At 27.9% G+C, this 57671-nt stretch carries 57 protein-coding genes (1 of these 57 running past the window's edge); 16 read left to right on the forward strand and 41 right to left on the reverse strand.

Features of this window, described 5'->3' with window-relative positions:
- Positions 1 to 1742, reverse strand: a 1742-nt coding sequence (locus tag MPF13_RS00005; RefSeq protein WP_349666014.1) for a leucine-rich repeat domain-containing protein, incomplete at its 3' end; no start/stop codon positions are given.
- 178 nt (positions 1743 to 1920) lie between these two features.
- On the opposite strand from MPF13_RS00005, the gene asnS reads away from it, so the two are divergent.
- From asnS to MPF13_RS00020, 3 genes are read left to right on the forward strand one after another with little or no spacing between them, the layout of a single operon-like run.
- Complete coding sequence (gene asnS / locus MPF13_RS00010) at positions 1921 to 3357, forward strand: asparagine--tRNA ligase (protein WP_249980168.1); 1437 nt, start codon at positions 1921 to 1923, stop codon at positions 3355 to 3357.
- A gap of 24 nt (positions 3358 to 3381) precedes the next feature.
- Entirely contained in the window at positions 3382 to 4839 is a 1458-nt protein-coding gene (gene rpoN, locus MPF13_RS00015) for an RNA polymerase factor sigma-54 (RefSeq protein ID WP_249980169.1), read from the forward strand.
- A complete protein-coding gene (locus tag MPF13_RS00020; protein ID WP_249980170.1) occupies positions 4839 to 5438 on the forward strand; it encodes a hypothetical protein in 600 nt (199 codons plus the stop codon). Before rpoN ends, MPF13_RS00020 begins: the two co-directional genes overlap by 1 nt.
- Here MPF13_RS00020 and MPF13_RS00025 read toward each other — a convergent pair.
- The 6 genes from MPF13_RS00025 to MPF13_RS00050 form a co-directional block, all read right to left on the reverse strand.
- Positions 5433 to 6110 (reverse strand): porin family protein, encoded by a 678-nt coding sequence (locus MPF13_RS00025; protein ID WP_249980171.1) that lies wholly within the window; start codon positions 6108 to 6110, stop codon positions 5433 to 5435. The two genes, MPF13_RS00020 and MPF13_RS00025, sit on opposite strands and share 6 nt — an antisense overlap.
- 120 nt (positions 6111 to 6230) lie before the next feature.
- Entirely contained in the window at positions 6231 to 6692 is a 462-nt protein-coding gene (locus tag MPF13_RS00030) for an ExbD/TolR family protein (RefSeq protein WP_249980172.1), read from the reverse strand.
- 18 nt (positions 6693 to 6710) lie between these two features.
- A complete protein-coding gene (locus MPF13_RS00035) occupies positions 6711 to 7331 on the reverse strand; it encodes an ExbD/TolR family protein (RefSeq protein ID WP_249980173.1) in 621 nt (206 codons plus the stop codon).
- 4 nt (positions 7332 to 7335) lie between these two features.
- Positions 7336 to 7791 (reverse strand): hypothetical protein, encoded by a 456-nt coding sequence (locus MPF13_RS00040; RefSeq protein WP_249980174.1) that lies wholly within the window; start codon positions 7789 to 7791, stop codon positions 7336 to 7338.
- An 8-nt stretch (positions 7792 to 7799) separates the two neighbouring features.
- Entirely contained in the window at positions 7800 to 8522 is a 723-nt protein-coding gene (locus tag MPF13_RS00045; protein ID WP_249980175.1) for a MotA/TolQ/ExbB proton channel family protein, read from the reverse strand.
- A gap of 208 nt (positions 8523 to 8730) precedes the next feature.
- Positions 8731 to 9777, reverse strand: a complete 1047-nt coding sequence (locus MPF13_RS00050; RefSeq protein ID WP_249980176.1) for an asparaginase — start codon at positions 9775 to 9777, stop codon at positions 8731 to 8733.
- 97 nt (positions 9778 to 9874) lie between these two features.
- On the opposite strand from MPF13_RS00050, the gene MPF13_RS00055 reads away from it, so the two are divergent.
- Both MPF13_RS00055 and MPF13_RS00060 read left to right on the forward strand, forming a co-directional pair.
- Positions 9875 to 10570 carry a zinc metallopeptidase gene (locus MPF13_RS00055; RefSeq protein ID WP_249980987.1) on the forward strand — a complete coding sequence of 232 codons (696 nt, stop codon included), beginning with the start codon at positions 9875 to 9877 and terminating at the stop codon, positions 10568 to 10570.
- A 158-nt stretch (positions 10571 to 10728) separates the two neighbouring features.
- Positions 10729 to 13104, forward strand: coding sequence for a TonB-dependent receptor (locus MPF13_RS00060; RefSeq protein ID WP_249980177.1), 2376 nt, complete (start codon positions 10729 to 10731; stop codon positions 13102 to 13104).
- A gap of 166 nt (positions 13105 to 13270) precedes the next feature.
- On the opposite strand, the gene lepA is transcribed toward MPF13_RS00060, so the two are convergent.
- From lepA to MPF13_RS00075, 3 genes are all read right to left on the reverse strand, one after another.
- The gene (gene lepA, locus MPF13_RS00065; RefSeq protein WP_249980178.1) at positions 13271 to 15067 is read right to left on the reverse strand and encodes a translation elongation factor 4; all 1797 of its coding nucleotides are present in this window, start codon (positions 15065 to 15067) and stop codon (positions 13271 to 13273) included.
- Between the two features lie 113 nt (positions 15068 to 15180).
- Complete coding sequence (locus MPF13_RS00070) at positions 15181 to 15456, reverse strand: EF-hand domain-containing protein (protein ID WP_249980179.1); 276 nt, start codon at positions 15454 to 15456, stop codon at positions 15181 to 15183.
- An 84-nt stretch (positions 15457 to 15540) separates the two neighbouring features.
- Positions 15541 to 16647: a TolB family protein gene (locus MPF13_RS00075; protein ID WP_249980180.1), complete on the reverse strand. Its 1107-nt coding sequence runs from the start codon at positions 16645 to 16647 to the stop codon at positions 15541 to 15543.
- 62 nt (positions 16648 to 16709) lie between these two features.
- Between MPF13_RS00075 and MPF13_RS00080 the strand changes: the two genes are divergently transcribed.
- Positions 16710 to 17933, forward strand: coding sequence for a M28 family peptidase (locus MPF13_RS00080; protein WP_249980181.1), 1224 nt, complete (start codon positions 16710 to 16712; stop codon positions 17931 to 17933).
- 34 nt (positions 17934 to 17967) lie between these two features.
- Here MPF13_RS00080 and MPF13_RS00085 read toward each other — a convergent pair whose 3' ends face one another.
- The 12 genes from MPF13_RS00085 to MPF13_RS00140 all read right to left on the reverse strand — a co-directional run bounded on the left by MPF13_RS00085 (position 17968) and on the right by MPF13_RS00140 (position 26368).
- Positions 17968 to 18147: a hypothetical protein gene (locus MPF13_RS00085; protein ID WP_249980182.1), complete on the reverse strand. Its 180-nt coding sequence runs from the start codon at positions 18145 to 18147 to the stop codon at positions 17968 to 17970.
- A 12-nt stretch (positions 18148 to 18159) separates the two neighbouring features.
- A complete protein-coding gene (locus tag MPF13_RS00090; protein WP_249980183.1) occupies positions 18160 to 19371 on the reverse strand; it encodes a B12-binding domain-containing radical SAM protein in 1212 nt (403 codons plus the stop codon).
- Between the two features lie 31 nt (positions 19372 to 19402).
- Positions 19403 to 19864: a hypothetical protein gene (locus tag MPF13_RS00095; RefSeq protein ID WP_249980184.1), complete on the reverse strand. Its 462-nt coding sequence runs from the start codon at positions 19862 to 19864 to the stop codon at positions 19403 to 19405.
- Between the two features lie 135 nt (positions 19865 to 19999).
- Entirely contained in the window at positions 20000 to 21070 is a 1071-nt protein-coding gene (locus MPF13_RS00100; protein ID WP_249980185.1) for a ferredoxin--NADP reductase, read from the reverse strand.
- An 8-nt stretch (positions 21071 to 21078) separates the two neighbouring features.
- Positions 21079 to 21645, reverse strand: a complete 567-nt coding sequence (locus MPF13_RS00105) for a hypothetical protein (protein ID WP_249980186.1) — start codon at positions 21643 to 21645, stop codon at positions 21079 to 21081.
- 28 nt (positions 21646 to 21673) lie between these two features.
- Positions 21674 to 22879, reverse strand: coding sequence for an aromatic ring-hydroxylating oxygenase subunit alpha (locus MPF13_RS00110; protein ID WP_249980187.1), 1206 nt, complete (start codon positions 22877 to 22879; stop codon positions 21674 to 21676).
- 6 nt (positions 22880 to 22885) lie between these two features.
- Positions 22886 to 23839, reverse strand: a complete 954-nt coding sequence (locus MPF13_RS00115) for a sterol desaturase family protein (protein ID WP_249980188.1) — start codon at positions 23837 to 23839, stop codon at positions 22886 to 22888.
- Positions 23840 to 23844: 5 nt separating this feature from the next.
- Positions 23845 to 24231 carry a DUF2147 domain-containing protein gene (locus MPF13_RS00120; protein ID WP_249980189.1) on the reverse strand — a complete coding sequence of 129 codons (387 nt, stop codon included), beginning with the start codon at positions 24229 to 24231 and terminating at the stop codon, positions 23845 to 23847.
- Positions 24232 to 24287: 56 nt separating this feature from the next.
- Positions 24288 to 24521, reverse strand: a complete 234-nt coding sequence (locus MPF13_RS00125; protein WP_249980190.1) for a hypothetical protein — start codon at positions 24519 to 24521, stop codon at positions 24288 to 24290.
- A 1-nt stretch (position 24522) separates the two neighbouring features.
- Positions 24523 to 25377 (reverse strand): ABC transporter six-transmembrane domain-containing protein, encoded by an 855-nt coding sequence (locus MPF13_RS00130; protein WP_249980191.1) that lies wholly within the window; start codon positions 25375 to 25377, stop codon positions 24523 to 24525.
- 84 nt (positions 25378 to 25461) lie between these two features.
- A complete protein-coding gene (locus MPF13_RS00135; protein WP_249980192.1) occupies positions 25462 to 25971 on the reverse strand; it encodes a hypothetical protein in 510 nt (169 codons plus the stop codon).
- A gap of 130 nt (positions 25972 to 26101) precedes the next feature.
- Positions 26102 to 26368: a hypothetical protein gene (locus tag MPF13_RS00140; protein WP_249980193.1), complete on the reverse strand. Its 267-nt coding sequence runs from the start codon at positions 26366 to 26368 to the stop codon at positions 26102 to 26104.
- Between the two features lie 129 nt (positions 26369 to 26497).
- Here MPF13_RS00140 and MPF13_RS00145 point away from each other — a divergent pair, with 129 nt between their 5' ends.
- From MPF13_RS00145 to MPF13_RS00170, 6 genes are read left to right on the forward strand one after another with little or no spacing between them, the layout of a single operon-like run.
- A complete protein-coding gene (locus tag MPF13_RS00145; protein WP_249980194.1) occupies positions 26498 to 26890 on the forward strand; it encodes a DUF2147 domain-containing protein in 393 nt (130 codons plus the stop codon).
- 2 nt (positions 26891 to 26892) lie between these two features.
- Positions 26893 to 28023, forward strand: coding sequence for a hypothetical protein (locus tag MPF13_RS00150; RefSeq protein WP_249980195.1), 1131 nt, complete (start codon positions 26893 to 26895; stop codon positions 28021 to 28023).
- Positions 28024 to 28034: 11 nt separating this feature from the next.
- A complete protein-coding gene (locus MPF13_RS00155) occupies positions 28035 to 28394 on the forward strand; it encodes a cytochrome c family protein (protein ID WP_249980196.1) in 360 nt (119 codons plus the stop codon).
- A 5-nt stretch (positions 28395 to 28399) separates the two neighbouring features.
- Complete coding sequence (locus MPF13_RS00160; protein ID WP_249980197.1) at positions 28400 to 28936, forward strand: YceI family protein; 537 nt, start codon at positions 28400 to 28402, stop codon at positions 28934 to 28936.
- Positions 28917 to 29300, forward strand: coding sequence for a hypothetical protein (locus tag MPF13_RS00165; protein WP_249980198.1), 384 nt, complete (start codon positions 28917 to 28919; stop codon positions 29298 to 29300). Before MPF13_RS00160 ends, MPF13_RS00165 begins: the two co-directional genes overlap by 20 nt.
- Positions 29301 to 29310: 10 nt before the next feature.
- Positions 29311 to 30171, forward strand: coding sequence for a DUF5777 family beta-barrel protein (locus MPF13_RS00170; protein WP_249980199.1), 861 nt, complete (start codon positions 29311 to 29313; stop codon positions 30169 to 30171).
- Between the two features lie 51 nt (positions 30172 to 30222).
- Here the strand turns inward: MPF13_RS00170 and MPF13_RS00175 are convergent, their stop codons facing one another.
- The gene (locus MPF13_RS00175) at positions 30223 to 30783 is read right to left on the reverse strand and encodes a Crp/Fnr family transcriptional regulator (RefSeq protein WP_249980200.1); all 561 of its coding nucleotides are present in this window, start codon (positions 30781 to 30783) and stop codon (positions 30223 to 30225) included.
- Positions 30784 to 30829: 46 nt separating this feature from the next.
- Between MPF13_RS00175 and dusB the strand changes: the two genes are divergently transcribed.
- Positions 30830 to 31831 (forward strand): tRNA dihydrouridine synthase DusB, encoded by a 1002-nt coding sequence (gene dusB, locus MPF13_RS00180; RefSeq protein ID WP_249980201.1) that lies wholly within the window; start codon positions 30830 to 30832, stop codon positions 31829 to 31831.
- Positions 31832 to 31874: 43 nt separating this feature from the next.
- Here the strand turns inward: dusB and MPF13_RS00185 are convergent, their stop codons facing one another.
- From MPF13_RS00185 to MPF13_RS00240, 12 genes are all read right to left on the reverse strand, one after another.
- Positions 31875 to 33077: an ABC transporter permease gene (locus MPF13_RS00185; RefSeq protein ID WP_249980202.1), complete on the reverse strand. Its 1203-nt coding sequence runs from the start codon at positions 33075 to 33077 to the stop codon at positions 31875 to 31877.
- A gap of 15 nt (positions 33078 to 33092) precedes the next feature.
- Positions 33093 to 33488, reverse strand: a complete 396-nt coding sequence (rbfA, locus tag MPF13_RS00190) for a 30S ribosome-binding factor RbfA (RefSeq protein WP_249980203.1) — start codon at positions 33486 to 33488, stop codon at positions 33093 to 33095.
- Positions 33489 to 33508: 20 nt separating this feature from the next.
- On the reverse strand, positions 33509 to 34153 hold the full coding sequence (locus tag MPF13_RS00195; RefSeq protein ID WP_249980204.1) for a response regulator transcription factor: 645 nt from the start codon (positions 34151 to 34153) through the stop codon (positions 33509 to 33511).
- On the reverse strand, positions 34150 to 34902 hold the full coding sequence (locus MPF13_RS00200) for a sensor histidine kinase (protein WP_249980205.1): 753 nt from the start codon (positions 34900 to 34902) through the stop codon (positions 34150 to 34152). Before MPF13_RS00200 ends, MPF13_RS00195 begins: the two co-directional genes overlap by 4 nt.
- Positions 34881 to 35279, reverse strand: coding sequence for a hypothetical protein (locus MPF13_RS00205; RefSeq protein WP_249980206.1), 399 nt, complete (start codon positions 35277 to 35279; stop codon positions 34881 to 34883). Before MPF13_RS00205 ends, MPF13_RS00200 begins: the two co-directional genes overlap by 22 nt.
- Before the next feature lie 253 nt (positions 35280 to 35532).
- Positions 35533 to 36147 (reverse strand): hypothetical protein, encoded by a 615-nt coding sequence (locus MPF13_RS00210; RefSeq protein ID WP_249980207.1) that lies wholly within the window; start codon positions 36145 to 36147, stop codon positions 35533 to 35535.
- A 355-nt stretch (positions 36148 to 36502) separates the two neighbouring features.
- The gene (locus tag MPF13_RS00215; RefSeq protein WP_249980208.1) at positions 36503 to 36796 is read right to left on the reverse strand and encodes a FoF1 ATP synthase subunit delta/epsilon; all 294 of its coding nucleotides are present in this window, start codon (positions 36794 to 36796) and stop codon (positions 36503 to 36505) included.
- Positions 36797 to 36816: 20 nt separating this feature from the next.
- On the reverse strand, positions 36817 to 38325 hold the full coding sequence (gene atpD / locus MPF13_RS00220) for a F0F1 ATP synthase subunit beta (protein ID WP_249980209.1): 1509 nt from the start codon (positions 38323 to 38325) through the stop codon (positions 36817 to 36819).
- Positions 38326 to 38504: 179 nt separating this feature from the next.
- The gene (locus MPF13_RS00225) at positions 38505 to 39866 is read right to left on the reverse strand and encodes an OmpA family protein (RefSeq protein ID WP_249980210.1); all 1362 of its coding nucleotides are present in this window, start codon (positions 39864 to 39866) and stop codon (positions 38505 to 38507) included.
- A 148-nt stretch (positions 39867 to 40014) separates the two neighbouring features.
- Positions 40015 to 43149, reverse strand: a complete 3135-nt coding sequence (locus MPF13_RS15630; RefSeq protein WP_249980211.1) for a UvrD-helicase domain-containing protein — start codon at positions 43147 to 43149, stop codon at positions 40015 to 40017.
- Between the two features lie 75 nt (positions 43150 to 43224).
- Positions 43225 to 44061 (reverse strand): ZIP family metal transporter, encoded by an 837-nt coding sequence (locus tag MPF13_RS00235; protein ID WP_249980212.1) that lies wholly within the window; start codon positions 44059 to 44061, stop codon positions 43225 to 43227.
- Entirely contained in the window at positions 44058 to 44714 is a 657-nt protein-coding gene (locus MPF13_RS00240) for a metal-dependent transcriptional regulator (RefSeq protein ID WP_249980213.1), read from the reverse strand. Before MPF13_RS00240 ends, MPF13_RS00235 begins: the two co-directional genes overlap by 4 nt.
- Positions 44715 to 44867: 153 nt before the next feature.
- On the opposite strand from MPF13_RS00240, the gene MPF13_RS00245 reads away from it, so the two are divergent.
- On the forward strand, positions 44868 to 47108 hold the full coding sequence (locus MPF13_RS00245; RefSeq protein ID WP_249980214.1) for a TonB-dependent receptor: 2241 nt from the start codon (positions 44868 to 44870) through the stop codon (positions 47106 to 47108).
- A gap of 2 nt (positions 47109 to 47110) precedes the next feature.
- Positions 47111 to 47575: a thioredoxin family protein gene (locus MPF13_RS00250; protein WP_249980215.1), complete on the forward strand. Its 465-nt coding sequence runs from the start codon at positions 47111 to 47113 to the stop codon at positions 47573 to 47575.
- 5 nt (positions 47576 to 47580) lie between these two features.
- Here the strand turns inward: MPF13_RS00250 and MPF13_RS00255 are convergent, their stop codons facing one another.
- Entirely contained in the window at positions 47581 to 48132 is a 552-nt protein-coding gene (locus MPF13_RS00255) for a hypothetical protein (protein ID WP_249980216.1), read from the reverse strand.
- A gap of 131 nt (positions 48133 to 48263) precedes the next feature.
- Here MPF13_RS00255 and mfd point away from each other — a divergent pair, with 131 nt between their 5' ends.
- On the forward strand, positions 48264 to 51596 hold the full coding sequence (gene mfd / locus MPF13_RS00260; protein ID WP_249980217.1) for a transcription-repair coupling factor: 3333 nt from the start codon (positions 48264 to 48266) through the stop codon (positions 51594 to 51596).
- A 511-nt stretch (positions 51597 to 52107) separates the two neighbouring features.
- Here mfd and MPF13_RS00265 read toward each other — a convergent pair.
- From MPF13_RS00265 to MPF13_RS00285, 5 genes are all read right to left on the reverse strand, one after another.
- Positions 52108 to 53877 (reverse strand): MutS-related protein, encoded by a 1770-nt coding sequence (locus MPF13_RS00265; RefSeq protein ID WP_249980218.1) that lies wholly within the window; start codon positions 53875 to 53877, stop codon positions 52108 to 52110.
- Between the two features lie 3 nt (positions 53878 to 53880).
- On the reverse strand, positions 53881 to 54354 hold the full coding sequence (locus tag MPF13_RS00270; protein ID WP_249980219.1) for a hypothetical protein: 474 nt from the start codon (positions 54352 to 54354) through the stop codon (positions 53881 to 53883).
- 2 nt (positions 54355 to 54356) lie between these two features.
- Entirely contained in the window at positions 54357 to 55445 is a 1089-nt protein-coding gene (locus MPF13_RS00275) for a HesA/MoeB/ThiF family protein (RefSeq protein ID WP_249980220.1), read from the reverse strand.
- Between the two features lie 78 nt (positions 55446 to 55523).
- Complete coding sequence (locus tag MPF13_RS00280; RefSeq protein WP_249980221.1) at positions 55524 to 55778, reverse strand: SemiSWEET family sugar transporter; 255 nt, start codon at positions 55776 to 55778, stop codon at positions 55524 to 55526.
- A gap of 97 nt (positions 55779 to 55875) precedes the next feature.
- Positions 55876 to 57671 carry the 3' portion of a leucine--tRNA ligase gene (locus MPF13_RS00285; RefSeq protein ID WP_249980222.1) on the reverse strand. It continues 1567 nt past the right edge of the window, so the window shows 1796 of its 3363 coding nt (coding positions 1568-3363); its start codon lies off the right edge, out of view; its stop codon occupies positions 55876 to 55878.

The following is a 57671-nucleotide window of genomic DNA, read 5'->3' on the forward strand; positions in this document are numbered from 1 at the left end:
AACTTGTTCATTGTACTTGGTAAACTAGTTAGATAATAAGTATAAATTCCGTTTTCATAAGAACGCATATTCTCTATATAAAGCTCTTTTAAACTTGATAAATCACCTATCTCATCTGGTAAAACAGAAATCTTATTGTTCGAGCTATATTGTGATAAATGCAACTTCTCTAAACTTGTTAAACCTCCTATTGTTGTTGGTAAAACTGTTAACTCATTACCTTGTAATTGTAATTCTATTAAACTCGTTAAACCATTTATGGTACTTGGTAAAGTTGTTAATCTGTTGTTATACAGTTTTAATGATGTTAATTTATTTAGATTCCCAATATTAGTAGGTAATTTTGTTAATTGATTGTTATAAAGTGTTAACTCTTCTAAAAGTGCCAAATCACTTAAATCTTCAGGTAAATCAGTATTAAAACTTTGGTTATCTTCTCCTAATCTATTATTATGTAAACGCAAGTGTTTTAGCTTAGTAAAACCACCTAAACCAGCTACAACTTGTAATTCATTATTGTTTAAATACAAAGTTTCAAGTTCTTTTAAATTAGCAAAAGCTGCTGGAGTGTTTGATAATTGACAATTAGCAAAATCTAAATAAGTTAATTTCGTTAACAAACCTAATTCTGTTGGAATACTTGCAATATTATTTGGTGCTGCAACCAATCTTGTTAACTCTGTTAAATTTCCAATTTCTGGAGGCAAAAGCGTAATTACTGTGTTACCAAATTCTAGTTTATTTAATTTAGACAAATTACCAATTGTTGTTGGTAACAAATCAATTTTAGTTTTATTAAAAGTTAAAGAATTAAGTTCAGATAAATTACCAATACTTGTTGGCAAAGTTGTTATACTATTATTAATATCTAAATTTAAAAGTGTTAATTTAGAGATGTTTCCTATTTCAGTTGGTAAATTATTTATGGAATTGGATGATAAATTCAATTCTAACAACTCAGTGAAATCATCAATTTCTTGAGGAATAGCTCCATTTAATCCCATACCAGACAAGTAAAGTTTGGTTATTTTTCTCACACCATTAAATTCTGATGTTTCAAATCCTTTTGTGTCTGTTGGTGAAGCTCCAGATGTTAATTCTGTACTAGAGTATGTTCTGTATGACCATGAATCTCCATTAGTTGCTACATAAATTGCTTGCAAAGCAGCTCTTTCTGAATCATCTAATTTTGACATACCATTACAATTATCTGTAATTTTTACACCTAAATCAAAATTATCCATAGACAAATTATCATAATAACTTAAACTTGTTGTTGGCACTTCTACACATCCTAAATTTGGTGTGTCTTTAATATTTAGAACTAATGATTTATGCAACTTCAAACTGCTTATTGCTGTATTGTTTAAAGTTAAATTTGTATAATAAATTGATTCTTGACTTAAATCAACAACTCCAGAAATTGTTGAATTATTCCCCACATTTAATGCAGTTAATCTTGTTAAATCAGATAAACTTACCAAGATCCCTGATAAATTGTTTTGAGGTAAATTAATTTCTGTAACATAGTCTATTCCTGATATAGTAGTAATTACAATTCCATTCCATGTAGATACATCAGAAGAAGAATTAGGATCAGTATCCCAATTTGTATTATTAGTCCAGTTATCACCATCAGTAGCATTGTAAAAATTTATTAACGCTTGCCTTTCTGCTTGTGAAACTTGTGCTTTTATGGCTATAGAAATAAAAGCAAATAAGATTAGTAAATTAGTTTTCATAATATTTGTTTTGAGTATTTTTCAAATATAATTGACAATTAACCTCTTTTCTATACCTACTTATAAGGATATTTTTATAAAAAAACTACTTTGAAATATCATTGTAATTATAGTATCAAAAAAGTATCTTTACCCTTTAATAAAAGACAGATTTATATCAATTTTAATATTTTAGGATATGATAAACAGTAATGTTGCCGAACTTTTAAAATCGGAAGGACTACTATTACAACAAGTACAACTTAAAGGATGGGTTAGAACATTTAGAAGCAATCGTTTTATTGCTTTAAATGATGGTTCTACCATAAATAATATACAATGTGTTTTAGATTTTGAAAACACAAATGAAGAAACGTTAAAAAGAATAAATACAGGAGCTGCCATTTCTATTAAAGGAACATTAGCCGAAAGCCAAGGAAGAGGACAATCTGTAGAAATACAAGTTTCTGAAATTGAAGTTTTAGGAGATTCTAATCCAGATGAATACCCAATTCAGCCTAAAAAACATAGTTTCGAGTTTTTACGTGAAAACGCTCACTTAAGAATGAGAACTAACACTTTTAGTGCTGTAATGCGTGTACGTTCTAAATTGTCTTTTGCCGTTCATCAATACTTTCAAGAAAGAGATTTTAATTACGTAAACACTCCAATTGTTACTGGTTCTGATGCAGAAGGTGCAGGAGAAATGTTTAGAGTTACTACATTTAAAGACAATGAAGCTCCATTAACAGAAGATGGTAAGGTAGATTACACAAAAGACTTTTTTGGTAAAGAAACTAACCTTACAGTTTCTGGACAATTAGAAGCAGAAGCTTATGCAATGTCTTTAGGTAAAGCCTATACATTTGGACCAACTTTTAGAGCAGAAAACTCTAACACAACAAGACATTTAGCAGAATTTTGGATGATTGAACCAGAAGTTGCTTTTATGGATTTAGATGGAAACATGGATCTTGCTGAAGACTTCATAAAATATGTTTTAAACTCTATTTTAGAAAGTTGTAAAGACGATTTAGCTTTTCTAGACCAACGTTTAACACAAGAAGAAAAAAGCAAACCTCAAGCTCAAAGAAGCGAAATGAGTTTGTTAGAAAAACTTCGTTTTGTTGCAGATAACAATTTTAAAAGAGTTTCTTATACAGAAGCAATTGATATTCTTAGAAATTCTAAACCTAATAAAAAGAAGAAATTTCAATTTCCAATTAACGAATGGGGTGCTGATTTACAATCTGAACACGAACGTTATTTGGTAGAAAAACACTTTAAATGTCCTGTAATTTTATTTGATTACCCAGCAAACATTAAAGCATTTTACATGCGTTTAAATGATGATGGAAAAACTGTAAGAGCTATGGATGTTTTATTTCCAGGAATTGGAGAAATTGTTGGAGGAGCTCAACGTGAAGAAAGGTATGATGTTTTAGTTGAAAAAATGAAAGCAATGAATATCGATGAAAAAGAACTTTGGTGGTATTTAGATCTTAGAAAATTTGGAACCGCAGTTCATTCTGGTTTCGGTTTAGGATTTGAAAGATTAGTTCAGTTTGTTACAGGAATGGGTAATATTAGAGACGTAATTCCTTTTCCAAGAACTCCACAAAACGCAGAATTTTAATCAGTTTTTTGTATATTTAAATCTATGCTAAAACAAAGTTTACAATATAAACTCTTACAAAAATTATCTCCTCAACAAATTCAGTTGATGAAATTAATTCAATTGCCTACACAAGCTTTTGAAGAACGTTTAAAACAAGAAATTGAGGAGAATCCTGCTTTAGATACTGGTAAAGATGAATCTGATTCTTTTGATGAAGATTTATCTAATGAATATGATGATACTGGTAATGAAAAGATAGAGGCAGAAGACATTAATATTGATGAGTATTTAAGTGATGATGAAATACCAAACTATAAAACTCAAGCCAATAATTATTCGTCTGATGATGAAGAAAAAAGTGTTCCTTATGCAGCAGGAACAAGTTTTCATCAATCATTAAAAAATCAATTAAACACCTACAGTTTTGACGAAGAAGAAAAAGCTATTGCAGAGTTTTTAGTGGGTAGTATTGATGATAGTGGTTATATAAGAAGAGATATTTTAGACTTGGTAGATGATTTAGCATTTACAGCTAATGTTTTTACAACCGAAGAAAAAGTTATTTCTATTTTAAAAAGAGTAATTCACACTTTAGATCCTATAGGTGTTGGTGCTAGAGATTTAAAAGAATGTTTAATTATTCAACTTAAAAGAAAAGAAACAACTAAAATTAGAACATTAGCTATCAATGTTTTAGAATCTGCTTTTGACCATTTTGTTAAAAAACATTATAAAAAACTACAAGAAAAGTTTCATATTTCTGAGGATGAATTAAAAGAAGTTAATAACGAAATTTCTAAGTTAAATCCTAAACCTGGTAGTTCTTATGCTGGTAATAATAAAATTGCAGAACAGATTGTTCCAGATTTTTCTATAAAACTTGTAGATGGAGAATTAGATCTAACTTTAAATGCAAGAAATGCTCCAGAGTTGCATATATCTAGAGAGTACAACAATATGCTTAAAGGCTATCAAGAATCTACTGTTAAGAGCAAATCTCAAAAAGATGCAGTATTCTTTATCAAACAAAAATTAGATGCTGCAAAATGGTTTATTGACGCTATAAAACAACGTCAGCAAACTCTTTTGGTTACTATGAACACTATTATGCATTATCAATATGATTATTTTTTAACTGGAGATGAAAGAAAGTTAAAACCTATGATTTTAAAAGATATTGCAGATAAAATAAATATGGATGTTTCTACAGTTTCTAGAGTTGCAAATAGTAAATATGTATCTACACCTTATGGTACAAAATTGATAAAAGAATTCTTTTCTGAATCAATGAAAAATGAAAAAGGTGAAGATGTTTCTACTAAAGAAATTAAAAAAATATTAGAAAACGTAGTTGCAGAAGAAAACAAGAAAAAACCTTTAACTGATGAAAAATTAGCTACTATTTTAAAAGAAAAAGGATATCCAATTGCTAGAAGAACTGTTGCTAAATATAGAGAACAGTTAGATTTACCTGTAGCTCGTTTAAGAAAAGAAATTTAGTGAAATTTTATAAATTCATATCAGTAATGTTACACCCAATTGTTATACCTACAATTGGAATAATATTGTACTTTTTATTGATACCAAGTGGATTTAATAGTAACCAAAAATACGCAGTTTTGGGCTTAATTTTTGTTACAACTTATATTATACCTCTAGTTATTCTAATACTTTTTAAGAAATTAAAATTAATTAAGTCTTTTAAAGCAGAAAGTATTAAAGAAAGAAAAGTGCCAATTGCAATGATGATTGTACTTTTTTATCTTCTTGGAAATACATTAAAAGATATATCTAATTTATTTGATTTAGGATTACTTTTTTATGCTACAACTTTAGGTTTAATTTTTATTTATATATTTTTTGCATTTAAAATTAAAGCTAGCCTTCACCTACTTTCTTTAGGTCTAACAACAAGTTTCTTTATAATTCTTAATTATATATATAACGAAAATTTAAATATAATAATTATAGGTTGTTTATTATTAGCAGGTATGCTTGGTACTGCAAGATTGCACTTAAAAGCACACACTCAAACTGAAGTTTATCTAGGTTTTCTTTTTGGATTTATATCTCCATTGATCGTTTTTTATATTTTATAAAATATAAAAAATTAACCCAAATTTCAATATTTTAGTATTTATAGACTCTCCATTAATAGTACTGTTTTCAAAAACTGGAGTTAAACCATAAAATACATTTATGTTAAACTCATCATATCCTGCAGAAAGAGTTAAACCATATTGCAATTTAGTAAAGCTTGTAATATTTGTATAATTATTACGAATATTATTAGTATCATCAAACTGAAAATTATTTGAAAGATTGTATATAAATTTAATCCCAGTATAAATTCTCCAAAAATCATACTCATTTACAGAAGAAGTTCTCCATCTTAATTCTAAAGGAAATTCTAAATTATGAGATTTAAAAATATTACCACTTATTGAACTGTCACTAGAAAAATTAGAAATATTATTGATTTCTTCTACTTTTAAATTATGATTAAAATAATCAAACCCATAACCTACACCACCAGCAATAGAAATACTACCCTGTCTGTTTAAAATTATATCTTTTATAAAACCAGTAGAAAAAGAATAAGAAAAATTACTTTTTGATATTAGTGAGGGTTGGTCATAAAATTGTGCATAAGAAATAGAAGCATAAATTTGATCATCTGCATACTTATCACCTACATTTAAGGAATCTTTTTGTGCATTAGAAGAAATAATAAAACCCAATAAAAAAAATAAACTTACAACTGTTTTCATATTCAAAATAAACGTACAATAAAGATACAATATTTCATAATTAACATCTAACTTAAAATAAAGTCATAAAAAAAAGGATAATTCAAATGAATTATCCTTTTTTAAATTATATACTTTTAATTATTCAGCTGTTTTAGAAGCAGAATAACTAATTTTAAGAGCGTTAACATCTCTTAATTTTAATCTAATATCAGTAATAGTACCTACACTAGATTCTTTATCAGCTTTTATTGATGTTGTCATAAAAGGAACCTCAGCTTCAGAAACTTTAGATCTTGCATTTATAATAAACGCTGGTACATCTTCTGGCTTACCAATCTTATCATTTAACTGAATTCTGTTATAACTAACACCATACTTTGCATCTTTAGCTTTACCTACATAAATTGTAGTAACTAAACTTTTATGCTCTAACTTTTTTACTTCTGATGCAGATGGTAATCTTGGAGTATCAATTTGTAAAGAAGTTTCTCTCATGGTAGTAGTAACCATAAAGAAAAATAACAACATAAATACAATGTCTGGTAAGGCAGCAGTATTAACTGCTGGCATTCCTTTTTTCTTTTTTCTAAACTTAGACATATTGTTAAATTTTAAAGATTAATTTGTAGGCTCAGCATCCGAAATAATTTGCGGATAACTTGTTTTGATAAAATCAACTTTCTTTTTTAAATCTTCATTGTTTTTATCATCTTTATAAGCCTCTTCTAACTCAGCAAAAGGAATTCTGTATTTCTCAACACTTAACCTATTTCTTAATTTAGCATAAGCTTTTAACAACTGGTCTTGAACTGTTAAATATGTTCCATACTCTGTTAACCTATCACTTTGTACCGAAATAATTGCTTTGTTTGGGTGATCTGAAGAAGACTCACTTTTTTCACCTTTACAATAATTACACGGTCCAGTAGCGACACCATTTTCAACTTTACCTTCACCTCCACCATTATCAATGAAAGCAATAGCAGCTTCTTGAAGATCTTTAATTTCCATTCTTTCGCCTTCAACTAAAAGCTCATTATTTCTATTAATGTTTACTTCAAAAATGTTCTTCTCTTTAATAACCGGTGGCACATAATCTGCTGGCGGTTTTTCAGATAATTTTTTAGATACACCAGAATCTACATTCATGGTTGTTGTCACTAAAAAAAAGATTAACAGCAAGAAGGCAATATCTGCCATAGAACCTGCATTAATTTCGGGATTCTCTCTTCTTGCCATACAGTTATGATTTTATAAGTCCTTTTACTAAGTCTAATACAAAGAACGCTCCTGCTACTAATAGCAATAAAACGCTATAGTAAATTCCTGTTCCTACCCATTGATTAGAAGATGCTCCTTCTTCTCCTCCTTCTAATATTTTACCAGCAGAGTCCATAACTACATTACTGTCTGCTAAGAAGTAAGCGAATACTAAAACAATTCCTAAAATAGCTACACCTAAAAATGTCTTTTTTAAATTATCAGGATTTCTAAAAAGTCCTAATAAAGAAAGAATTAAAGTTGCTCCAATAGCAAAGTATAACAACACTGTAGAGAAAGTAACAATACTTCCTACAGCACCACTCAATGCTTCTGTGTCATCACCATCAGTTATAAAAATTCTGATGAAGAGAAACGCTCCAATTACAGCTATTAAAGCTATAAAAATGCTTAAAAATTTTGATAAATTACTCTTCATAATATATCTTATTTTTTATATTTTACTAATAAATCGATTAATTGAATAGACGCATCTTCCATGTTGTTTACGATACTATCAATTTTTGATACGATATAATTATAAAAAATCTGTAAAATAATTGCTACAATTAAACCAAATACAGTTGTTAATAAGGCTACTTTAATACCTACTGCCACAACTCCTGGAGAAATATCATTTGCTACTGCAATCATATCAAAAGCCTGAATCATCCCGATTACAGTACCCATAAACCCAAGCATTGGTGCTAAAGCAATAAATAAAGATAACCAAGAAATATTTTTCTCTAAAAGTCCCATTTGAACTCCTCCATAAGAAACTACTGCTTTTTCAGCTGCATCAACTCCTTCATCTACTCTATCTAAACCTTGGTAAAAGATAGATGCTACTGGTCCTTTTGAGTTTCTACAAACTTCTTTTGCTGCTTCTATACCTCCTGAACTTAAAGCATCATCTACTTTTGCTACTAATTTCTTAGTATTAGTTGTAGCCATGTTTAAATAAATAATTCTTTCAATTGCGATAGCTAAACCTAAAATTAAGGCTACTAATACAATTCCCATAAATTCTGGACCTCCTTCAATAAAACGTTGTTTTAATTCTTGGTGGAAAGTTTTTGATTCTTCAGCTGCTTCTTGTGCGAAAGTTGATTGAATAGCTCCAAAAAACATAAATCCTGCTATAGAAAGGACATTTACTACTTTTTTCATCTTTGTTATAATTAATTTTAATAGTTAACGGGTTATAATGTAATAATATTTTATTTCAAAAAAATTAGAAAGCTAATTTAAAATTAAAATTTTAAGCATAACTTCCTTTTGTCTTTTTGAGACTGCCAAGTAACAAAAAATTATTGAGGATTTAAAAAAAAAATCAATCTATTTATGCATTAAACGTTGATTTTCTTCAATTATACAACTAAAAATGATATTTATCAGTTAATTCTCCTCTTAATGATTTTTCGAAAAACTTTTTAAATTCATCTTCTGATAGGTTTTTATTTAAAAGATACATTAATTTTGCTATGGCAGATTCTGTAGTTATATCTTTACCATTTATTACACCTATTTCTCTAAGTAACAAACTGGTATCATAATGACCCATTATTACATTACCGCTTTTACATTGTGTAACGTTTACTATTTTTATTCCTTTATCAATAGCATTTTTTAATAAGCTTATAAAGTCCTTTGAATTTGGTGCATTACCTGCTCCAAATGTTTCTAAAACTACACCTTTTAAGTTTGGTATGTTTAAAATACTCTCTACAACTAAATTTGAAATTCCTGGAAATAATTTTAAAACAACCACCTCATCTACCAAACTTTTTCTAACAATTAATTTATCATCTTCTTTATTAGATTTATAAATTAAATGTTCGTTAAATTTTAGATGCACTCCACTTTCTGCAAGAGGAGGAAAATTTAGAGATGTAAAAGCTTCAAACTGCTCAGAACTAATTTTAATTGTTCTATTTGCTCTATATAATTTATATTCAAAATACAAACAAACTTCAGAAATTACAGGATTGTCATTTTTATAAGCACTAGCTACTTCTATTGATGTTATTAAATTTTCTTTTGCATCAGTTCTTAAATCACCAATTGGTAATTGAGAACCTGTAAAAATAATTGGTTTTTGTAAGTTTTCTAACATAAAACTAATTGCAGAAGAAGTATAAGACATGGTATCTGAACCCGTTAGCACTACAAAACCATCAAATTTTAGATAATTTTCATTAATTATATCAACAATATCACCATAATATTGGGTATTCATATTAGAAGAATCTATTGGATCCTTAAAAGAAATACTATTTATATTACAGTTTAATTGCTGTAATTCTGGTATTTTTTCTACTATCTGACTAAAATCAAATGCTTTTAATGCATTGGTTTTATAATCTTTTACCATACCAATAGTTCCGCCAGTGTAAACAAGTAATATATTAGGTTTCTTTGTCATTTTGTCATTTTTATTCCACAAATAATAAAATGGAATACTTTATGTTGTAAATTTATCAAACAAAAACGAAATAAAATTTAAAACTATATAAATTATGATGATAGGAATGGAATATTACATTATTATAGGTGTAATATCACTTTTTAGCTGGTTAGTGAGTAATACTTTAAAGAGAAAGTTTAAAAAATATTCTAAAATTCAACTTAGAAATGGAATGAGTGGTGCTGAAGTTGCTCAAAAAATGCTCGCTGATCATGGAATTTTTGATGTAAAAGTTGTTTCTACTCCTGGTAGTTTAACAGATCATTATAATCCACAGAATAAAACTGTTAATTTAAGTGAATCTGTTTACAATCAAAGAAATGCTGCTTCTGCTGCTGTTGCTGCTCATGAAGTAGGTCATGCAGTACAACATGCAAAGGCTTATAAATGGTTAACAATGCGTTCTCAATTAGTACCAATGGTAAATGTATCTTCTAAATTTTCTCAATATTTAGTAATGGGTGGTTTACTTTTAGGTGCTGCTTCTAGTTTAGGTTATTGGGTTTTACTTGCAGGTGTTGTACTAATGGGTATGGCAACTTTATTTAGTTTTATAACATTGCCTGTAGAATACGATGCTAGTAACAGAGCTTTGGCTTGGTTAAAAAATAAAAACATAGTTAGTAGAGAAGAATTTGAAGGTTCTAAAGACGCTTTAAAATGGGCTGCAAGAACTTATTTAGTTGCTGCTCTAGGTTCTTTAGCAATGTTAGCTTACTGGGTTTTAAGATTAATGGCAAGTAGAGACTAACAATAAAAATTTAGTTACTTTATATTAAAAAACACTCACTATATAATAATGAGTGTTTTTTTTTAGTAACGTTTTACCAACTTAAAGCGTCTTTGTTTTAGAGGATAAATATTCAACCAAATATTAACCAACTTTATCCTATTCAAAAAAAGCTAAAGATGAAACCAACAATTACCACTATTTTAATACTTTTCTTGGGTTTAATTTCAATATCTGCTCAAAACTCAATTAGCGGAAAAATTATTGATGAACAAAACAACCCATTACCTTTTGCTAACATTATTTTACTAGAAATTGGAGAAAACAAAACCCCTAAAGGATTAGTATCTAATGACAAAGGAGAGTTTAAATTTGAAAATGTTACTTCTGGAAAATACAAAATTGAAATTTCTATGTTAGGTTTTAAAACTCAAAAAATTAAAGAGTTTACATTAAAATCTAACAAAACACTTAACATCACTTTAATAGAAGAAAGTCAGCTTTTAAACGAAGTTGTTGTTAAAAGTAAACGACCAGTTATAAAACAAACTGCAGAAAAGTTAATTGTAGATTTAGAAAAATCTGAAATGACAAATACAAACTTGCAAGATGTAATGCGTAAAATTCCTGGTGTTTTAGTTACCAATAACGGAATATCTATTGCAGGTAATAGAGGTGTAAGAATTCTTATTAACGGAAAAACTACAGAATACATGGATGTAGAAACTTTGTTAAGAGATTTTCCTGCAGATAATATATCTAAAATTGAAGTTGTAGAACAACCTGGTGCAGAATATGAAGCTTCTGGTTCTGGTGCAATTATTAATATTATTTTAAAGAAAAATGTACGTTTAGGAACTCATGGAAGTACCAATGTTTGGGTTGGTGAAGACCAAGGTTTTGAATATGGAGCAGGTTTTTCTATTGCTAGCTATAAAAATAAATTAAACTGGCAAGCAAGCACAAATTTCTCTGAACCAACTTGGAGAGAAGATTTATTTTTAGACAGAACTGTTGGCTCTGAAACTTATGACCAAGAAACAATTGAACCATATAACCCAACAAATTTTAGAATTGGTGGTAGCATAGATTACTATATTAATGACAAGCATTCTTTTGGAATTGGAGGACGAATAAGCACAAGAACATCAGATAGAATTACAAGTAGTAAAACTATTATTTCTGATGCAACTACAACTAACACTTTGTTTTCGGAAAATAGATTTGATAGAGAACGAAAAAACTTTAACATTAATCCATATTACGAATATAAAACAGATAAAGACAAGTTAGTTATAGACTTTAATTATGTAGATTTTGTAAACGATAATACAAACATTTTGGCAGATGTTGCAGGAAGTACAATTAATTATAATGATAGAAAATACATTCAAGATGGAAAATATACCATTAAAACTTACAAAGCAGATTATTCTAAAACTATCTCAGATAATTTTAAATTAAGTGCTGGTACAAGATATGCTAATGTAAAAACTGATAATGATTTACAATCTTTTACCCATAACACAAATAATATTTTTGAATTTGATGAAGATGAAAGCAGTCAGTTTTTAATTAAAGAAAACATTTTTGCATTGTATTCTAAAATAAATGCAACATCAGGTAAATGGTCTTTTTCTGGAGGTTTACGTTATGAAAACAGTAATACTGATGGTACTTCTATTTTTATGGAAAATGGAACAGAAAAAATAGCAATTAAAAAAAGACCTATTAAAAAAGTGTTTCCAAGTGCTTCTTTAAGTAGAGAAATTACAGAAGTAATTAGCGCTAGTTTATCTTATAGTTATAGAATACAAAGACCTTCTTACAACAGTTTAAACTCTTTTGCCACCTATTTAGACCCTTTTTCTGCTGGAGTAGGAAACCCTAATTTAACACCTGCATACACCAATAATTATCAATTTAATTTAACTTATGAAGGGCAACCTTTTTTTACAATTGGTTACAGTAAAACTGATGATGTAATTTTTGATTTGATAAAACAAGACAATACAACTGCACAAATTAGACAACAAGAAGTAAATGTAGAAAATAATGCCAACTGGAACTTTAGATTATTTGCGCCTTTAAGTTTTGCAAAAGGGTTAGAAGGTTATACTGGTGTTATTGTTACAAATACAGATTATCAATCTTCAACTTTTGGAGTAGATTTAAATAAATGGAATTTAATTTGGTTTGTACAAGCTAGCTATCAATTGCCTTGGGATATCAATTTTGAATTAAGTGGAAATTATGGAACAGGTGCTTTAGAAGGTCAGATTGATGTAGATTGGTTAGCTGGTTTAGATTTTTCTTTTGGTAAAAAGTTTTTAGACGATAAATTAAAAGTAAATCTTGGTTTTAATAAAATGCTAAACAGAGGTTTTGTTGGTAAAATAGATTATGGAAATGGTATTGCAGCAGTAGAAAGCAATGATTCTAGACAAAATATACAATTAAGATTGGTATATAGTTTTGGTTCTAAATTTGGAAAGAAAAAATCTGGTAGAAATACAAATAGAGATGAAGAAAACAGAATTAGAGATACTAATTAATACTACTGCTTACGCAGGATAAAAAAGCAAGTAAACTCTGTCTAATAATGAGATTACCACAGTTTACACAAAAGAAAACTTTGCAACAAGAAATAGCTTCTCATAAAAAAACCTTCTTAATTTCTTAGGAAGGTTTTTTATTCTTATAAAATGGTTTTAAAATGAATTAATCATTCAGTTTTAAAACCGCCATAAATGCTTCTTGTGGAATTTCTACATTACCAACCTGACGCATTCTCTTTTTACCTTTTTTCTGCTTTTCTAATAACTTACGTTTACGAGAAATATCTCCTCCATAACATTTTGCAGTTACATCTTTACGTAAAGCTTTGGTAGTTTCTCTAGCAATAATTTTTGCTCCAATTGCAGCCTGAATAGGAATATCAAACTGTTGCCTTGGAATTAATGTTTTTAATTTTTCTACAATCTTTTTACCAATTGTATAGGCATTATCTGCATGTAATAGTGCAGAAAGTGCATCTACAGAATCTCCATTTAATAAAATATCTACACGCACTAATTTAGATTCTTTCATACCTATTGGATGATAATCAAAAGAAGCATATCCTTTAGAAACTGTTTTTAAACGATCATAAAAATCGAAAACAATTTCTGCCAAAGGCATTTCAAAAATTAATTCTACTCTTTGTGTTGTTAAATACGTCTGATTTACTATTTGCCCACGTTTTTCTATACACAAACTCATTACTTGCCCAACAAAATCAGATTTTGTTACAATAGATGCTTTTATAAAAGGCTCTTCTACTCTATTTAATTTAGATGGTTCAGGTAAATCTGAAGGATTATTTACAATTAAAACTTCATTTGGTTCTTTATTAGTAAATGCGTGGTAAGATACGTTAGGAACTGTTGTAATTACAGTCATATTAAACTCTCGTTCTAAACGTTCTTGAATAATTTCCATGTGTAACATTCCTAAGAATCCACATCGAAAACCAAAACCTAAAGCTGCAGAACTTTCTGGTTGAAATACCAAAGAAGCATCATTTAATTGCAACTTTTCCATAGAATTACGCAATTCTTCGTAATCTTCTGTATCTACAGGATAAATACCTGCAAAAACCATGGGTTTTACATCTTCAAAACCATCAATTAAATCGGTTGTTGGATTTGCGAAATCTGTGATTGTATCTCCAACTTTTACCTCTTTTGCAGTTTTAATACCTGTAATTAAGTACCCAACATCACCTGTTTTAATTTCTTTTTTAACAACTTGTTCTAGCTTTAAAGTACCCACTTCGTCAGCACTATATTCTTTACCAGTTGCCATAAATTTGATTTGTTGATTCTTTTTTATAGAGCCATCAATCACCCTAAAATAGGTTTCAATACCTCTGTAAGAATTAAAAACAGAGTCAAAAATTAAAGCTTTTAAGGGCGCATCTGGATTTCCTTTTGGTGCAGGAACTCTATCTATAATTGCTGCTAAAATATTATCAACTCCAAAACCAGTTTTACCACTTGCATGAATAACTTCTTCTGGATCGCATCCTAATAAATCTACAATATCATCTGTTACTTCTTCTGGATTTGCAGATGGTAAATCTACCTTATTTAAAACCGGAATTATTTCTAAATCATTTTCTAAAGCTAAGTAAAGATTAGAAATTGTTTGTGCTTGAATACTCTGTGCAGCATCTACAATTAACAAAGCACCTTCACAAGCAGCAATAGATCTAGAAACTTCGTAAGAGAAATCTACGTGACCTGGAGTATCAATTAAATTTAAAATATAATCTTCACCTTCAAAAGTATAATCCATTTGAATAGCGTGACTTTTTATGGTAATTCCACGTTCGCGCTCCAAATCCATATTGTCTAATAACTGATTTTGCTTTTCGCGTTCAGTTACAGAGCCTGTATAATCTAATAATCTATCTGCTAATGTACTTTTACCATGATCTATATGTGCGATAATGCAAAAGTTTCTTATGTTCTTCATACTTCGTTTTCTAACTACTTTCAACTGACAAATATATGCTATTTAGTATCCTTGTCAAATAAAAAAAGTACAATGAAATTCATTGTACTTTTTTAACTTTAAAATGTGTCCTTTTATAAATCTCTTTCTAATTCTTCAATTGCAACTTTAAATTCTTCCCAACTTATTGTGTCATCACTAGATTTATCATAACCTTTTAACAATTCATTTGCCACAACTCCTCTTAAAAAACCACTTATTTCTGCACTTCTTAATAATTTTTTAATCTCAGATTTTTTTAACCTTCCATCTTTATCAGAATCAAAAAAACTAAAGGCTTCTTCTGGAGAATCAAATTGGTTTGTAATTAAAATTCTAATTTTTCTTAAAATATTTTCTTTTGCTCCCAATAGTTTATTTTTTAAATAATTAATTAAGCAATTAAGATACTAAATTTTGGCAATATTTTTATTAAATAAATCTAAAAAAAGCAATTAATCTTGCCATTCTGCAATAAATAAATTGGTGTCATGTCCACCTCCATTATTTCTATTAGAAGAGAAAATTAATTTTTTACCATCATTAGAAAACACTGGAAAAGCATCAAAAGTTTCTCCATGAGTAACTCTTTCTAAATTTTTTCCATCTAAATCAATCATATATAAATTAAAAGGGAATCCTCTTTCTGCTTCAAAGTTAGAAGAGAATAATATTTTCTTTCCAGAAGGATGAAAAAACGGGCTCCAATTTGCATTTCCTAAATCTGTTAATTGTCTTAATTCAGATCCATCTGCATTACATATATACAATTCCATTTCTGTTGGTTGTACCAATCCTTCTTTTAATAAATCTTGATATTCTTTAATTTCGGCTTCAGTTTTTGGTCTTGAAGAACGGAAAATTAATTTGGTTCCATCAGGAGAGAAAAATGCTCCACCATCATACCCTAATTGGTCTGTAATTTGTTTAACATCTGTTCCATCAATATTCATTGTAAACAATTCTAAATCTCCTGTTCTCATAGATGTAAAAACAATTTTATCTCCTTTAGGAGAAACTGTTGCTTCTGCATCATAACCAGGTTCTGTAGTTAATTGTTTGGTAATATTACCCTCTAAATCTGCTACAAAAATATCGTATGTTTCATAAATAGGCCATACATATTTACCTTCTCTTCTTAAAGGTGCAGGAGGACATTCTTTACCTCCTAAATGAGTAGAACCATAAACAAAACTTTTATTATCTGGTAAGAAGTAGGCACAAGTTGTACGTCCTAATCCAGTTGAAATCATTGGAGGTATAGAATCTTTAAAAGTATCTCCAACACTCATTAAAAACATTTGATCGCACTCTACTCCCCATTCTTTATTATTAGATTGAAAAATTAATTGTTTGTCATCAAAACTCCAATAAGCCTCAGCATTATCTCCTCCAAAAGTAATTTGCTTCATCGATTTAAAATGAGTCTCTTCTGGAAAAATTAAACCACCTTCCCATTTTTTAGTTTCTCCAGACTTTGCGTCAGTTTTGTCTTTTTTGTTGGTTTTACATGCCCCTAAAGCTAATGATATAGCTAGTATAAAAAGTATTTTAAATTTCATTTTTTATCTAATTCAATAAGTGATAATTATTCTCTAATTTTGCTAAAATAATATTAATCATCATGAGATACATCCTATTTTTAATCTTTTTCGGTTTTTTAGTTTCTTGTAAACCAGCAATTAATCAAGAAACAAGAATTAAAGAAGACGTTCATTTTTTAGCTTCAGATAAATTAGAAGGTAGACAAACTGGTACAAAAGGCGAAAAAGCTGCTGCAGATTATATTGTAAAACGATTTAAAGAATTGGGATTAAACCCTAAAGGAACTGAAGGTTTTATACAACCTTTTACTTTTAAGCCAAAAACAAATCCACATGAAGAAGTTAAATTTGATGTTAATGGAGATGGAACTATAACAGGAAATAATGTTATTGGATATACAGACAATAAAGCCAAAAATACTGTAGTAATAGGTGCACATTATGATCATTTAGGTTATGGTGGTGAAGGCTCTTTATACAGAGATTCTATTAAAGCTGTACATAATGGAGCTGATGATAATGCTTCTGGAATTGCAATTTTATTAAACTTAGCAGCAAAATTAAAAGGTAAAAACACCAATAACAACTACTTATTTATGGCTTTTTCTGGTGAAGAAATGGGGTTATTAGGTTCTAATTATTTTGTAAAAAACCCAACAATAGATACTAAAAAAGTATCTTATATGATTAATTTAGATATGGTTGGTAGATTAAAAAAAGACTCTGCTTTAGCTGTTTACGGAACAGGAACTTCGCCAATATTTAAACAAACTTTAAAATCTCATAATAACAATTTTAAGTTAATTGAACATGAATCTGGTGTTGGACCAAGTGATTATACTAGTTTTTACTTAGCAGATATGCCTGTTTTACATTTTTTTACTGGCCAACATGAAGATTATCATAGACCAAGTGATGATGCTGAAAAACTGAACTATGATGGTATGGAAATTATTAGTAAATACATTTTTAATATTATTACTGATTTAGATAATAATGGAAAATTAGCTTTTAGAAAAACAAAAAACGATAGTAATAATTCTCCTCGTTTTAAAGTAGGAATGGGTGTAGTTCCTGATTATATGTTTGATGGAAAAGGAATGAGAATAGATGGTATTTCTGAAGATAAACCTGCACAAAAAGCAGGACTAAAAAAAGGAGATATTGTTGTAAAACTTGGAGATAGCACTGTTGTTGATATGATGAGTTATATGCGAGCTTTATCTGTGTTTAAAAAAGGAGACAAAAGTAAAGTTGTTGTAAACCGAAAAGGGACAGAAGTAGAAAAAGACATTCAGTTTTAAATAAAAAGCCTTTCAAATTTGAAAGGCTTTTTTATTATAAAATTCCTGATAAAGTTGTGGTAATTGCAACAATTATCCAAATTATAGTTACCAACCAATATGCATTAGGTTCGTATTTTCTATAAATAGGTCTAAATGTCCAAGTTACTCCATAATACATGTCATACAATACCCAAATTAACAAACCAACTCCTATATAAAACCAAATATTCATAATTATTTTTTTTTAACTAAACATAAATTTTACTTTATCCGAAAAACTTGCATTTTTATACCAAAACCACATTAATCCTTCTTCTAAATCTTGTGGAGACATTAATAAAGGTTGATAAACTGCATTGCTTCCCTCATATTTAGACCAATCTTTTGTTAATATTCTTCCTTCTGTTTCTAAACGATTAAATGTGTCAGATCCAGGAAATGGTATTACCAAATGAGGATAAACTTTATCTGCATTTATATCTTTTACAAAATTTAATGTTTCTTCAAAAATTGAAGTATCATGTGCATCAAAACCAAACAAAAAATCACCAACAACTTCAATATTGTATTTCTTAATAATTTTTACATATTCTTTTATTTTATTTGGTTTTACAAACGACTTACCTTGATCTTTTAATGCTTTTTCACTTGGTGTTTCTATACCGAACAAAAGTGCTTTAACTCCTGCTTTTTCTGCAGCTTCCAATAAACGTTCATCTCTTGCAATCATAATAGTTGTTTCTCCAAAAAAATTCATTTTTAGTGGTGCTATTGCCTCAAATAATGCTATTGCATATTCTTTATCTTGCGTTAAATTATCCGAGTGTAATTCTACCCACTCTACACCAATTTCCTTCAAATGCTTTAACTCGCTTACTATATTTTCAATTGGTCGTAATTGAAATTTTTTAAAAAATTTGTGAACTAAACAAAAATCACATTTAAACGGACAACCTCTAGAAACTACAACAGACCAAGTATAATTATAATGTTTTGGATGAATATAATTAGTTGGATAAGGCTTTAAATCTTTAAGATTAAAAACTGTATCTCTTTTATAGCTTTTTTTAAGAACTCCTTTTTTAAAGTCTTCTAAAAGTTGCTCCCATATACCTTCGATTTCACCAATTAAAATAGTATCTGCATGTTTACTAGCTTCTTCTTGCATAAAATAAGTGTGTAACCCCCCTAACACTATTGTTTTTCCCTTCTCAGAAAATTTATCTGCAATTTCATATGCTCGAAATGCATCTGGTGTAGACATAAAAACAGCTATAATATCTGCATCAGAATTAAAATCTGTTTTCATACCAATAGTTTCATCACACATTTCAATTTCTACATTTTTTGGTGTTGTAGCTGCTGCAGAAAAAATATTTTGTGGTGGACCACCAGTTTCTGCTTTATACTTTGAATATTCACTTCCAGCAGAAGCTTTAATTAAATAGACTTTCATTGTTTTTATATTTTAAAATGACTATTAAAATTTATCCTTTTACTAATGGATGATTATAAGATAATTTAAAATCTCTTGCTCTTTCTATGAAATGGTCTATTTGATTAAAACGTAAAAATTTTTTTGCTGAAATTACTTTCATAATTTTTCTAAAATATTTCTTTTGTAAACGTATCTTTTGTTTATCGTATTTTAATATATTTTTTAAAAAAACTGTAGCTTCTTTTTCATTCATTTTTGTATAATCATGTAAAAACATATTTATTTCTTTATTAAGAATCTTTTCTTTTTTATTAAGGTATTCATCTAATAAAGGCCAAAAATAGGTAGCTTCAATTTTTGTAAACTCCATATTATTACTAACAATTACTTTATATTCATTATCTGCTATCTCTATAGCTTTAAGAATATTATCTTGAATGTTTTGTCCTTTAGTTGTTAAGTTAGACAATAAACACAATGTTACTATTAATGTTATTCTTAAAATTTTCATTCTTCTATTTTTAAAGATTAATTAAAGTAGAATTATTTTTGGCCAATAAATATTCTATTCATTTATACCACAAATTTCAAGAGTTTTTTTATATTTTCTTTTGATGTAAGTCAAAATAAAAAGTTAGAAAGAAAATTATTTAGAATATTCTACCTCTACCAACTGTGTTAAAGGAATACTCTGACAACTTAAAATATATCCTTTCTCTACCTCAGATTCATCTAAAGAAAGGTTATTTTTCATATGAACTTTACCTTGTTTTAGTTTACAAACACATGTAGAACAAACTCCACCTTCACATGAAAAAGGAGGGTTTAAACCTTTATCAATTAAAGTTCTTAATATTGTTTTTCCTTCTGGAACAGTAAGTTCTATTTGAGTATTGTTAATTTTTGCAATTAGTTTTGCATTTACTACTCCTTTTATATTAGAACCTTTAATGGTACCACCAAAACTTTCAGTAAATATTCTTGAATCTGGAACATCTATATTTTTAAGAGCTCTTTTGGTATTAGAAATCATAGATCCAGGACCACAAATGTAATATTCTGCATTTTGAGCATAAGGTGGATATTCATTAATAAACCATTTTACCATACTAGAATCTATTCTTCCTTTTTTATAATTGTAACTACTAGAAGTTTTCCACAAATCGCTCCATGCATTTATTGGTCTACTTAAAGTATGTATAAGAATTAACCTGTCTTTAAAAGATTGCTTCAGTTCTTCTAGTTCTTTTTGAAACATAATTGATTCTTGATTTCTGTTTCCAAAAATTATATATACATAACTTCTTTCTTCAGTTAAAAGCACAGTTTTTAAAATGGATAAAATTGGTGTAATTCCACTTCCGGCAGCAAACAAATAATATGTTTTATAGTTTTCTTTTTTTATATCAGCAAAAAAACGTCCATCTGGAGGTAAAACTTCAACTACATCTCCAGCTTTAAGGTTATCATTAATATGGTTAGAAACCAATCCGTTTTTTACACGTTTTACTCCAATTTGTAAAGGTTCTTCTAAAACCGGAGAACTACATAATGAATACGAACGACGTACTTGTTGTCCTTTCAGATTGAATTGTAACGTAAGAAATTGCCCTGGTTTGTAATTAAAAGCATCATACAATTCATAAGAAACATCAAAAGCTACTGAAACAGCATCTTTAGTTTCTTTTTTTACTTCTAAAACTTTTAAGGTATACATCTTACTTATTATTTTAACTTGTAAATTTTCTTTGTCAAAATTTGAGTTGGAAAGCTATCAATATAATCTCCTTCTACTTTTATTCTATCACCTACTTTTAAAGAAATATAATTATCTCCTAAGTTAGGAATACTCACTATCATATTATAAGCCTTATTATCTTTATCTCTAAGATGAATAGTTTCTCCGTCTTTTTCTCCAATTACTTTTGTTACTGTTAGTTCAGGTAACTTTTTAAAAGTAGCTCTTTCTATTACTTTTATTTTTTTAGCAAAAATCTGTACAGGTTTATTCTCTGTATACTTTCCTGTAATTTTTACTTTATCTCCAACATATAAACGCACATAATTTTCTTCTAAATTAGGAATACTTATTGTGCAAAAATATAAACTACCAGCTACATCTTTTAATGTTGCTGTGTAACCATCTTTTCCTTTGTAAATATCTATAACTGTTAATGTAGCATAGTCAGATAGCATATTTTTAATTTCTGAATTATTGTTATCTTTTTTGTCTTTGACCGAATTACAAGCTGTAATTGCTACTACTAATATTAATATAAACAAGTTCTTCATATCTTTTGTTTTATAATTAAGTACATGCTTATTGCTCCTTAAAAGCCCCATTTTTTTTCATCCATTTTTTTACTTCTTCTTGAAATCTTTGAATAGCATATTCTCCTTTTTTTGCTTGAGCACCTACTTTAAAATATGGAGATTGTAATGACTTTTGCTGTTGTTCACAAGCATAAATATCTTCTAACATAAAATCTCCACTTGCCATTGGGTCATTTTTATCTCCTTCGTATTTTCCTGTATTTCCTAATTTAGTCCACACATTACTTAAAGTTGATTTAGAGTACTGCTTTGTATATTCCCACTCACTAACATTCATTGTTTTAGAACGTATGGTTACTAAAGTTTTATCTGGTGCTAAGGGCAATACATGAAAAGTATTCCATGAACCTTCGCTTTCTGTAATTCCAATATTTGGAAATAACCAAGGAACATATGCTTTTATATTATCTTCTGGCATTTTATCTATTAAAGGAAAAGGAGAAGCTTTTTTTACTTCTTTTTGATAAATATCTACTAAAGGTTCCTGAAACCAATAATGAGGTCCAACCCAACCAAATTCTGCTTTTTCATGATTGTACATATTGAGTGTACCTTCGTGTAAATGTGCTAAATGGTAATGGTCAATATAGTTTTCTACAACAATTTTCCAGTTGGCTTTTATTTCTTTACTATAAAAAGGTTCTCCTTTTTTAGTTTGATATTCTATCAATTCCTCTGGTATATGAGGCCCTAAGTATTGTTTAACGTTACCAAAATACTCCATAATATTTGGTGCATTTTTTTCTGGATGTACAAATAACATACCCTTAAAAATATCAACAGAAGCTTCATGTAAATTTAAATCACATTTATGCAATTCTCCTTTTAGGTTTGGAAATTCTTCTTCTCTTTTAGGAACACTAATTAGTTTACCTTCTAAATTATAAGTCCAATCATGGTAAGGACAAGTAATTGCTTTTTGTGCTTTACCTACTGCTCTTAATAATTGTGTGCCTCTATGTCTACAAATATTATGAAATGCGCGTAATCTATTATCACGTCCTTTTACAATAAATATGTTATTTAAACCAGCTTGTACACTAATATAATCTCCAGGTTTACTTACATCTTCTACCAAACCTGCAAATTGCCATGTTGTACTAAATAAATATTTTAATTCGGTATCAAACCATTCTTTTGAAGTGTATGCTTCTACAGGTAGAGCATGCATCATTTGATTATTTTTAAGCATATTTTTTTATTTAGAAGGTGTCCAATCTGGTGGTTTAATTAAAACTTTAAATTTATTTACAACACCTTTAGTTTGCAATAGTTTGCTTCCTAATCTAGATAATCCATGAAAAAATACTTTTATAGGATTAACACTGTTTAAAGGCTCTGAAATTCCATATCTAACTTTTTCAACTTCTGGCTCAAAAGTGCCTAAAAGTTTATCCCAAATAATTAAAATTCCTGCATAGTTTTTATCCCAATATTGTCTATTAGAACCATGATGTACCCTATGATGAGAAGGAGTATTAAATATTTTTTCAATTGGTTTTGGTAATTTCCCAATTATTTCTGTGTGTAATAGTGTTTGAAATACTTGTACAAATATTTCTGCTGCTAATATTAATATTGGGTCAAATCCTAGCATAACAATTGGTAATGAGAAAAGAATTGGAAACACTGCATCTAATGGTCCAAAACGATAAGCTACAGACATATTAAAGTGTTCTGAACTGTGGTGTACTGTATGTGTTGCCCATCCTAAACCAATTCTATGCATAGTTCTATGATCCCAATAATAAGCAAAATCTGCTAATAAAATTGCTCCTATAACTGTAACTATATTTAAAGGTAAATGCGGTAAACTAAAATTATAATGAAGCCAATAATACACTTTAACAATTGCAAATAATGCTAAAATATATTCTATAACTATAAACGCTCCAAAAGTAATTACATTAGCTATAGAATCTAAAATTACATCTTTTCCTAATTTTTTAATAACTCCATATCTAATAATTTCTATAAAAAAAAATGGAATAATTATATATATTAAACTTAAATCATTTACAATATAAAACCAATATTCTACAGATTCTGGATATAAATCTGTTAGATTTAAAAAATTTGCAACTCCATGTACACTTCCTGTTATAACAGCTATTACTAATATGCTATATATTAAAAGTCTAGTATTACTCATAAGTATTATTTTAAAATATTTCTAGTCCAAGTTTCTTTATAAGGTTTACCATTTAAAGTCATTAATACTTCTAACTTATTATGATCTTTTTTAGTAAAGATTACTTTATAAAAACTTCCATCTGGTAAATACATTTTACCATTAATATATTTACCTTCTTTATATTCTACATCAGATAAAAAATAATCTTCTTTTTTATCTTTTCCTTTGTACTCTGTAATTCCATCATTATAATAATGTATTTTACCTATGTACTTTTTTTGGTACTTTACGATTTCATATTTAGCTTGGTATATATCTGTTTTCACATTCCAAACACCAACAATTACATCTTTTTGAGCACATGCACTAAAAGATATAATCATTATTAAAATTGCTATTTTTTTCTTCATGTCTTTCTTATATTTATAATGCAAATATCTAGTTAAATTTTTAAGTGTTTTTTGATTTAAGTCAAATAACTCCACATAGAATACAATGCTAAAAAAGACCAAATTAAAACCATAAACCAATATAGTTTGGGTGTTTCTATTTTAGAAACTGCTTCTACAAAATGAATTTCTCCACTTTTAATTACATGAATTAACCCAAGTAAAATAAAAAGAGCCCAAAACCAACTCCAGTTTAAATAAATAGCAATTGCCATTAAAATTAGAGCTAATAAAGTTTTCCATTTTTTCATTTTAAATTGATTTTAATCTAGAACTAATTTCTTGCAACCTAATTACCTGTTGAAAAACAATTGGCAGCATAAAAATACCATTCGAAAATTCTAATATATAAGTAAGTGTTGCAAATATATCTCCAGCTGTTACGTTTAATGAGCTAGCTGAAATATATAATGTAAAAGTTGCTAAAAGGAATAATAATATTTCTATAATTCCAAAATTTAAAGTTTCAAGATCAGAAAGTTTAACCAACCATTTAGAAATATTTTTAAAATGACTAATTACTCCTATTTGATCTTTAGCTTCTAAAACAGTAATTCTATTTTCTAATTCATCATTTAACCCAATATTAAAATTATAAATTTTAGTATTACTTAACAAATAAATTATAACAATTAAAACAATTGTAATTAGGCATGCTATAAAAATATACCAATTAAATAAGGTTAACATTATTAATGCACCAACAACACCAATTAAAGATGTAAAGGCCTGAGCAACATCGTGTTCAAAAAAATCTATCAATTCTTTTATTAAAGAACTTCTTGCTGCAATAGAAGATACTGAAATATTTTTTTGATGTTGAATATTTGTTATTTCTGAGGCAACTTTAGAATAAATAAATGTATAAATTCTTGTATCATAATAACGTCTTGCAATACCAACTAAAAAACCAAAACTGTAAAGTATACTAAAGAGCCAAAGACCGTCATTTTTCTTATTCAATAAATCATTAATTGCTATTCCTAAAACAAGAGGTTGTAATACTTTAGATACATTTTCGAAAATAAGAAGTATAAATGTAATTGATATTTTCAATTTAAATCTTTTAAAAATAGATTTTATAGCATATTGATTTCCTAATTCCATATTAATTATATTTTTTATGATAAAAGGCTAGAGCCCTCCAACTCTAGCCTTAAATTCATAGCAATTATTTATAGAATATCACTTTTACAAACTAAATTCTAAACCTATCCCAAAAGTTTTCCATGTATTAGATTTTACTTTCAAACCTGTAAAAGAAGCGTTTATAGCTAGTAATTTAGATAATTTCCATCCAACTCTAGGTTTATACTGAAATCCATTTTTAATTCCTTTACCAATACCAACTGTATATCCTAAATCTAATCCTAAATAAATATCATTTGTTGTATTATACCTAAATGCTCCCATAATAGGAATGTATTTTGCATTTCTATATGTAAAATGCTTTAAAGTATTATCTTCTGTATAAGAAACTTTTTTTCCTCCAAAATAAGAAACACCTGTAGAAGCTCCTATATTAAACTTACCAGATTTTATAAATAAATACGTTGTTTCTAAACCAATTCCTACTTTTGAAACATCTTCTGTTTCTCCTAAAGGTATAGCTCCAAAAACCCCTACATTAATAATTTTTTCTTGTGAAAAACCTATTAAACTAGTTAATGATAATACAAGTATTAGTGATACTTTTTTCATGATATTATGTTTTAAATTATTTATAGTACAAATTTAAAACTGATTAAAAAGAATTGTTTTGACTTATGTCAAAACTGAAAAAAAGAGATGTTTAATTGATGCTTTTTTGACATAAATCAAAACAACCTATTTAAAAGTAAAAGAGTTCTGAAATTGTTAGAAATAGTAGATAAAAAGAATAAATAGCCATTAAACCCCAAGAAATTATAATCAGCCAAAAAACAAAAGGGTTTTTATTTTTTGATATTGGTTCTATAAAAAAAGTAGTTCCAGACTTTAAATCTGGAATAACCCAAATTAAAAGAAAGAACCCCCAAATCCATTCCCAGTTTAAAAGAAGTGCAATATACATTAAGATAAGCGCAATAATTGTACGCCATTTTAAAGATGTTTTCATTATTTTTTTTAGCTATTAAGGTACATTTTTTTTAAGATTCAAAACAATTAATTCTATAAATAATGCTTTTTGATATAGGTCAAAAAATAACATAATAATTCCGTCAATATTTGCAATAAATATTTAATTATGAAAAAATTATTTTTAATTATTGTTTGCTTATTTTTTATGGTTTACTCAAAAAAAAATCATGAAATTATAGGGTTATGGAATGTAAAAAGCAATCACTACAAAGCCACCTATAAAATTGAATTTCAAGAAACTAAACTAGTTGGAAAAGTTATTTATTACAATGACGACACTACTGTTTTACATGAAACTGGCACAAAAAAAGATCTTTTTTTATTTAACCTTAAAAAAGAAAACAACATCTATGTAGATGCTGTTTCTGGAGCAACAAATACAGAAACTTATGCAACTACAATTAAAGAAAAACATAAAGATACTTTAGAAGTAACAACTTTTATTATGAAAAAACCTTTAATAGAAACTTGGATAAGAAACACTGAAAAACAACAATAAACATGAAAAAACATTTTAGCCTTTTAGCATTAAGTATGTTATTATTTTTTAGTTGTGAAAACAACTTAAGAGACATTTCTGGTATAAAAAACCCAGTAGAAACTGTAACAGTAGAGCCAGTAGATATAAATATTGATGGTTTTGATTTTCTTGAAAAAATGCAAGGTCATTGGGTAGGTACAAATATGGTAATTACAGATGAATATCCTTGGTTTGCTTGGGATTATAGAGCCATCTCAAAATCTCACATACAAGGCATACATGAAGGTGGTTCTATGGGGAACTTATTTACTTCATTTTTTGTAACCAACTACAAAAACAAGAGAACAATTATGGCAAGAAATGGTGGTCTTTTAAACGGTATTTATAGAACAAGTTATTTTGTATTAGACAAAGTAGAAACCTTGGCTGTTAATGATAAAAAATATCGTTTTGTAGATGCTATTGGTAACAAAGATATTATGCATTTCGAAATACGTTTTAAAGACAATGAAATATTCTTTAATGTTTACACAAGTGGATTGGGGGCAAGAATTCCTTCTAGACATATGACTTTTAAAGGAAAAAAAGAACATTTAAGTTTAGCTCAAACTGCTGCTAACGAAACAAATTTTCCTAAAAATGAAGTTGAAATTGATTTTGCAAATGGATTTAGAGAAGATTATTTATATGTAGAAACTGGTGCAGATAAAGCTAAATCTGCAACATTTTTAGCACAATCTACATCAAATGATGTTTATTCTATGGCTATAGAATCTGGAGATCCTTATACAATAACAGATCATCCTAAACTAGGTTCAATTCAAATTGATATTAGTAGAAATAACGACATTTTAGATTCAAATTTATTTGTTTATCTATCTAAAGAACCATTAACAAATACAGATGGTCAATTAACATCAAATACAGCAGCTTTTAATTCAATACTACATTTCCCAACTTTAACAGAAAAAGAAAACAGTTTTTTGTTTACCTATATACATCCTGGATCTTATTATTTAACAATAATTGCTGATAAAAATAACGATTTAACAATTAGTAATGGAGATATAACAAATATAAGTACTGCTTTCACCTTAAATAATAAAGAACATAAAACATTAAGCGTAAATAATATCAATTATCAAAATTAATTCACAAAAAAATGAAAAAACACTTAACTATTTTTCTTTTCAGCTTTAGTATGTTTTTAATTGCTAGTTGCACAAAAGCTTTTATTCCAGATATTGAAGACACTACAAATCCAATAACAAAAGTTATAAAATATAATACTGATGTAAAACAAATTATGACAAACAATTGTATTACTTGTCATGGAGGACCATCACCAAGTGATGGTTTAGATTTAACAACTTTTGCAAATGTTAAAAATGCAGCTTTAAATAGAAATTTAATAGAAAGGATGAATGATGCTACTGCACCAATGCCTCAATCTGGTTTATTGCTTTTATCAACAAGAAAAATTATAGATAAATGGAAAGCTGATGGCTTTCTAGAAAACTAAAAAAAATGAAAAAAACACTTTTAATTTTAATGTTATTGTGCTTGCAATCAATTGTTGCGCAAAAATATATTACACGTTCTGGTATTACGTCTTTTAAAGCATCTGTTGCAACATTTGAACCAATAGAAGCAGTTCATAAAAGTTCTTCTGCAATTATAAACAGTAAAGGAGATGTTGCTGCCCTTTTATTAGTAAAAGGTTTCGGTTTTAAAGTAGCTTTAATGCAAGAACATTTTAATGAAAACTATATGGATTCTGATAGTTATCCTAAAGCTACCTTTAAAGGAATGCTGAAAGATTTTTCATTAGAAAAACTAAAAACGAACCAAAAATTTTCTTTAGAAGGCACATTGTCTATAAAAGGAAAAACTAAAGAAATTAAAACAGAAGCCGTCGTTTTAAAACAACAAGGAAAATTAATTTTTAAAACGTCTTTTTTGGTAACTCCTCAAGATTTTGATATAAAAATTCCTGGAATTGTTCGTAAAAAAATTGCAAAACAAATAGAAATTTTAATTGATTATGAACTTGAAAAGAAGTAAAAATATTTTAATCACTATTTCTTTAATTAGTTTGATAGGTTTTGGTGGATATTCTTACATCTACAAATCTCACAAAAAGATTGAATTTAAAAATGCTGATTTTGAAGGGAAAACAAATGATTTCTTTAAAATAACAAAAAAAGATTCAAATGTCTGGCTAGATAAAACAATTGTTTTAGAAGGAATAATTACTAAAATTGATAAAAAAGGAATTGTATTAGACAATTCTATTTATTGTCAATTTAACAATTTAAAAAATATAGAATTATCAAAAAACAGTCTAATAAAAATAAAAGGGAATATGATTGGGTTTGATGATTTACTTGAAGAAATAAAACTAAATCAATGCATAATACTAAAATAAATATTATAAAATGAAAAAATCTATTATCATATTAATCACTCTAATTTGCAGTTTAAGTAGTTCTGCTCAAGATGATCTTTTAAATGAATTAAATAATGAAATAAAAATAGAAAAATACCAATTACCTGCTTTTAAAGCAATGAAAATTGGAAACCTTCAATCTACAAAAATTGCAGAAAAAGGAGATTTATACATGATTGTTTCTCATAGATTTGGAACCTTAAAAAACGGAATAGAAACTTTTTTTGGATTTGATGATGCCAATACTAAAATGCAATTATTGTATAGTTTTATGAACGGTGTACAAGTTAGTTTAAGTAGAGAATCTTTAAACAGAACTTATGCAAGTGCATTAAAAGTTCGTTTATTTAAACAAACAAATCTATTTCCTGTAAATATGGTTTTGTATGGTACAGCAAATATAAATACGTTAATAAAAGAAGCTCAATATCCTGAATTAAAATTTTCAGATAAAATGAGCTATGCAACACAATTACTTGTTTCTAGAAGGGTTTCTAATAATTTGTCCTTACTTATTGCACCTTCTTTTGTAAGACAAAATCTACAAGATATTAGAGTAACAAAAGGCTTAAATCACAACCAATTTATAATGGGTTTTGGTGGTAGAATAAAAGTTAGTAAACGCATGAGCATCAATGCAGATTATGCATATAATTTTAATAGAGAAAAGAAGTCTTTATATCAAAATCCATTAACAATAGGGTTAGATATAGAAACTGGAGGACACGTTTTTCAATTATTATTTTCTAATGCACAATCTACAAATGAACCTGGTTTTTTAAGCAACGCAGAAGGAAATTGGGCAAATGGAAATGTATTTTTTGGATTTAATGTAGTTAGAGTTTTTTAGTGTTTGGTTGGTTATAAAAGAGGTGTTTTGTTAAATCAAAACCCTCTTTTATTATTTCCCTCTAATTCTACTTAGTGTTTCTTGGCTTATTCCTAACATTGAAGCAATATGTCCTAAATTTGCAATTTGAATAATATTAGGGTAAACAGAAAGTAATAAATTATATTTTTCTTTAGCAGATAAAAAATAATACCCTTTATAAAAATCATCTATTATAGCCAATTCTTGCTCCATAATAATTCTTCCATACCTATTAAGTTCTGGATATTTATCAAATAAATCTTGCCAGTCATCATAACTTAAAGACATTAAAACAGACTTTTCTGTTAACTCTATATATTCTACAGATGGTTTTCTTAAATAATAACTATGCCAAGAAGTAAAAATAGTTTCATTAGGATAAACCCAATGTGTAACATCTTTTCCTTTTTGATAAAAAAAAGCTCTAGCAGTTCCTTCAGATAAGAAATACAATCTACTACAAACCTTTCCTTCTTTAACTATTTGATGGCCCTTAGCAACTTCTTCAACTTTAACTAAATTACATATATCTTTCTCTGCATCAGCAGTTAAGTCTACATAACTCTTTATATTATCTATAAATCTTTCCATATAAAATATCTTACTGCAAAATAAATAAAAAAAGTAACTTTGCCACATGATTAAAATAGGCAATTTAGAACTACCAGACTTTCCATTATTATTAGCACCAATGGAAGACGTATCTGATCCACCTTTTAGAGCTTTATGTAAAGAAAATGGTGCAGATGTGGTATATACAGAATTTATTTCTTCTGAAGGATTAATACGTGATGCAGCAAAAAGTGTAATGAAACTTGACATCTATGAAAAAGAACGTCCAGTTGGAATTCAGATTTTTGGAGCCAATTTAGACTCAATGCTAAAAACAGTTGAGATTGTAGAAAAATCGAAGCCAGATATTATTGATATTAATTTTGGTTGTCCTGTTAAAAAAGTTGTTTCTAAAGGTGCAGGAGCAGGTATTTTAAAAGATATAGATTTAATGGTTTCTCTTACAGAAGCTATGGTAAAACACACAAACTTACCAGTAACTGTAAAAACACGTTTGGGTTGGGATCATGAATCTATTAGAATTGTAGAAGTTGCAGAACGTTTGCAAGATGTGGGTTGTGCAGCAATTTCTATACATGGAAGAACTCGTGCACAAATGTATAAAGGTGAAGCAGATTGGAAACCTATTGCTGAGGTTAAAAATAACCAAAGAATGCACATTCCTGTTTTTGGAAATGGTGATGTTACATCTCCAGAAAAAGCTATGGAAATGAGAGATTCTTATGGTTTAGATGGTTGTATGATTGGTAGAGCTGCTATTGGTTATCCTTGGTTTTTTAACGAAGTAAAACATTACTTTAAAACAGGTAAACACTTAGCTAAACCAACAATTGCTCAACGTGTAGAAATGGCTAGAAGACATTTACAAATGTCTATTGATTGGAAAGGACCTGTTTTAGGTGTTTTTGAAACAAGAAGACATTACACAAACTATTTTAAAGGAATTCCTCATTTTAAAGAATACAGAATGAAAATGGTTACTTCTGATGATGCTAAAGATGTTTTTGCAGCTTTTGATGAAGTAGAAGCTAAATTTGGAAATGCAATTATTCCTGATTTTGAATAAGTTCTTTTATAGTAAAAGGTAGGTTAAAATAGTATCTCTATCACTATTTCTCTATAAACTCTCTAGAAATTCTACTACTAGCAATTTTTGATGCTATAAAACCTAAAATTGTAATTGTAACAATAACTATTAAAAGATTAGAAAATTTAAATTCTACAGGATAAGGTAAGTTATAAGTTATCATAAATAACCCAAATTTTTGCTGAATAAAGACTAATATAATTCCAAGAATTAAACCTATAGACATCCCTAAAACAGTTAGTAAAAAACCTTGTAAAACAAATACTTTTTTAATTTCTTTAATTGTAGCTCCTAAACTAAAAAGTGTTTTTAAGTTCGATTTTTTATCAATAATCATCATAATTATTGCACCAATAACATTAAATAATGCAATAATAACAATTAGTGTAAAAATTAAATAGGAAACAAAATTTTCAGTATTAATTACTTTATAAAAAACCTCATTTAATTGTTGTTTTGTTTGCACTTTAAATTGACTTCCTAATTCAGCTTGAATTTCATCTCGAAAAGAATCTGCGTCAATATTGTTGTTTAACTTTACTTCAATTCCTGTAATTTGATTCTCTTTAAATTTTAACAATTCCTTTGCATCGTTTAAAGAAACAAATACAAATTTACTTTCAAAGTCTTCTGTTCCAGAGTACAAACCTACAATTTGTACATCAATTTTATAAAATGCGTTTAATGGATTTATAAAACCTGTTCCTGGTTTTGGAACCAAAATAGATAAGGGTTCTCCAAAGTTTAAAATCCCTAAAGATAGTTTTCTAGAAATTCCATTACCAATTACTGCAGTTTTGGGTTGCTCTTTGTATAACCAATTACCAACATTAATAACAGAATCTATATTAGTTATAGAAGTGTAATTTTCTTCAACTCCTTTTATATAAGCTATTTCATTTTTATCATTATACTCTAAGAAAACACGTTCTTCAACAATTTTAGTATAGGCATTAATTGAAACATTTTTATTTAAAACCTCATGTATATCTGAAGTAAATAAAAAAGATTTACCTTTTGTTGTTGTAATTTTAATATCTGGGTCAGATACATCTAGTAAACTGTAACTAAATGTTCTTAATCCAGAAAAACCAGAAAGTATAATAAAAAGTGCTAAAGAACCAACTATTACTCCAAATGAAGCAATAATAGTAATAATGTTTATGGCATTGTTACTGGTTTTAGAAAATAAATATCTTTTGGCTATGTATAAAGGAAAATTCAAATGAGATTTCTGAATTTATTTCTTTTGTCTTCTAGGAAGTACATCAGGATTTTTAATAGGATTAACATCCTCTCCTTTTAAAGATTTATCAATTTCTTCAATATAGTCTAGAGTATCATCACCAAAAAACAACAATTCAGGCATTCTACGTAATTGATGTTTTGTTCTAGCAGCCATTTCATGCCTAATTAAAGCTGTATTAGATTGTACACCTTTAATTAATTCTTCTCTTTTTGCTGATGGAAAAACACTTAAATAAACTTTAGCAACACCTAAATCTGAAGTTACATGAACTTTAGAAACAGATATAATAACTCCTTTCATTCCTTCTTGAGCTGCTTTTTGCAAAACATCTACTAAATCTTTTTGTAATACCCCTGCTATTTTACGTTGTCTATTCGTTTCTTCCATGCTGCAAATTTACACTTTTTTTATGGAGTGTAAATTTTATTTTTTATAGCATACATAACCAAACCTACTCTGTTTTTTACATTTAATTTAGTAAACAAAACATCTCTATAACCATCTATAGTTTTAGGGCTTAAGCACATTTTATCTGCTATTTCTTTATAGGTTAATTCTGAACAAGCATATTTCATAAATGATTTTTGTCTATCATTTAATTTAACTTCTTCTTCTCCTTTTCCAGAAAGAGATTTCATTAATAAACTTGTAACACTTTTAGTATGATAAAATCCATTTTCTGCAATTTCTATCAGAGCTTTTTCTAAAACACTTTTTTCAGTATCCTTCAATAAATAACCAACTGCACCAACTTTTAACATTTTTAATATTGTTGCATCTTCATCTTCAACAGAAAGTGCCATAACATTAACGTTGTTATGATTTTTAGAAATCCAATCTGTAGTTTCTATACCATTCATTATAGGCATATTTATATCCATTAAAACCACATCTGGTATAAATTTAGGAGATTCAGAAAACTTATCTATTAATTCTTGTCCGTTTTTACATGTATATAATACTTTAAATTTATCAAAAGTATTAACCATTGCAGCAATTGCCTGAGATAGTAATGTATGATCGTCTACAATTACAACTGAATATTTTATCATAATTTATATACTATTTTTAAAATTGTTCCTTTGTTTTTTTCTGATATAAATACAGCTGATGCTCCTATTAATTTTGCTCTATTTTTTATATTTCCTAAACCTATACCTGTAGATTTATTTTCAGAAGTTGAAAAACCAATTCCATCATCTTTAGCTTCTATTAACAATTCTTTATCCTTAAAATCTAATAAAACTTCTAAATTAGATGCTTTAGAATGTTTAATTGTATTCGAAAAAAATTCTTGTAAAATTCTAAAGATGATAATACTAGATTTTTCGTCAATTTTTTGTTCTTCTCCTAAAATATTTAAACTTGAACTAATAAAATTTAACCTATTAAATCTATCTATTTCTAATTGAATAGCATCCTTTAAATTTATATTTTTTATAGCTTCAGGATTAATTAATTTAGATAAAGCTCTTACTTCTGTTAGTCCTTTTGTTATTGTTTCTGAAACATCTTTTAAACTACCTGCGCTTGCACTTTGCAACTGAATTTTTGCTAAGGTTAACAATTGGCCAATATTGTCATGTAATTCCCAGCTAATGTTTCTAAGCGTCTCTTCTCTTATTTCAATTTGAGTTTCAGAAATTTCTCTTTCAAATCTTTTTTTAGCTTCTTCTTGTTGCTGTAATAGTAAGTTTTTCCTTTTTTGAAAAAAACCAAATAATAACACAATAAAAATAACAAACAACACAATTATTAATGTTGTTGTAATTAAAATTATTACTCTTTCTTCTGACTCCATAATGCTCCAAATATAAAAATACAATACATAATTGTTACTAAAATATATTGAACATTAAACAATAAATGCACTTCAGATTTTGTTATGCTCTGCATAGAATTCATTAATGTTGTAATTGGTATTGTACCCAAATAATATATTAATAAGCCTACAGTAATCCAAAATGAAAGTGATTTTTTAAAATTTAAAATACTGTCAGAATTTATAAAGTCTTTAAAAAATAAAAATATAGCTATAGTAACAGAAAAACTACCAGTAATAGAAGCTAAATCATTATATTTTAACAAATAATCACCCTGATAAATGGCATATAAGTTTGATGAAAAATAAATTATATTAAAAACTAAGATAATACCAATAACTATTTTTTTTGTCACTTTAAAAGGTAAAATTTCTCTTATGAAAAATAAAAGACAATTAAATTCAAAGAAAGTGAGTATATTATATACAGGAAGACTACTAAACTTTAAAACATGATTAAAGTAATATGCAATTCCCTCAAACAATAACATAAAAAATAAATATGCAGAAAAATATTTTAAATTTATATCAAATGTTTTTTTAAAAAAACATTTGATATAAATTAATGTTGAGATAAAATATAATGTATAAATTAGTTTAATAAACATATTAATGAGGAGGAGAAGGTTCTAATTTATTTGCACCAGAACTAGGCAACAAATTAGTTTGTATACTCGTAAATGGCACAAATGAAGCTCTAGAAACCTTTTTAGTTTCATCACTACTAAATTTATTTAAAAATTTTGTAAACGGTATAGGTTGTCCTTTTTCAGAATATAAAGGTTCAAAAGCAACATCATTTTTATTACCAATTTTTGCAGTTGGCATAAAAATTAAAGTTTCTCTTCCTCTTAAATCAGTTTGTTTATAATCTATTGGATAAGCAGCAGAAAATATTCTTAAACCAGTAAGCTTTATATCTTTATCATTTGATAATTTTTCTAAATATGCTATATATTGTTTTAAGTCTTCTAAATTATAAAAATGAGATAAACTTTCTATAGAATCTTTACCATTTGTAAGTTTTGCTCTATACTTATCTAATACTATTTTTTGACCTTTATCATATGTATTAAACATACTTGCCATTTCATTATAAGTTATTGCTTGTGCTGGTCTTGAGTTATTAATTTCTTTACTAACATGATTACAGTCTGATTTACAATTAGAAAAGATAAAAGATAACATTAGTAGTAATAATACTATTTTTTGATTTGGTTTCATAAAAATTGGTTTGATTAATTTTTATAAAAATACAAATTTAATTTACTCAATTATAAACACAAATAAAAAAACACCACAAACACTTGTTATACATTTAGTTACAACACTACAAATGAAGTATTCAATACATATACCTAAATAAAAAAGGGGTTTTCCCCCTATAAAAATAGAAGTAAATCACTCTTGTATAAAAACAATAAAATTTAAAAATTTGTATTGTATTAAGAAGTATGTAAAAATACACTAATAAGGGGAAATTGCTTAAAAACATCTTATAACTTTAAGGTGTTTTTTTTATACAAAAAAGCCTCAAAGTAAATATACTTTGAGGCTTTTGAATATAAATTTTATAAACTTAATCAGCTAAAATAATAGCTTTGTTATCATTTAATTCTAATGTACCAGAATTAATAACTAAAGTTAAAATTTTATCATCTGTAGTATCTGGAACCAATTTTCCATTCAAATCATCTAATTGTATATTAGTTTGATTGTGAATATGAATTTTTATTGTTCCTTCTTTTAAATTAGAAACTACTGGTGCGTGATTATTTAGCATTTGAAACTCTCCATTTACACCTGGAACTGACATTGAGTCAATTTCTGATGAAAATAAAATAGCTTCTGGTGTTACAATTTCTAAATACATATTTATAATTTAAAAAATTACTATGCTTCTGCTAACATTTTCTCTCCAGCATCAATTGCATCCTGAATTGATCCTCTTAAGTTAAATGCTGCTTCTGGATATTTATCTAACTCACCATCCATAATCATATTAAATCCTTTAATAGTATCTTTAATATCAACTAAAACTCCTGGTATACCAGTAAATTGTTCAGCTACGTGGAAAGGTTGAGATAAGAAACGTTGTACACGTCTTGCTCTGTGAACTACTAATTTATCTTCTTCAGATAATTCTTCCATACCTAAAATTGCGATAATATCTTGTAATTCTTTATAACGTTGTAAAATCTCTTTAACTCTTTGTGCACAATCATAGTGCTCATCACCTAAAATATCGGCAGTTAAAATTCTAGAAGTAGAATCTAAGGGATCTACTGCAGGATAAATACCTAATTCTGCAATTTTACGAGATAATACAGTTGTAGCATCTAAGTGAGCAAACGTTGTTGCTGGTGCTGGATCCGTTAAATCATCTGCAGGTACATATACTGCTTGTACAGATGTAATAGAACCTTTCTTAGTAGAAGTAATACGCTCTTGCATTGCTCCCATTTCTGTAGCTAATGTTGGTTGGTAACCTACTGCTGATGGCATACGTCCTAAAAGTGCTGATACCTCAGAACCTGCTTGAGTAAATCTAAATATATTATCTACGAAGAAAAGTACATCTTTTCCTTGTGCTTCTCCTGCTCCATCTCTAAAGTATTCTGCAATTGTTAAACCAGATAATGCAACACGTGCACGTGCTCCAGGTGGCTCATTCATTTGTCCAAATACGAAAGTTGCTTTAGAATCTTTCATTCCAGATTTATCAACTTTAGATAAATCCCATCCTCCTTCTTCCATAGAATGCATAAAGTCATCACCATATTTGATAATTCCAGACTCTAACATTTCTCTAAGTAAATCATTTCCTTCACGAGTTCTTTCACCAACACCTGCAAACACAGATAAACCACCATGTCCTTTTGCAATGTTGTTAATTAACTCTTGAATAAGTACAGTTTTACCTACTCCTGCTCCTCCAAATAATCCAATTTTACCACCTTTTGCATATGGCTCAATTAAATCAATTACTTTAATTCCTGTAAATAAAACTTCAGTAGATACTGATAAATCTTCAAATTTTGGTGCAGATCTATGAATTGGCAAACCATCTTTACCTTCTTTCTTTAAATCACCTAAACCGTCAATTGCATCTCCAGTTACATTAAATAAACGACCGTAAATATCATTTCCTATTGGCATTTGAATTGGATTTCCAGTAGCAACAACCTCTGTTCCTCTGCTTAATCCATCAGTAGCATCCATAGAAATAGTTCTAACTGTATCTTCACCAATATGCTGTTGTACTTCTAAAACTAATATAGAACCATCAGCTTTTTTTATTTCTAAAGAATCGTAGATCTTAGGAAGTTCGTTTTCTGTATTGAATTCAACATCAATTACTGGTCCAATAATTTGTGAAACTTTACCTGTTATTGTAGACATTTTGTATCTAATTAAAGTTATTATTATTTTTAAGAGACTTCACTCTCATTTTCAGGAGGCAAAGGTAATTTTTTTGATTGGAAATAAAAAAGATTTTTTACTTAAAAACTTTAATTTAAGGATATAAAAAAAAGCCTCATCAATATGATGAGGCTTTTGAATATTATAAAAGTAAGAAATTAGTTTGTAACTTTAATCTCAACTCTTCTGTTATTAGCTCTTCCTGCTCTAGTTTTGTTAGAATCTACTGGTTTAGTTTCACCATATCCGTTAGCTTCTAATCTACTTGCATCAACACCTTTCTTAACTAAATAGTTTTTAACAGCGTTAGCTCTTTTTTCAGAAATTCTTTGATTAATTGCATCTCCTCCACTACTATCAGTATGACCTTCAATAGCAAAAGTTGCTTTTGCATTTTTGTTCATAATATCAACAATTGCATTTAATTGCTTAGTAACTCCTGGTTTAAAAGAAGATCTACCTGTATTAAATAAAATTGATTTAGCTGTAAAGTTTAATACTTCAATAGCTTCTTTAGTAATTACTTTTTCAGGACATCCACCTTCAGAAGCAACACCTGCAACTGTAGGACATTTGTCATCTTTATCTAATACACCATCACCATCAGTATCTGGCCAAGGACAACCTGCATTTGCAGCTGGACCAGCAACAGAAGCACATTTATCATCTTTATCTACAACACCATCTCCATCAGAATCAGGACAACCTTTGTTAGCTTTAGTTCCTTTTGAGTTAGGACACATATCATCTTTATCAGCTACACCATCTCCATCAGAATCAGGACAACCATTCATTGCAGCTAAACCAGCAACGTTAGGACAAGCATCATCAGAATCTTTAACACCATCTCCATCAGCATCAGGACATCCGTTAAATTCTTTTAAACCTGCAACTTCTGGACAAGCATCTTCTTTGTCATATACACCATCACCATCAGTGTCTTTTCCTCCAAATTTAATAACTAAACCTAAAGAATGTTGCCAATGATTTTGAACATTTTCGCTGAAAGCATGCTTAAATCCTGTATGAAAGTTTAAACCTACATTATTGTTAAACCAAGTATTAAAACCAGCTCCTCCAGTTAGCATTCCTTCACCATTAGAATCAGCATTTACATAACTCCCTCCTAAATGAACATAAGGGTCAAACCACTGAGAAGTATCTCCTATTAAGTTATTTAAGTCATATAATACAGATAAATCACCTGAATAATATAAAAAGTCAGAATCATTTTCTGATAAAAAAGTTTCAATCTTATTAATTGAACCGGCTAATTGTAAGGTAAAACCTTTGTCTAAATATTTCCCTACAGAAATTCTTGAAATTGAAGGCAAAATATTCCAATCTGTATTTCCAAATAAATCTTTATAATGTTCTCCAGTAGTTATATCATGATGAATAAAGTCTACAGTATTTACACCAAAACCAACAGCCCATGGGTTATTTTCATCTTGTGCGTTTACGTTACCAACTGTTACCAACGTAAACAAAGCTATCACAGCTAATTTTAATCGTTTCATTATCAAATTTTTAAATTAAAAGTTCGTTATTATTATACGCAAAAGTAACCCCTTAAAACGTATTTACAAAGACAAATGTACAAAATATTTAAAAAACTTCATTTTTTAATAATTCTAAATAGCAATTAAACACCTAAAATTTTCATTTTTAAAAATTCACTTCAACAATATTAATATCATTATTAATATATATAAGTATTTTTTTTTCAACATTAAAGCCCATTGATTTTAATACCCTTTCATACTTTAAAAGTTGTTGATGATGTTCTTTTGAGGGATTTCCTGTCTTATAATCTATGATAACAACATTGTTTTTAGTACTAAAAACCAATCTATCTGGAATTATAGTTTGATTATCTACATCTACAATTTCTCTTTCATTAAACACAATTATATTATTTGAGTAGTAATGAGCTAATTCTTTATGATTGACAATTTTTAAAATAGCTTCATTTATTGATTTAACTTGTTCATTATTTATAATACCATTTTGAGCATATTGATCAATTACAAAACTAACATCTTTCATTGTTTTTATTTTTCCAAAAATTTCATGAAGCAAGTTTCCAAAATCAATAGCATCACCTTGACCTGTATTCCACAATTTAGAAGCACCTGCTAACAAAACAATATTATGTTGTTTCCAAGGAGTTGAAATAAATTTTTCATGTACTTCTCCAACAGAATCAACATTTTCTTTTCTGCTAACCCTTTGTTCATCACCAAAAGTATATTCTAAAAGAGAATCTTGCCAAAGATTTATTTGCTTTAAATAATTTATAAAAACTCCTGAATAGAAATTAGTATTTTCTTCTCCTTTTGGTGATATTTTTTTCTCAGTAATTATATGCAACTGTTCTACTGCTCTAGTTAAAGTAACATACAATAAATTAAAATTATCTAATTCTAACTCTTCTCTTTGATTATTGTAAATCTCGAGTCCTCGTTCACTAACAATACTCAAACTTTTATTATAATCTACTAATAATTCATTAAAGCCATTATAAGATTCTGGTAATTTATTTAACCAAGATTTTGGTTTTATTTGCCTATATACATCTACATCACAAGGAAAAATAACAACAGGAAACTCAAGCCCTTTAGATTTATGAATGGTCATTACCTGAACTGCACTTGAACTTTCTGGAGCTACAATACTTAATCTATCTTTTTTTAATTCCCAAAACTCTAAAAAATCAGCAATATCTGTAGCTTTTCTTTGCTGTTCTAAAACAATATCTAAGAAAAATTGAATATAAGCATCAGACGAATTTACCAAATGGAAACCTCTAATTATGTACTCTATTTTTTCATAAAAAGGAAGTTCGTAAAATTCTAAAATATCAAATGATATTCCATACTTATTTAGGCTTTCAAAAATTACATTATTATCTGCTTTTACAAGCTCATTAAAAAAATTGTGTTTTGGTTTTGCAATTTTTAAGTGATTATACAAAAAATACAACATATCAAAACGTATTTCTTCATCACTTGGGTTATGCAACACCTTTAATAAATCTATAACAAAAGAAACTTTAGCGCTATTTTTTAATAATAATGTTTCAGACGAAACAATATTTATATCGTTTTCAGATAAATAATTTGCTACTGCAACACCATCTTTTCTTGTTCTAGTTAAAACACATATTTCATTTAAAGAAAAACTATCTTTTAACTTATTTATTTTTTCTAAAACTTTTTGTTGATATTTAATTCTATCTAGTTCTTTATCTTGTTCCTTATCTAAAAAACTTAAAGAAACATAACCTCCTTTTTTAGAGTTTTCTAACTGTTTATTTCCTTCTAAAAACAGATTTTTATAAGAATTATTTTGAAGAAAATTAGAAGTGTGTTGAAAAAAAGAATTATTAAAATTTATGATTTCTGAAAAACTTCTATAATTTGTATCTAAATTTTTTATCTCTTTATTTATATGAAAAGGGTTTTCTTTGTCTGAACCTATATTAATAAACTGTTCCGCTTTTCCTCCACGCCATCTGTAAATAGCCTGTTTTCCATCTCCAACTATTAATAAATTACTATTTTCTTGTGCAAGTGCATTATCTATTAAAGGAATTAAATTTTGCCACTGCAATACAGAAGTATCTTGCATTTCATCAATAAAATAATTCTGAAAACGCTGCCCTATTCTCTCATAAATAAATGGCGCTGGTTGGTCTTTTATATTATCAGAAATTAGCTGATTAAACTCTGCATTTAACCTAATATTATTATCTTCTTTTATTGCTTCTAACTCAGAATTTATATTATTTAAAACCGCTAAAGGAATAATACTCTTTAAAGCCAATTTATTCATTGAAAATTGTTGATAAACAAGCTCAGATTCTTTAAAATAATGAATAATAACTGGTACAATATTATCTATTGACGATGCAATTGCATCTGTAGTAGATTTAGAATAATACTGATTATTTTCTATAGCCTTTTTTATAGTTTCACTACGTTTTATAAAATCTATATTTACAGATTTTTTACTTAAATCTAAAAAGAACTTAGGTATGGTTCCACGCATAAAATCTTTCTGAACCAAATCATTACTTTCTATAAGATCTAAACAATCTTTACCAATTTTAATTAATGATTGTTTTAATTCTTTTTGTTGCTGAAATAATTTAGATTTTAAATCTGTAAAATCATCCATTTTTTTATCAGCTAAACTTCTAAAATGTTTTACATCATCTTCATTTAACAATATTCTAGAAAACTCACTTAAATCTCTAGAAATATCCCACGATTTATCATCATCGGTTTTATCTAAAGAATAATCAATTAATAGATTGGTTAATTTTTTATCAGTTCCAATTTTTGAAATTAAGACATCTACAGCTTCATTTAAAAGAGAAACAGCATCCATTTCTACCTCAAAATTTAGTGACAAGCCTAAATCAAAAGCAAAATTCTTTATTATTTTGTGAGTAAAACTATCTATAGTAGTTATTGAAAAGGCAGAATAATTTTGTAAAACAGCTTCTAAAATTTTCTTACTTCTTTGTTGAATTACAGATTTTTCTACTTCTATTTCTTTAATTATAATTTTAAATAAATCATTTTCTTTTCCTATTGCAAAATCTTCTAGATTACTTAAAACACGTTCTTTCATTTCTCCAGCAGCCTTGTTTGTAAACGTGATTGCTAAGATTTTCTGAAAAGAAAAAACATCTTCAGTATTCAATAATACTTTAAGATATTCTTTTACTAATGTAAAGGTTTTACCACTTCCTGCAGAAGCATTGTAAACTTGAAAAGTTGATGATTTTTGCACAGAACTATTTTTACTGCAAAATACAAAAAGCCAAACAGTAATTGTTTGGCTTTTTAATTATATTTTTTTTGATTTTTATCCTAAACCAACATCTAAAGACATCATTACAATAAAGCCTCCTATAAAACCAAGAGTTGCAATATCTGTATATTTATCTCTTTGTGTTTCTGGTATTACTTCTTCTACAACCACAAAAATCATAGCACCTGCTGCAAAAGCCAAAGCATAAGGTAATATTGGAGTAAAAAATGAAACTGCTAAGGCACCTAAAACTGCTGCAACTGGTTCTACAACTGCAGATAATTGTCCATACCAAAAACTCTTTAACCTACTAACACCTTGCCTTCTTAATGGCATTGCCACAGCAAATCCTTCTGGAAAATTTTGAATTCCTATACCAATTGCCAATGAAATTGCAGCAATAATCATTTCTGTTTGTTCTACGCCAACAAGTGTTGAAGCTGCACCAAACAACACACCAACTGCTAATCCTTCTGGTATATTATGTAATGTAATTGCTAAAACCAACAAGGTAGATCTGTGCAATTCTGTTTTAACACCTTCTGCTTCATTTTCTTTAAAGTTAATGTGTAAATGAGGCAATATTTTATCCATTCCAAAAAGCGACAAAGCTCCTAAAGCAAAACCTATTGCAGCTGGTAAAACTTTTACAAAACCTTCTCCTGGACTATTGTCTATTGCAGGTGCCAATAAACTCCAAAAACTTGCAGCTACCATTACTCCTCCTGTAAAACCTAACATTCCATCTAAAACTGCTCTATTTGCTTTCTTAAAAAAGAAAACCAAAGCTGCTCCTGCTGCTGTTAAACCCCAAGTAAAAAGGGAAGCATATAATGCTGCTTGAATTGGATGTTCTTTTCCAAACTCAACTAGTTGATCAAATGTACTCATGACTTTTTTATATATAAATTGTTTGCTATTTTATTTGAGATTGATAATTTTATATCATCTATTCTTATAGTTAAAGAATCATCAAAATCTTCTTTTTCTAAAACTGTAATTTGTTTCCCTAATTTTATTCCTTTTTTATCTAAGAACTTTAAAAACTCTGAAGATGAATCATTAACTCCTACACAAATTCCACTTTCATTTTTTAACAAAGTAGATAATAAGCTTTTTTCTATGGTATTTATATTTCCTTCCTTATCAGGTATTGGATCTCCATGAGGGTCATGAGTTGGAAAACCTAAAAAAGTATCTATCTGGTCTATTAATTTTGGAGATTTTATATGTTCTAATTGTTCTGCAACATCATGTACTTCATCCCATGAAAAATTAAGTTTTTCAACCAAAAAGACCTCCCAAAGTCTGTGCTTTCTTACAATGTTAGCTGCTATTTTCTTTCCAAAATTGGTTAATTTAACTCCTTGATACTTTTTATAAACTACTACTTCCTTTTCAGAAAGTTTCTTAATCATATCTGTTACAGATGAAGCCTTTGTAATTAACTTTTTAGCAATAGCATTTGTACTAATTCCTTTATCAGTATCTATTTCTAAATGATAAATAGCTTTTAAATAATTTTCTTCAGAAAGTGTAAACATAAATATTATTTATAACACAAATATACTACCTTTTTATTTGATTCAAAATATATTTTTAGGTTAGTCTAAAAATTTTATTATTTTTGCTGAAATATATTTTTAACTTATTTATTCTAAATAAAAATTAAAGTGTATTTAACTATAAATATTATAATGAAAAAATCATTCTCTTTATACTTACTACTTTTAATCAGTGTAAATTTATATTCTCAAAATAACAGCATTGCTGGAAAAATTTTAGCAGATAATGAAGTATTACCTTATGCAAACATTTATTTGAAGAAAACTAAAATAGGAACCTCTTCTAATGAAAACGGTTATTATAGTTTAAAAAATATTCCTAATGGAAATTACACTTTAGTTATAAGTAGCATAGGTTTTAAAACTAAAACTGTTAAAATAAAATTTTCTAATAATAAAAAATTATTCAGAAATTTTACTTTAAAAGAGAGCAACATTTTAGATGAAGTTGTTATTTCTGGAACGTTAAAACCCGTAACAAAAACAGCTAGTCCTGTTCCTGTTGAAGTTTATAGCAAGACTTTTTTTAAGAAAAATCCTGCTCCTTCAATTTTTGAATCGTTGCAAAATGTTAATGGAATTAGACCTCAGTTAAACTGTAATGTTTGTAATACTGGAGATATTCATATAAATGGCTTAGAAGGTCCTTATACTTTTGTTTTAATTGATGGCATGCCCCTGGTTAGTGGTCTTTCTACAGTATATGGTTTAACAGGAATACCACAAGCTTTAATAGAAAGAGTTGAAGTAGTTAAAGGCCCTGCATCTACTTTATATGGATCAGAAGCTGTTGGTGGCATCATAAATATTATCACAAAAAAACCTTCAAGTTCACCTGCTTTAACAACAGATTCTTATATAAGTTCTTGGGGTGAAGTAAATACAGATTTAGGTTTAAAATATAAATTATCACAAAAATCTCAAGGATTATTAGGTATTAATTACTTTAACTTTCAAAATAGAATTGATAATAATAACGATGGCTTTACAGATTTAACACTTCAAAATAGAATATCTGTCTTTAATAAAATAAATATTGAGAGAAAAAGCAACAAGGTTTTTACAATTGCTGGTAGATACGTGTATGAAGATAGATGGGGAGGTGAAATGGATTGGCAAAGAAAATATAGAGGTGGTAATGTAAAATACGGAGAAAGTATTTATACAAATAGATGGGAAACTTTTGGAACCTATCAATTACCAACCTCAGAAAATATTAATTTTCAATTTAGTGCAAATGGGCATTATCAAGATTCATTTTACGGAACAGATGCTTATGATGCAGAACAATTTATTGGTTTTGGTCAGTTAGTTTACAATAAGCAATTAAAAGAAAAACACGATATACTTTTAGGTGTTGCTTATAGATATACTTTTTATGATGATAATACCTTTGCTACACTACAAGAAGATGGTGTTACTAATAAAACATCTATAACTCATTTACCAGGAATTTTTCTTCAAGATGAAATACATCTTAACAAACAAAATAAATTACTTATTGGAGCAAGATGGGATTATAATAGTTTACATGGTAGTATATTTTCTCCTAGATTAAATTACAAATGGAATTCAAAAGACAAGTCAAATATTTTTAGATTTAGTATTGGAAATGGTTTTAGAGTTGCAAATATTTTTACTGAAGATCATGCAGCATTAACAGGTGCTAGAAAAGTAGAATTTGAAGGAGAATTACAACCAGAAACTTCTTGGAATACAAACCTTAATTATGTAAAAAAAATAAATACAGAAAACGCATTTATCACATTTGATGCAAGTGCTTTTTACACTTATTTTAATAATAGAATTTTACCTGATTATGAAACAGATACTAATAAAATTATATATGCAAATTTAAATGGACATTCAGTTTCTAAAGGTATATCATTAAATACAGACATAACCTATACTAATGGATTGGCCATAAATTTAGGAGCAACATTAATGGATGTTTCAATTACCGAAAATGAAATAAAAACAAAACAATTACTTACAGAAAGTTTTAGTGGAGTTTGGAGTATTTCATATAGATTTAAAAACAACTTAATTTTAGATTATACAGGAAATGTATATGGTCCAATGCGTTTACCTTTATTAGGAGAAAAAGATACCAGAGCAGAAAATTCTCCTTGGTATAGCATTCAAAATATTCAATTAACTAAAAAGTTTACAAATAGTTGGGAAATGTATGGAGGTGTAAAAAACCTTTTAAACTTTACACCAGCTGCAAACAGTATAAACAATTCTCTAAATCCTTTTGATGTTGGTATAGACACAGAAAAAAATCCAGAATTGGCCTTTGACCCTAGTTATGTTTATGCCTCAAACCAAGGTATTAGAGCTTTTATTGGATTAAGATATACTCTCTTCTAATTATGACAAAAATTATATTTGTAGTTTTACTATTCTATTGCATTACTGTTCAGTCTCAAAGTGATAAAGAAATATTAAAAATATTTTCTTTTGAAGAAGTAGAAATTTTACAGAAACAAAACGCAAAACCAATTTTGGTTTATATTTATACAGATTGGTGTAAATTTTGTTTTGGAATGAATAAAAATACTTTTAGTGATAGAAAAGTAATCAAAAATCTAAATGATAAATTTTACTTTATAAAGTTAAATGCTGAAAATAAAAAAGATATTACTTTTTTAAACAAAACTTTTACTTATAAACCTTCAGGAATTAATACAGGTATACACGAATTGACTAATGAATTAGCATCAATAAAAAATAACGTGAGTTATCCTACAATAACAAAACTGAATCAAAATTTTGAGATAGAATTTCAAAAGGTTGGATTTATAAATAGTAAAAATTTATTACAATTTATAAAATAAGCTTTTTAGTGAGAGCTACTCCAAAGTCTAGGATTCAGAGTTCTAGAACCAAAACTATAAACCAAACCTATAGAAGTCATTGTATGTGATTTTTGACTCTGAAATTTATCTTGAGAATACTTATACATAAACTGAAGATTTAATCCATATTTATCAGAGAACCAAAAAGTATTACCTACACCAAAATTTGCTGTTGGAGTTGTTACCACTTCTGCTTTAATAAAACTTCCTCCTATAAATACATAAGGAACTACATTGTTTTGAGAAGTACCAAAATCATACCTAGCTAATCCATCAAAAGTTGTATATTTTTGACTATCGCCAATAGAAGTAGAAATTGCTCCAACAAAAGTAATATTAGAAAACATATATTTTGATAAAGAAAATCTTGGAGATTGATTTATAAAACTACCTCCTATAACTTTTCCATCTGCTTCAGAATATTTAACTGAGGCTAAATCTATACCAAAAGTCCATTTATTATCTGCATTTTGACTAAAAACAGACGAAGTAATTAACAATAAAAATATTGCTAAATAATTGTATTTATTTTTCATTTTCAATAAGGGGGTTTAATTCACAGTTATAAAACTGTTTAACGGCAAATATATTGTATTCTACAAGAAAACAAAATAGTTATGTGTTTTTTTAATTGTTAAGATTTACATTTGCATAAAATATTACTCAGTTGAGCAAGCAGAACATTGTAAATCAATATCAAAAATCTGCGAATGTTTCGCAGATAATTACAAAGCTTCAACAAGACAAAAACCAATTTCATATTTCGAATTTGGTTGGGTCTTCGTTGTCTTTTGTCATTTCAGAAACTTTTAAAAAAGCAGATAAACCTTATCTTTTAATTTTTAATGACAAAGAAGAAGCTGCTTATTATTTAAATGATTTAGAACAATTATTAGGCGATAAAAATGTATTGTTTTATCCAGGTTCTTACAGAAGACCTTATCAAATAGAAGAAACAGACAATGCCAATGTTTTATTACGTTCAGAAGTTTTAAATAGAATAAATTCTAGAAAAAAACCTGCAGTAATTGTTACTTATCCAACTGCTTTATTTGAAAAAGTTGTCACAAAAAAAGAATTAGAAAAAAGTACTTTAAAAGTTGCTGTTGGTGAAGAATTATCACTCGATTTTGTAAATGAAGTTTTATTTGAATATAAATTTAAAAGAGTTGATTTTGTTACAGAACCTGGAGATTTTTCAGTTCGTGGTGGAATTATAGATGTATTTTCATTTTCTAATGATGAACCTTATAGAATAGAGTTTTTTGGCGATGAAATTGATAGCATTAGAACTTTTGATGTAGAAACTCAATTATCTAAAGAGAAACTGAAAAAAGTTTCTATAATGCCAAATGTAGAAAACAAAGCGCTTCAAGAAAACAGAGAAAGCTTCTTAAAATACATTTCATCTAAAACAGTAGTTTTTGCTAAAAACATCGATTTAATTTCTGGAAAACTCGATAAATTTTACCAAAAAGCAGAAGAAGCTTTTAACGATTTATCTAAAGAAATTAATCATGCAAAACCTTCAGAATTATTTTGCGATGGTAACTTTATTAAAAATCAACTGCAAGATTTTTCATTAATCAGTTTTGGAAATTCAAATTTAGAAAGCAAACCAGAAATAACTTTTAACACAAACCCACAACCTTCATTTAACAAGCAATTCAATTTATTAATTGATAATTTAGAAGAATACAATAAAGCAAAATTTACCAATTATATCTTTTGCGCAAACGATCAACAAGCTAAACGTTTTCACGATATTTTTGACGATGCAGAACAAGAAGTTCATTATGAAACTATTGTTTTTCCTTTATATAAAGGGTTTGTAGATGTAGAACAGAAATTGGTTTGTTATACAGATCATGAAATTTTTGAACGTTATCATAAATTCCGATTAAAAAACGGATATGCTAAAAAGCAAGCCATTACACTTCAAGAATTAAACAAACTAGAAATTGGAGATTATGTAACACACATGGACCATGGAATTGGAAAATTTGGTGGTTTGCAAAAAATTGATGTTCAAGGTAAAAAGCAAGAAGCCATTAAGTTAGTGTATGGAGAAAGAGACATTTTATATGTAAGTATTCACTCATTACATAAAATTTCTAAGTTTAATGGTAAAGATGGTAAAGCGCCTAAAATTTACAAATTAGGATCTGGTGCTTGGAAAAAAGTAAAACAAAAAACCAAAGCTAGAGTTAAACATATTGTTTATAATTTAATTCAATTATATGCTAAAAGAAAACTACAAAAAGGATTTTCTTTTGGACCAGATACACATATACAACATGAGTTAGAAGGTAGTTTTATGTATGAAGATACTCCAGATCAATTTACAGCAACACAAGATGTAAAAACTGATATGGAAAAAGAACAACCCATGGACAGATTGGTTTGTGGTGATGTTGGTTTTGGTAAAACTGAAGTAGCTGTAAGAGCAGCTTTTAAAGCTGTTGACAATGGTAAGCAAGTAGCAATTTTAGTTCCTACAACAATTCTTGCTTTTCAACATTACAAAACATTTTCTGAGCGTTTAAAAAATTTTCCAATCAAGATTGATTATTTAAACAGATTTAGAACTGCAAAACAAAAAACAAATGCTATTGATGGTGTAAATAAAGGTGAAGTTGATATTATTATTGGAACCCATCAATTAACAAATAAAAGAATTCAGTTTAAAGATTTAGGTTTATTAATTATAGATGAAGAACAAAAATTTGGTGTTGCTGTAAAAGACAAGTTAAAAACATTAAAAGAAAATGTAGATACATTAACTTTAACTGCTACTCCAATTCCAAGAACTTTGCAATTTAGCTTAATGGCTGCAAGAGATTTATCTGTTATTAAAACTCCTCCACCAAACAGACATCCTATAGAAAGTAATGTTATTCGTTTTTCTGAAGAAACCATTAGAGACGCAATTTCTTATGAAATTTCTAGAGGTGGACAAGTTTTCTTTATTCATAACAGAATAGAAAACATAAAAGAAGTAGCAGGTTTGTTACAAAGATTGGTTCCGTCTGCAAAAATAGGAATTGGTCATGGACAAATGGAAGGTAAAAAATTAGAAGAATTGATGCTCGGTTTTATGAGTGGAGATTTTGATGTTTTGGTATCTACAACCATTATAGAAAGTGGATTGGATGTCCCAAATGCCAACACCATTTTTATTAATAATGCCAATAATTTTGGATTATCAGATTTACACCAAATGCGTGGTAGAGTTGGTAGAAGTAATAAAAAAGCATTTTGTTATTTTATTACACCTCCTTATCATATGATGACTGATGATGCCAGAAAACGTATTGAAGCTTTGGTTTTATTTTCTGATTTAGGAAGCGGAATTAACATTGCCATGAAAGATTTAGAAATTCGTGGAGCAGGTGATTTATTGGGTGGTGAACAAAGTGGATTTATTAATGATATTGGGTTTGATACTTATCAAAAAATATTACAAGAAGCCATAGAAGAATTAAAAGAAAATGAGTTTAAAGAACTCTATCCTACAGACAATTCTAAACCAAAAGAGTTTGTAAAAGAAGTACAAATTGATACCGATTTCGAAATACTTTTTCCTGATGATTATATCAATTCTATTACAGAAAGACTTGCTTTATATAATAAATTAAGTACTCTAAAAACCGAAGATGAATTGCAAGTTTTTGAGACTGAAATTGTAGATCGTTTTGGCGAAATTCCTACGCAAGTAGAAGTTTTATTAGATTCTGTTCGTATAAAATGGTTGGCAAAAGAACATGGTTTAGAAAAAATTATTTTGAAACAAAAAAGAATGATTGGGTATTTTGTTTCTAATCAGCAAAGTGAATTTTATCAAACAGAAGCGTTTACAAAAATGCTTAAATACGTACAACAGAATCCTAAAAGTTGTGTAATGAAAGAAAAGCAAACAAAATCTGGATTGCGTTTATTAATTACATTTATTAGAATTGATACTGTTAAAACTGCTTTGTCTATTTTACAGAAAATTTAGGCTATTTTTTTGAAGCTATTTCCTGCTTTCGGCACTCGCTTTTTTTACTTTGTTCTCGATACAAATTTGTTCATTCTTCACAAATTTACTCGAACTGACAGTAAAAAAGAGCTCAAACAAATGCCTCTATCAGGGCTAGACTTGTTTGGAAACTAAAGTTTGTCATTTCGACTTTATGGAGAAATCTAATAATAACCTGAGTTTAATTGTTATTTTACCTATAATTTACTAAAAGTCAACATTTTGTCATTTCGACCTTGTGGAGAAATCTAAATTACACAATTTTAAATAAAGAGATTCCTCTATTTCGCTATCTCTACAATTGGAAAGACATTAAGTGTATTAAATGTTAGAAGTACAGAAATAAATTAATCGAACTCAGAAAACTAATAAATCATTAAAAAAACCTTGAAAAAAAATAGCCAGCAAACAAGTTTAGCCCTGATTGAGCGGTTTGTTTGAGCTCTTTTGAGGAACGAAAAAAGCGAGTAGCGAAAGCAGGAAATAGCTTCTAAACAATTTCCATTTTCTTCAACAAAAATGAAGCATTCATGTTTTTACAAATTCCAGATTTTAAAGTGTAATCGAAATGCAGTTCATCATCTACAATTTCTGCATCAAAATAATAATTTTTAATGTCTGTAAACTCGTTTTCTAGTTCGCATAAACTAACATCATGAGTTGCAATGATACCTGTAGACTTTGATTTTGTTAGTTTTTCTACAAACTTTTTTGAGCCAATAGCTTTGTCTTTACTATTGGTTCCTTTTAAAATTTCATCTAAAATGATAAAATAATCTTTGGTTTCAATTTGGTCTACAATAAATTTTAAACGCTTTAATTCTGAATAAAAATAAGATTCATCTTCTGTAAGAGAATCTGTGGTTCTCATACTTGTAATTAACTTAATTGGCGAATATTGAAAGTTTTTAGCACAAACAGGCAAACCACAATTGGCCATAACAATAGACAAAGAAACGGTTCTTAAAAAAGTACTTTTACCTGCCATATTTGCTCCTGTAACTATAAAAAATTGCTCCTTATTAATGTTAAAATTATTATCAACTCTTTTAGTTGCATCTAAAAGTGGATGCCCTAAATTGGTGGCTTTTATAATTTCTTTTTCTGGTGTTAAAACAGGAAAAACAAAACTTGTGTGGTTAAAATTAAAGTTTGCTAACGAGTTTTGAGCATCAAAAAATGCAACTACAGAAAACCATTTTTTTACAGTATGTTTATATTTAGAAATCCATTTTTCTACATTTACTGCTGTTCTAATTTCAGTTAAAAAAAGTCCATTACCAACAACTGCAATAATTACATTATTTCTTTGATCAAAAGCATCTAAAAATCTTGAAAATTCTTTAAATATTAAAGAAGCCTTTTTGTTTTCTGTGTTGATTATTGCTTGTTTTTCTTTTAATATTTTAGATACAAACTGCTCGTTTTCTATTTCATTTAAGAGGATATGATATTGCTTAAACGTTTCTCTTATTTTATCGGTTTCTGTGTAAAGATTATTTGTCTTTTTTAAGAATCTTCCTGTTATAAAAAGTCCAATAAAAAACCATATCAATAGATATGAAAATGAAACAATTCCTAAAGAAACCAAACCTATTAAAACTAATGAAATAACAGAAAACACAATTTGAATGGTTCCTAAAATTTTAGGCAATACAGTTTTATAATTATGAATCCAATCTACAATAAAACCTGATGTATTTTTTGTAGTTACCAAACTTGCTAAAGCAGAAAAATGTTGTCTCCAAGTAACTTTTTTAGACAATTCTTTTATAGTATTTTGTTTTTCTAAAATAGCGTCAGTTTTGTTTTCTGTAAGAATTTTTGACAGATTAGTTTTTCCATCTATAGTTACTGTTCTGTTGATGTATTGAAAGAAAGAACCAACTCCAAATAAATCAATATCGTTACTATAATAATGAGTTGGATTTATAAATTCTTTACCTGAATCTAATTGATGAAAATTTCTATTTAAAACCTCTAATTCGGTTTTATTAATTTTAATTTTAGCATTAATAATTGCTCTTTTTCTTTGTAAATTAACGTGTTTTATCACTAAAAATGCAAATAAAACAACACCTAAAAAAGCAATGATAAATACATCTGGGTATGTACCAAATGTTAGATAAACTAAGAAACAAGTAGTTAAAAAAACAGCAAATCTAAAAACACTTAAGTTTACAGATTTCTTTTTTAAAGAAGCTGCTTGGTTTTCTAAATTTGACTTTTGTTCAGTATAAAAATTGAAAGGTTTTTTCATTATTTAATTTCTCTCTAAAAATTTAATTTCTAAGTTTTTGGCTAAATCTCTTCCATAAACTACAGCATCATCAATATTTTTAAAAGCCAAAGTATTGTACTTTTTATTCTTAATATCTATTATGTTAACTTCACAATAACCTTTACTATTTACAAAAGTTGAAACACGATTTAATTCATTAAAATCTTCCCAATATCCATAGCCGAAAGCTCCAATATTAATATATTCTCTATATTTTTTATTATCAAAATCAAATTCATGACTAGAAGTTAACGAAAATGAAAACCCTCCAACAAATAATGGTAATGCAACCATTAAAGTGGTGTAAATATTACCAAAATACCCTAAAGGATTTGAATAAATTACATTTTTAATATATAGAAAAATTACTGTTAAAAATGATGCATAAAAAATAGAAGCAATAATTCTACTAATTATAGGTGGCTTACCTCTATAAATAAACACTTTACCTTTCATAACTAATAAGAAGAAACTCCACCAATTAAACTTGCTACTTTTAATTCTGGGTATTTACCTTTCAACAATTGTGTTGCTTTATAACTAGTTAAGCCTCTTTGACAAACCATAACATAGGTTTTATTAAAGTCTATACTTAGTTTATTTGCTTCAAATTTTTGAATTGGAATTATTTTATCAACTTTAAAAGGCAAATCTAAATTTGGTAAAACTGCAATTATTTCAAGACTTTTAGATTGTTTTTGAAGTGACAAAAGCTCTTTTAATTCATCTGAAGTAATTAACCAATCTGGGTTTTGAGTAGAACAAGCAGCATCAAAATAAGTTAGAGTATGAAAAAGTTCTTCAATTTTCTTATTAGAAAAAGAAGCTTTTAATTTCATTTTTAATTGTGAATTCTGAAGTGAATTATAAATTAACAATTCATTTATTAAAGGCTTTCCTATACCTGTAATCAATTTTAAAACTTCATTTACTTGTTGCGTTGCAATAATGCCTACAATTGAATTTAATGTACCTGCTTCTTCACAATTTGGTATATCTGTTGCCATTTTTGGAAATGCATCTCTTAAATTAGATGAATAAGTTCCATCATTTTGCAAGACATTAAATGTTGCTACATAACCATCAAATTTATATAAAGAACCATAAACCAAAGGCTTGTTTTTAAGTACACAAGCATCGTTTAACAAGTATTTTGTTGGCAAAGAATCTGTACCATCAACAACAATATCATAATTAGAAATCAATTTAAAAACGTTGTCTTTTGTTATTGGTTTGTTTGTAAAACTAACCTCAGTAAAAGGAGCTCTGTCTTTTATAAATTCTGATAATACTGCTGCTTTGGGTTTATCAATATCTTTTAAAGAATAAAAAACTTGTCTGTGTAAGTTTGAAACATCAACTGTATCAAAATCTACCAAATGAATTTTCCCAATTCCACTTGAAGCTAAATAAACTGCAATTGGACTTCCTAAACCACCACAACCAACTACTAAAACAGATGAGTTTTGTAATTTTTGTTGCCCTTCTTCACCAATTTCAGTTAAAGTAATTTGACGCTTAAAAAGTTGATTTTTTGATACCCTCATTGAGGTGACAAGATAGTTAAATAAAAAAGTCATTACAATTATTGTAATGACTTTTAATTTTATAAAGTATTATTTTATTTACTTATATTTTATCTTTAAACCTATTAAAGTTAATGCAGATATTGCTGTTATAATATTGGCAACTATAATTGGAATGCTTTTCAAATAAAAACCATAAACAACCCACATAGAAACACCAATAAAAAAAGACGTATACATTGTTAAAGACAATGCTTTTGTGTCTTTAGTTTTCCATGTTTTATATACTTGAGGTAAAAAAGAAACTGTGGTTATAATTGCAGCTAATACACCTAAAATTTCGAAAAAGTTCATACTATTTTTCTTTAATCATTCATTTTTTTGGTCGTAAAAACCATAAAACTATTACATCACAAAATTAAAGAAATAGATTTTAAAAAATTACAAGTATTTAACCTACAATATTTACAATTTTACCTGGAACAATAATTATTTTTTTAGGAGTTCTACCATCTAATTGAGCAATCGTTTTTTCATGTGCCATTACTGTTTTTTCTATTTCATCCTTAGACATATCTAAAGGAAGTTCTAGAGTAAAACGCATTTTACCATTAAAAGAAATTGGATAATTTTTAGCACTTTCTACCAAATGTTTCGCTTCAAAAACAGGAAACCCTGCTGTTGATATAGAATCTTTATGTCCTAATAAACTCCACAATTCTTCAGCAATATGAGGCGCATAAGGAGAAACTAAAACCGTTAAAGGCTCTAAAATAGCACGTTTGTTACATTTTAATGCAGTTAACTCATTTACAGCAATCATAAATGTTGATACTGAAGTGTTAAAAGAGAAATTCTCTATATCTTCTTCTACTTTTTTAATGGTTTTGTGTAAAGATTTTAATTCATCTTTTGTTGGTCCATCATCAGAAACTGATAACGTTTCTCCATCAAAAAACAATTTCCATAATTTCTTTAAGAAAGAAGAAACTCCAGAAATTCCAGAAGTTTTCCAAGGTTTAGCTTGTTCTAAAGGACCTAAAAACATTTCGAATAAACGTAAACTATCTGCTCCATATTCTTCACAAATAGCATCTGGGTTTACAACATTGTATTTAGACTTAGACATTTTTTCTACTTCACGTCCAACTTTATAAACACCTTCTTCTAAAACAAATTCTGCATTTTTATAATCTGCATTTAAAGGATGATTTTTAAATCCATCAATATCTAACTCATCAGAAGCATTTACCAAAGAAACATCAGAATGAATTGGTGTTTTAGTAATCATTACTAAATCTGCAAAATTTGGATCTAAAAGTTTATTATCTAATAAATAATTTTTTACAACAGTTTCAAACTCATCATCAGATTTAAATAAATTTTTAGAAACAAAAACCGTTGGTATTTTCTCAATTACATCATCATTCGATTTTTCATCTGCACAACCACAACCATTTTTAATAAAAGGAGTTGCTTTATAAACAAAAGCAGATGTTCCTAAAATCATTCCTTGGTTGATTAATTTTTTTGCAAATTCATCTACAGGAACAATCCCTTTATCAAACAAGAATTTTTGCCAAAAACGAGCGTACAATAAATGCCCTGTTGCATGCTCAGAACCACCAATATATAAATCTACCTCTTTCCAATATTCTAAAGATTCTTTGCTTGCAAACTCTGTAGAGTTTGTGGCATCCATATATCTATTAAAATACCAAGAACTACCTGCCCACCCAGGCATTGTGTTCAGTTCTAATGGATATACCGTTTTATTTTTTAACTTATCGTTAGAAACAACTTTTTTGTTACGAGAATCCCAAGCCCATTCTGTTGCGTTTCCTAAAGGTGGTTTTCCATCTTCAGTTGGTAAGTACTTTTCTACTTCTGGCAACACAATTGGTAAATGTTTATCATCAATCATTTGAGGCATTCCATCTTTGTAATATACAGGAAAAGGTTCTCCCCAATAACGTTGTCTGCTGAAAACAGCATCACGTAATCTGTAATTTATTTTACCATAACCAATACCTCTTTTTTCAAGTTCGTAAATGGCTAATTTTAAAGCTTTCTTGTATTTTAAACCTGATAAAAAGTCTGAATTTGCAATTACAGTTCCTTCTTTATCTGTATGAGCAGCTTCAGAAATATCTACACCTTCAAAAATATTTGGAATTGGAATATTAAAATATTTTGCAAAATCATAATCACGTTGATCACCACAAGGAACTGCCATAACTGCACCTG

The organism is Polaribacter sp. Z022, assembly GCF_023555495.1.
Lineage (GTDB): Bacteria > Bacteroidota > Bacteroidia > Flavobacteriales > Flavobacteriaceae > Polaribacter.

Bases quoted from the DNA above. Each gene is read 5' to 3' on its own strand.
- asnS (WP_249980168.1), top strand. From the start codon at position 1,921: ATGATAAACAGTAATGTTGCCGAACTTTTAAAATCGGAAGGACTACTA.
- rpoN (WP_249980169.1), top strand. From the start codon at position 3,382: ATGCTAAAACAAAGTTTACAATATAAACTCTTACAAAAATTATCTCCT.
- MPF13_RS00025 (WP_249980171.1), bottom strand. From the start codon at position 6,110: ATGAAAACAGTTGTAAGTTTATTTTTTTTATTGGGTTTTATTATTTCT.
- MPF13_RS00030 (WP_249980172.1), bottom strand. From the start codon at position 6,692: ATGTCTAAGTTTAGAAAAAAGAAAAAAGGAATGCCAGCAGTTAATACT.
- MPF13_RS00035 (WP_249980173.1), bottom strand. From the start codon at position 7,331: ATGGCAAGAAGAGAGAATCCCGAAATTAATGCAGGTTCTATGGCAGAT.
- MPF13_RS00040 (WP_249980174.1), bottom strand. From the start codon at position 7,791: ATGAAGAGTAATTTATCAAAATTTTTAAGCATTTTTATAGCTTTAATA.
- MPF13_RS00045 (WP_249980175.1), bottom strand. From the start codon at position 8,522: ATGAAAAAAGTAGTAAATGTCCTTTCTATAGCAGGATTTATGTTTTTT.
- MPF13_RS00050 (WP_249980176.1), bottom strand. From the start codon at position 9,777: ATGACAAAGAAACCTAATATATTACTTGTTTACACTGGCGGAACTATT.
- MPF13_RS00055 (WP_249980987.1), top strand. From the start codon at position 9,875: ATGATAGGAATGGAATATTACATTATTATAGGTGTAATATCACTTTTT.
- MPF13_RS00060 (WP_249980177.1), top strand. From the start codon at position 10,729: ATGAAACCAACAATTACCACTATTTTAATACTTTTCTTGGGTTTAATT.
- lepA (WP_249980178.1), bottom strand. From the start codon at position 15,067: ATGAAGAACATAAGAAACTTTTGCATTATCGCACATATAGATCATGGT.
- MPF13_RS00075 (WP_249980180.1), bottom strand. From the start codon at position 16,647: ATGAAATTTAAAATACTTTTTATACTAGCTATATCATTAGCTTTAGGG.
- MPF13_RS00080 (WP_249980181.1), top strand. From the start codon at position 16,710: ATGAGATACATCCTATTTTTAATCTTTTTCGGTTTTTTAGTTTCTTGT.
- MPF13_RS00085 (WP_249980182.1), bottom strand. From the start codon at position 18,147: ATGAATATTTGGTTTTATATAGGAGTTGGTTTGTTAATTTGGGTATTG.
- MPF13_RS00090 (WP_249980183.1), bottom strand. From the start codon at position 19,371: ATGAAAGTCTATTTAATTAAAGCTTCTGCTGGAAGTGAATATTCAAAG.
- MPF13_RS00095 (WP_249980184.1), bottom strand. From the start codon at position 19,864: ATGAAAATTTTAAGAATAACATTAATAGTAACATTGTGTTTATTGTCT.
- MPF13_RS00100 (WP_249980185.1), bottom strand. From the start codon at position 21,070: ATGTATACCTTAAAAGTTTTAGAAGTAAAAAAAGAAACTAAAGATGCT.
- MPF13_RS00105 (WP_249980186.1), bottom strand. From the start codon at position 21,645: ATGAAGAACTTGTTTATATTAATATTAGTAGTAGCAATTACAGCTTGT.
- MPF13_RS00110 (WP_249980187.1), bottom strand. From the start codon at position 22,879: ATGCTTAAAAATAATCAAATGATGCATGCTCTACCTGTAGAAGCATAC.
- MPF13_RS00115 (WP_249980188.1), bottom strand. From the start codon at position 23,839: ATGAGTAATACTAGACTTTTAATATATAGCATATTAGTAATAGCTGTT.
- MPF13_RS00120 (WP_249980189.1), bottom strand. From the start codon at position 24,231: ATGAAGAAAAAAATAGCAATTTTAATAATGATTATATCTTTTAGTGCA.
- MPF13_RS00125 (WP_249980190.1), bottom strand. From the start codon at position 24,521: ATGAAAAAATGGAAAACTTTATTAGCTCTAATTTTAATGGCAATTGCT.
- MPF13_RS00130 (WP_249980191.1), bottom strand. From the start codon at position 25,377: ATGGAATTAGGAAATCAATATGCTATAAAATCTATTTTTAAAAGATTT.
- MPF13_RS00135 (WP_249980192.1), bottom strand. From the start codon at position 25,971: ATGAAAAAAGTATCACTAATACTTGTATTATCATTAACTAGTTTAATA.
- MPF13_RS00140 (WP_249980193.1), bottom strand. From the start codon at position 26,368: ATGAAAACATCTTTAAAATGGCGTACAATTATTGCGCTTATCTTAATG.
- MPF13_RS00145 (WP_249980194.1), top strand. From the start codon at position 26,498: ATGAAAAAATTATTTTTAATTATTGTTTGCTTATTTTTTATGGTTTAC.
- MPF13_RS00150 (WP_249980195.1), top strand. From the start codon at position 26,893: ATGAAAAAACATTTTAGCCTTTTAGCATTAAGTATGTTATTATTTTTT.
- MPF13_RS00155 (WP_249980196.1), top strand. From the start codon at position 28,035: ATGAAAAAACACTTAACTATTTTTCTTTTCAGCTTTAGTATGTTTTTA.
- MPF13_RS00160 (WP_249980197.1), top strand. From the start codon at position 28,400: ATGAAAAAAACACTTTTAATTTTAATGTTATTGTGCTTGCAATCAATT.
- MPF13_RS00165 (WP_249980198.1), top strand. From the start codon at position 28,917: ATGAACTTGAAAAGAAGTAAAAATATTTTAATCACTATTTCTTTAATT.
- MPF13_RS00170 (WP_249980199.1), top strand. From the start codon at position 29,311: ATGAAAAAATCTATTATCATATTAATCACTCTAATTTGCAGTTTAAGT.
- MPF13_RS00175 (WP_249980200.1), bottom strand. From the start codon at position 30,783: ATGGAAAGATTTATAGATAATATAAAGAGTTATGTAGACTTAACTGCT.
- dusB (WP_249980201.1), top strand. From the start codon at position 30,830: ATGATTAAAATAGGCAATTTAGAACTACCAGACTTTCCATTATTATTA.
- rbfA (WP_249980203.1), bottom strand. From the start codon at position 33,488: ATGGAAGAAACGAATAGACAACGTAAAATAGCAGGGGTATTACAAAAA.
- MPF13_RS00195 (WP_249980204.1), bottom strand. From the start codon at position 34,153: ATGATAAAATATTCAGTTGTAATTGTAGACGATCATACATTACTATCT.
- MPF13_RS00200 (WP_249980205.1), bottom strand. From the start codon at position 34,902: ATGGAGTCAGAAGAAAGAGTAATAATTTTAATTACAACAACATTAATA.
- MPF13_RS00210 (WP_249980207.1), bottom strand. From the start codon at position 36,147: ATGAAACCAAATCAAAAAATAGTATTATTACTACTAATGTTATCTTTT.
- MPF13_RS00215 (WP_249980208.1), bottom strand. From the start codon at position 36,796: ATGTATTTAGAAATTGTAACACCAGAAGCTATTTTATTTTCATCAGAA.
- atpD (WP_249980209.1), bottom strand. From the start codon at position 38,325: ATGTCTACAATAACAGGTAAAGTTTCACAAATTATTGGACCAGTAATT.
- MPF13_RS00225 (WP_249980210.1), bottom strand. From the start codon at position 39,866: ATGAAACGATTAAAATTAGCTGTGATAGCTTTGTTTACGTTGGTAACA.
- MPF13_RS00235 (WP_249980212.1), bottom strand. From the start codon at position 44,061: ATGAGTACATTTGATCAACTAGTTGAGTTTGGAAAAGAACATCCAATT.
- MPF13_RS00240 (WP_249980213.1), bottom strand. From the start codon at position 44,714: ATGTTTACACTTTCTGAAGAAAATTATTTAAAAGCTATTTATCATTTA.
- MPF13_RS00245 (WP_249980214.1), top strand. From the start codon at position 44,868: ATGAAAAAATCATTCTCTTTATACTTACTACTTTTAATCAGTGTAAAT.
- MPF13_RS00250 (WP_249980215.1), top strand. From the start codon at position 47,111: ATGACAAAAATTATATTTGTAGTTTTACTATTCTATTGCATTACTGTT.
- MPF13_RS00255 (WP_249980216.1), bottom strand. From the start codon at position 48,132: ATGAAAAATAAATACAATTATTTAGCAATATTTTTATTGTTAATTACT.
- MPF13_RS00265 (WP_249980218.1), bottom strand. From the start codon at position 53,877: ATGAAAAAACCTTTCAATTTTTATACTGAACAAAAGTCAAATTTAGAA.
- MPF13_RS00270 (WP_249980219.1), bottom strand. From the start codon at position 54,354: ATGAAAGGTAAAGTGTTTATTTATAGAGGTAAGCCACCTATAATTAGT.
- MPF13_RS00275 (WP_249980220.1), bottom strand. From the start codon at position 55,445: ATGAGGGTATCAAAAAATCAACTTTTTAAGCGTCAAATTACTTTAACT.
- MPF13_RS00280 (WP_249980221.1), bottom strand. From the start codon at position 55,778: ATGAACTTTTTCGAAATTTTAGGTGTATTAGCTGCAATTATAACCACA.